General features: G+C 44.7%; 51 protein-coding genes and 2 pseudogenes (1 of these 53 running past the window's edge). 45 read left to right on the top strand and 8 right to left on the bottom strand.

Going from position 1 to position 56,723, the window contains the following annotated elements; genetic code table 11:
• Positions 1-256 precede the first annotated feature (256 nt).
• Together OCV77_RS06620 and OCV77_RS06615 are read left to right on the top strand one after the other, a co-directional pair.
• Positions 257-469 carry a hypothetical protein gene (locus OCV77_RS06620; protein ID WP_118799441.1) on the top strand — a complete coding sequence of 71 codons (213 nt, stop codon included), beginning with the start codon at positions 257-259 and terminating at the stop codon, positions 467-469.
• A gap of 41 nt (positions 470-510) precedes the next feature.
• Entirely contained in the window at positions 511-1,149 is a 639-nt protein-coding gene (locus OCV77_RS06615) for an HD-GYP domain-containing protein (protein ID WP_262574146.1), read from the top strand.
• On the opposite strand, the gene OCV77_RS06610 is transcribed toward OCV77_RS06615, so the two are convergent.
• Together OCV77_RS06610 and OCV77_RS06605 are read right to left on the bottom strand one after the other, a co-directional pair.
• Positions 1,119-1,481 carry a sensor histidine kinase gene (locus OCV77_RS06610; RefSeq protein ID WP_147371247.1) on the bottom strand — a complete coding sequence of 121 codons (363 nt, stop codon included), beginning with the start codon at positions 1,479-1,481 and terminating at the stop codon, positions 1,119-1,121. The genes OCV77_RS06615 and OCV77_RS06610 overlap by 31 nt on opposite strands.
• A gap of 34 nt (positions 1,482-1,515) precedes the next feature.
• Entirely contained in the window at positions 1,516-2,136 is a 621-nt protein-coding gene (locus tag OCV77_RS06605; RefSeq protein ID WP_262574144.1) for a hypothetical protein, read from the bottom strand.
• A 272-nt stretch (positions 2,137-2,408) separates the two neighbouring features.
• Here OCV77_RS06605 and OCV77_RS06600 point away from each other — a divergent pair, with 272 nt between their 5' ends.
• Positions 2,409-3,011 (top strand): GNAT family N-acetyltransferase, encoded by a 603-nt coding sequence (locus OCV77_RS06600; protein WP_262574143.1) that lies wholly within the window; start codon positions 2,409-2,411, stop codon positions 3,009-3,011.
• A 103-nt stretch (positions 3,012-3,114) separates the two neighbouring features.
• On the opposite strand, the gene OCV77_RS06595 is transcribed toward OCV77_RS06600, so the two are convergent.
• From OCV77_RS06595 to OCV77_RS06585, 3 genes are all read right to left on the bottom strand, one after another.
• The gene (locus OCV77_RS06595; protein WP_118799481.1) at positions 3,115-3,519 is read right to left on the bottom strand and encodes an amino acid-binding protein; all 405 of its coding nucleotides are present in this window, start codon (positions 3,517-3,519) and stop codon (positions 3,115-3,117) included.
• 144 nt (positions 3,520-3,663) lie between these two features.
• Entirely contained in the window at positions 3,664-4,368 is a 705-nt protein-coding gene (locus tag OCV77_RS06590) for a response regulator (RefSeq protein ID WP_262574142.1), read from the bottom strand.
• A 28-nt stretch (positions 4,369-4,396) separates the two neighbouring features.
• Positions 4,397-5,491 (bottom strand): sensor histidine kinase, encoded by a 1,095-nt coding sequence (locus OCV77_RS06585; RefSeq protein ID WP_262574141.1) that lies wholly within the window; start codon positions 5,489-5,491, stop codon positions 4,397-4,399.
• A gap of 176 nt (positions 5,492-5,667) precedes the next feature.
• Here OCV77_RS06585 and OCV77_RS06580 point away from each other — a divergent pair, with 176 nt between their 5' ends.
• From OCV77_RS06580 to OCV77_RS06435, 28 genes and pseudogenes are all read left to right on the top strand, one after another.
• Positions 5,668-6,330 (top strand): hypothetical protein, encoded by a 663-nt coding sequence (locus OCV77_RS06580; protein WP_262574139.1) that lies wholly within the window; start codon positions 5,668-5,670, stop codon positions 6,328-6,330.
• Positions 6,331-6,332: 2 nt separating this feature from the next.
• The gene (locus OCV77_RS06575; protein ID WP_262574137.1) at positions 6,333-7,031 is read left to right on the top strand and encodes a hypothetical protein; all 699 of its coding nucleotides are present in this window, start codon (positions 6,333-6,335) and stop codon (positions 7,029-7,031) included.
• A 34-nt stretch (positions 7,032-7,065) separates the two neighbouring features.
• Complete coding sequence (locus OCV77_RS06570) at positions 7,066-8,004, top strand: GGDEF domain-containing protein (RefSeq protein ID WP_262574135.1); 939 nt, start codon at positions 7,066-7,068, stop codon at positions 8,002-8,004.
• A 112-nt stretch (positions 8,005-8,116) separates the two neighbouring features.
• Entirely contained in the window at positions 8,117-8,422 is a 306-nt protein-coding gene (locus OCV77_RS06565; protein ID WP_262574134.1) for an MGMT family protein, read from the top strand.
• Positions 8,404-8,880: a hypothetical protein gene (locus OCV77_RS06560; protein ID WP_262574133.1), complete on the top strand. Its 477-nt coding sequence runs from the start codon at positions 8,404-8,406 to the stop codon at positions 8,878-8,880. The genes OCV77_RS06565 and OCV77_RS06560 overlap by 19 nt, the downstream gene beginning before the upstream one ends.
• Positions 8,881-9,105: 225 nt before the next feature.
• Complete coding sequence (locus OCV77_RS06555; RefSeq protein ID WP_118799456.1) at positions 9,106-9,390, top strand: co-chaperone GroES; 285 nt, start codon at positions 9,106-9,108, stop codon at positions 9,388-9,390.
• 41 nt (positions 9,391-9,431) lie between these two features.
• Entirely contained in the window at positions 9,432-11,057 is a 1,626-nt protein-coding gene (groL, locus tag OCV77_RS06550) for a chaperonin GroEL (RefSeq protein WP_118799458.1), read from the top strand.
• Between the two features lie 170 nt (positions 11,058-11,227).
• Positions 11,228-13,525, top strand: a complete 2,298-nt coding sequence (locus OCV77_RS06545) for a RelA/SpoT family protein (protein ID WP_262574130.1) — start codon at positions 11,228-11,230, stop codon at positions 13,523-13,525.
• Positions 13,526-13,548: 23 nt separating this feature from the next.
• The gene (locus OCV77_RS06540) at positions 13,549-14,178 is read left to right on the top strand and encodes an MBL fold metallo-hydrolase (RefSeq protein ID WP_262574128.1); all 630 of its coding nucleotides are present in this window, start codon (positions 13,549-13,551) and stop codon (positions 14,176-14,178) included.
• Positions 14,179-14,198: 20 nt separating this feature from the next.
• Positions 14,199-15,380, top strand: a complete 1,182-nt coding sequence (locus OCV77_RS06535) for a DUF3048 domain-containing protein (RefSeq protein WP_262574127.1) — start codon at positions 14,199-14,201, stop codon at positions 15,378-15,380.
• Positions 15,381-15,785: 405 nt separating this feature from the next.
• A complete protein-coding gene (gene glmS / locus OCV77_RS06530) occupies positions 15,786-17,609 on the top strand; it encodes a glutamine--fructose-6-phosphate transaminase (isomerizing) (protein ID WP_262574125.1) in 1,824 nt (607 codons plus the stop codon).
• Between the two features lie 24 nt (positions 17,610-17,633).
• Positions 17,634-19,118 (top strand): coproporphyrinogen dehydrogenase HemZ, encoded by a 1,485-nt coding sequence (hemZ, locus tag OCV77_RS06525; protein WP_262574124.1) that lies wholly within the window; start codon positions 17,634-17,636, stop codon positions 19,116-19,118.
• A 275-nt stretch (positions 19,119-19,393) separates the two neighbouring features.
• A pseudogene (locus OCV77_RS16900) lies at positions 19,394-19,480 on the top strand (DUF6075 family protein); the annotation flags it as partial.
• 2 nt (positions 19,481-19,482) lie between these two features.
• Positions 19,483-19,809: a hypothetical protein gene (locus OCV77_RS06520; protein ID WP_262574123.1), complete on the top strand. Its 327-nt coding sequence runs from the start codon at positions 19,483-19,485 to the stop codon at positions 19,807-19,809.
• 214 nt (positions 19,810-20,023) lie between these two features.
• Positions 20,024-20,218: a hypothetical protein gene (locus tag OCV77_RS06515; protein ID WP_117471369.1), complete on the top strand. Its 195-nt coding sequence runs from the start codon at positions 20,024-20,026 to the stop codon at positions 20,216-20,218.
• The gene (locus OCV77_RS06510) at positions 20,202-20,816 is read left to right on the top strand and encodes a GNAT family acetyltransferase (protein WP_117471368.1); all 615 of its coding nucleotides are present in this window, start codon (positions 20,202-20,204) and stop codon (positions 20,814-20,816) included. The genes OCV77_RS06515 and OCV77_RS06510 overlap by 17 nt, the downstream gene beginning before the upstream one ends.
• A 149-nt stretch (positions 20,817-20,965) precedes the next feature.
• The gene (locus OCV77_RS06505; protein ID WP_262574122.1) at positions 20,966-21,247 is read left to right on the top strand and encodes a hypothetical protein; all 282 of its coding nucleotides are present in this window, start codon (positions 20,966-20,968) and stop codon (positions 21,245-21,247) included.
• 270 nt (positions 21,248-21,517) lie between these two features.
• Positions 21,518-22,722, top strand: a pseudogene (locus tag OCV77_RS16895) (YodL domain-containing protein); the annotation flags it as partial.
• 89 nt (positions 22,723-22,811) lie between these two features.
• Positions 22,812-23,732 carry a carbon-nitrogen hydrolase family protein gene (locus OCV77_RS06480; RefSeq protein WP_262574119.1) on the top strand — a complete coding sequence of 307 codons (921 nt, stop codon included), beginning with the start codon at positions 22,812-22,814 and terminating at the stop codon, positions 23,730-23,732.
• 318 nt (positions 23,733-24,050) lie between these two features.
• Positions 24,051-24,590, top strand: coding sequence for a PepSY domain-containing protein (locus tag OCV77_RS06475; protein ID WP_262574118.1), 540 nt, complete (start codon positions 24,051-24,053; stop codon positions 24,588-24,590).
• A 138-nt stretch (positions 24,591-24,728) separates the two neighbouring features.
• Positions 24,729-26,396 (top strand): methyl-accepting chemotaxis protein, encoded by a 1,668-nt coding sequence (locus OCV77_RS06470; RefSeq protein ID WP_262574116.1) that lies wholly within the window; start codon positions 24,729-24,731, stop codon positions 26,394-26,396.
• A 108-nt stretch (positions 26,397-26,504) separates the two neighbouring features.
• Positions 26,505-27,971 (top strand): hypothetical protein, encoded by a 1,467-nt coding sequence (locus tag OCV77_RS06465; RefSeq protein ID WP_262574115.1) that lies wholly within the window; start codon positions 26,505-26,507, stop codon positions 27,969-27,971.
• A gap of 108 nt (positions 27,972-28,079) precedes the next feature.
• Positions 28,080-30,068, top strand: coding sequence for an ATP-binding protein (locus OCV77_RS06460; RefSeq protein ID WP_262574114.1), 1,989 nt, complete (start codon positions 28,080-28,082; stop codon positions 30,066-30,068).
• A gap of 614 nt (positions 30,069-30,682) precedes the next feature.
• Positions 30,683-31,720 (top strand): LacI family DNA-binding transcriptional regulator, encoded by a 1,038-nt coding sequence (locus OCV77_RS06455; RefSeq protein ID WP_262574113.1) that lies wholly within the window; start codon positions 30,683-30,685, stop codon positions 31,718-31,720.
• A gap of 73 nt (positions 31,721-31,793) precedes the next feature.
• A complete protein-coding gene (locus tag OCV77_RS06450) occupies positions 31,794-32,882 on the top strand; it encodes a sugar ABC transporter substrate-binding protein (RefSeq protein ID WP_262574111.1) in 1,089 nt (362 codons plus the stop codon).
• A 58-nt stretch (positions 32,883-32,940) separates the two neighbouring features.
• Positions 32,941-34,425 (top strand): sugar ABC transporter ATP-binding protein, encoded by a 1,485-nt coding sequence (locus OCV77_RS06445; RefSeq protein WP_262574110.1) that lies wholly within the window; start codon positions 32,941-32,943, stop codon positions 34,423-34,425.
• A 2-nt stretch (positions 34,426-34,427) separates the two neighbouring features.
• Positions 34,428-35,387 carry an ABC transporter permease gene (locus OCV77_RS06440; protein WP_262574109.1) on the top strand — a complete coding sequence of 320 codons (960 nt, stop codon included), beginning with the start codon at positions 34,428-34,430 and terminating at the stop codon, positions 35,385-35,387.
• A 12-nt stretch (positions 35,388-35,399) separates the two neighbouring features.
• Complete coding sequence (locus OCV77_RS06435) at positions 35,400-36,872, top strand: alpha/beta hydrolase domain-containing protein (protein ID WP_262574108.1); 1,473 nt, start codon at positions 35,400-35,402, stop codon at positions 36,870-36,872.
• Between the two features lie 113 nt (positions 36,873-36,985).
• On the opposite strand, the gene OCV77_RS06430 is transcribed toward OCV77_RS06435, so the two are convergent.
• Positions 36,986-38,647 (bottom strand): diphosphate--fructose-6-phosphate 1-phosphotransferase, encoded by a 1,662-nt coding sequence (locus OCV77_RS06430; RefSeq protein WP_118797711.1) that lies wholly within the window; start codon positions 38,645-38,647, stop codon positions 36,986-36,988.
• Between the two features lie 193 nt (positions 38,648-38,840).
• Positions 38,841-39,734 (bottom strand): DegV family protein, encoded by an 894-nt coding sequence (locus OCV77_RS06425; RefSeq protein WP_262574107.1) that lies wholly within the window; start codon positions 39,732-39,734, stop codon positions 38,841-38,843.
• Positions 39,735-39,989: 255 nt separating this feature from the next.
• On the opposite strand from OCV77_RS06425, the gene OCV77_RS06420 reads away from it, so the two are divergent.
• Positions 39,990-40,505 (top strand): hypothetical protein, encoded by a 516-nt coding sequence (locus tag OCV77_RS06420; protein WP_262574106.1) that lies wholly within the window; start codon positions 39,990-39,992, stop codon positions 40,503-40,505.
• A gap of 12 nt (positions 40,506-40,517) precedes the next feature.
• Positions 40,518-41,864, top strand: coding sequence for an MATE family efflux transporter (locus OCV77_RS06415; RefSeq protein WP_262574104.1), 1,347 nt, complete (start codon positions 40,518-40,520; stop codon positions 41,862-41,864).
• On the opposite strand, the gene OCV77_RS06410 is transcribed toward OCV77_RS06415, so the two are convergent.
• Positions 41,856-42,230: a TIGR04086 family membrane protein gene (locus OCV77_RS06410; protein WP_118797715.1), complete on the bottom strand. Its 375-nt coding sequence runs from the start codon at positions 42,228-42,230 to the stop codon at positions 41,856-41,858. The genes OCV77_RS06415 and OCV77_RS06410 overlap by 9 nt on opposite strands.
• Positions 42,231-42,354: 124 nt before the next feature.
• On the opposite strand from OCV77_RS06410, the gene OCV77_RS06405 reads away from it, so the two are divergent.
• From OCV77_RS06405 to rsmB, 12 genes are all read left to right on the top strand, one after another.
• On the top strand, positions 42,355-43,644 hold the full coding sequence (locus OCV77_RS06405; RefSeq protein ID WP_262574103.1) for an HlyC/CorC family transporter: 1,290 nt from the start codon (positions 42,355-42,357) through the stop codon (positions 43,642-43,644).
• Between the two features lie 79 nt (positions 43,645-43,723).
• Positions 43,724-43,867, top strand: a complete 144-nt coding sequence (gene scfA, locus OCV77_RS06400) for a six-cysteine ranthipeptide SCIFF (protein WP_118797717.1) — start codon at positions 43,724-43,726, stop codon at positions 43,865-43,867.
• A 131-nt stretch (positions 43,868-43,998) separates the two neighbouring features.
• Complete coding sequence (gene scfB / locus OCV77_RS06395) at positions 43,999-45,390, top strand: thioether cross-link-forming SCIFF peptide maturase (RefSeq protein WP_118797718.1); 1,392 nt, start codon at positions 43,999-44,001, stop codon at positions 45,388-45,390.
• A gap of 2 nt (positions 45,391-45,392) precedes the next feature.
• On the top strand, positions 45,393-47,642 hold the full coding sequence (gene secD / locus OCV77_RS06390) for a protein translocase subunit SecD (RefSeq protein ID WP_262574102.1): 2,250 nt from the start codon (positions 45,393-45,395) through the stop codon (positions 47,640-47,642).
• 88 nt (positions 47,643-47,730) lie between these two features.
• Entirely contained in the window at positions 47,731-49,509 is a 1,779-nt protein-coding gene (recJ, locus tag OCV77_RS06385) for a single-stranded-DNA-specific exonuclease RecJ (RefSeq protein WP_118797720.1), read from the top strand.
• 12 nt (positions 49,510-49,521) lie between these two features.
• A complete protein-coding gene (pfkB, locus tag OCV77_RS06380) occupies positions 49,522-50,460 on the top strand; it encodes a 1-phosphofructokinase (RefSeq protein ID WP_262574100.1) in 939 nt (312 codons plus the stop codon).
• A gap of 254 nt (positions 50,461-50,714) precedes the next feature.
• Positions 50,715-52,205, top strand: coding sequence for a UDP-N-acetylmuramoyl-L-alanyl-D-glutamate--2,6-diaminopimelate ligase (locus OCV77_RS06375; protein WP_262574099.1), 1,491 nt, complete (start codon positions 50,715-50,717; stop codon positions 52,203-52,205).
• An 18-nt stretch (positions 52,206-52,223) separates the two neighbouring features.
• Entirely contained in the window at positions 52,224-54,470 is a 2,247-nt protein-coding gene (priA, locus tag OCV77_RS06370) for a replication restart helicase PriA (protein ID WP_262574098.1), read from the top strand.
• Positions 54,471-54,491: 21 nt separating this feature from the next.
• A complete protein-coding gene (gene def, locus OCV77_RS06365; protein WP_118797724.1) occupies positions 54,492-54,965 on the top strand; it encodes a peptide deformylase in 474 nt (157 codons plus the stop codon).
• Between the two features lie 17 nt (positions 54,966-54,982).
• Positions 54,983-55,921, top strand: a complete 939-nt coding sequence (gene fmt, locus OCV77_RS06360; protein ID WP_262574096.1) for a methionyl-tRNA formyltransferase — start codon at positions 54,983-54,985, stop codon at positions 55,919-55,921.
• A gap of 34 nt (positions 55,922-55,955) precedes the next feature.
• Positions 55,956-56,681 carry a zinc metallopeptidase gene (locus OCV77_RS06355; RefSeq protein WP_118797726.1) on the top strand — a complete coding sequence of 242 codons (726 nt, stop codon included), beginning with the start codon at positions 55,956-55,958 and terminating at the stop codon, positions 56,679-56,681.
• Positions 56,682-56,695: 14 nt separating this feature from the next.
• Positions 56,696-56,723, top strand: the 5' portion of a protein-coding gene (gene rsmB, locus OCV77_RS06350; protein ID WP_262574095.1) for a 16S rRNA (cytosine(967)-C(5))-methyltransferase RsmB. It continues 1,334 nt past the right edge of the window; the window shows 28 of its 1,362 coding nt (coding positions 1-28); it begins with the start codon at positions 56,696-56,698; its stop codon lies beyond the right edge, outside the window.

The raw sequence follows: 56,723 nt of genomic DNA, 5'->3' as shown, positions 1-56,723 counted from the left end.
TGAAAAACAAGCCGTAGGTCTATTAAAGTTACCCATTTATATGAAAAGCATTTCAAAATACTTCTTGACTATTTACCAAATTGCTCTCTGAGAATTTAACTCTCTTCTATATGGGAGCATAGCAAGTTCCAAACGAAAGGACAATAGATTTGGAAGCATTGCACAAGAATAGGAAAAAAAGAACATGGAATGGCAAATCATATTGTAAAAAAGAGGGGAGATTCTTATAATAGGAACAGAAAGGAAAGGGATTTGTATGAAGAGCATTCTGATCAAAGATACCACGAAGGAAGAAAGAGAGCAGATCATAAAGGAGTCACTCGATTGTGGTGGTGGCTGTGAGAATTGTTCGAGCTGCTGGCTTGGCGGTGGAAGTCCGTTTGAACTTTATCAGCCATATATTGATGGTGAAAAGGAGATCGCAGAGATCAACCGGGAATATAATGCAAGATATCAGAGAGGAAACTGAAAAGCAGCAGGAATGCTGATAGACACAGAAAGGATAAAGATATGGAAGAATGTCATTACTGCGAAGGTACAGATGACGAGGAAGAAGTGTACCGTGAGATCATAGAGTGCATCACAGGGGCACTGGATGCTAAGGATGCCTACACAGCCGGACATTCACAGAGAGTCAGTGAAATGGCGCTGAAGGTATGTGAACTGATCGGGCTGAAAAAGAAGGGTATACGGAAGATCCATATTGCGGCGCATCTGCATGATATCGGAAAGATCGGGATACCGGATGCCATCCTGAACAAGGAGGGCAGGCTGACAGATGAGGAATTTGAGATCATGAAGACCCATTCCGCCATTGGAGCAGGCATCCTCAGCAAGTCCCAAAGTCTGTCAGAGTTCAGTGATATCGTACTGCATCATCATGAGAGATTTGACGGGAAGGGCTATCCGGATGGCCTGAAAGGAGAGAAGATCCCGGTAGGAGCCAGGATCATTGCAATCTGTGATTCCATTGATGCCATGACATCGAACCGCAGATATCGGAAGGCGCTGGGATTCGATGTCTGTTATCAGGAAATAGAGAAAAATCTTGGCAAAATGTATGATCCGATCATTGGACAGTATGTACTTGATCATTTTGACAAGGTAACAGCCTGCCTTCACAAAAACGTGGCTGTGAAGGCAGTATAGGTAGCTTCATCACTCTTTACGGTAAGCTGTCCTTTGTGGACGGTGACAATAGAGCTTGCAATGGCAAGGCCAAGGCCGTAGCCGCCGTATTTCCGGTTCCGGGAGGCTTCACTTCTGTAGAAACGTTCGAAAATATGCTTCTGGTCCTCTGCAGGGATTCCATTTCCTGTATTGCGGACCAGAAGTATTTTTTTGTCTCCATGGGAAGAGAGAGAGATACTTACTGTGCTGTGTTCGCCTGAATATTTGAAGGCATTGTCAAGAAGGATCGTGACAAGCTGTCTGATGTTTCCTTCATTACCGTTCATGGTAAGACCATCCTGAATTTCCATGGTAAACTGCTTTTCGTATTCGAAGGCCAGACTTTCAAAGGAGAGGGCGGCATTTTTTACGGTGCTGCTCAGATCCATGGGAAGCATCGGCAATAAACTGCTTCTGTTTGTCAAAGGTGGTCTGCACAGGCTTGGTGATCCATCTGGACAGGAAAAAGACCGGAATAAAGATCAGGACAATGCCAAGGAGTCCAACATAAAGGCAGATCCGCAGCAGCCGCAGAGACATGGATTTTTCCATGCCATAGTCAAGGAAGTATAGGCAGGTGCCATCTTCTGTCTCGGAAAGCAGATAGAGGTAGGAGCCAAGCCGTCCTTTTTCTTTAGACTGCTGTAATGCACTGGAGGCCATGGACAAGAGAGCAGCTTCTGTCATGTCTGGATTGCCGCCAGTAGAAAAGTCCTCGATATTTCCTTTAGAATCATAGGCAACATAGAGAACGCGCATGTTATCAAACCAGTTTCTGTCAGGAGTATCCAGAGCTTTTATGCCGTCTGCTGTATCCCGCATGGCATAGTCCTGTAGGGTGTCATAGCCACGCTGCATGGCAGAATAGCTGACAGAAATATTGAGAACTGCCAGGATCAATATAAAAATGGAAATGACACTGACCATGGTGATCAGGATAAAGCGACGCTGTAATTTTCGGACCATTTTAAGACCTCCAGACGATAACCGATTCCTCTGACGGTTTTGATCTGAACCGGTGTGTTCAGGGATGCAAACTTCTGTCTCAAAAAGGAAATATAGTCGTGATGATCACTCACGATCTGAATGTAGCCAAAAGTGCCCAGCGGATCGTGCATATTGTTGACGGGTGTCTGAGCTAGAACCAGATGACCTGGCACAGAAATCCTTGTTGACAGACAGAAAATACAGGTGCATATTGGAAAAAACGGATGAAAACGGATGGAGGAGACAATATTATGGAAGAAAAAAAGGTAAACATCCGGATAGCCTCGCCAGAGGATGCAGAGAAGCTGCTTGCCATTTATGCACCTTATGTAGAACATACTGCGATCACTTTTGAGTATGAGGTTCCTTCTCTTTTGGAATTCCGTGAAAGGATCTGCCATGTGCTGGAGAAATATCCCTATCTGGCAGCAGAAGTAGACGGTCAGATTGCAGGGTATGCCTATGTAGGTGTTTTTCATGACAGAGAGGCCTATGACTGGTGTGTGGAAACATCTATTTATGTGGATCAGAGCTGCAGGAAAATGGGGATTGGCGGGAAACTGCACCATGCACTGGAGGAGGTGCTGAAGCTGCAGGGAATACTGAATCTGAATGCCTGTATTGCCTATCCGGAGGAAGAGGATGAGTATCTGACTAAAAACAGTGTGGAATTTCACAGACATCTGGGGTATGACATGGTCGGAGAATTTCATAACTGTGGATACAAATTCGACAGATGGTATCACATGGTCTGGATGGAGAAAATGATTGGAGAGCATAGAAGCGGGCAGGATTTTCCAAAGAATTTTCCGCAGATCAGAGAAGAGGCAGAAAGCATACTTTCAAAATTATAGCAGACGGAAAGAAAAATAAAATCCCAGATGAACACCTGACAGAGAAGTCACAGATTCATCTGGGATTAATTTGCTGCGTCGTATATTTTGGTACAGCTCTACTTTAAGCAAGTATGAAGCCTTTGCCCTTCAGATATTCTTCAACCTCGAAGATCTCATTGGTATGAAGGATCAGGACAGGCTTGCCGGTATCTCTGTTAAAGCACAGATAAATGTAGTCAACATTGATATTACCCGCCTCCAGAGAAAGAAGAAGCTGGTTCAGATTACCTACTTTATCTTCCAGCTCTACGCCAATAACATCATTGGAACGACAGAGATAGCCACCCTCTTTCAGGGAGGCGAGAGCCTTTTCCGTGTCGGATACGATCAGCCGCATGATCCCGTATTCCGGTCCGTCGTTAGTAACAGAGCCAAGAATATTGATATTGGCATTCTGAAGGATCTGGGTGATATCCTGAAAGGTTCCCTTTTTATTTTCAGCAAAAATAGCAACTTGTTTTAACATGATGGTTTCCATACCTTTCTGCATGATTCCATGCAATTTATATCATAGCACATTACGATGCCAGGGTCAAAAGGTCTGAATCCACATGAGCCTGTGTATGGAGCTTTTTAGATAATCATTTTATTTACAGTATGTGGCAGAGAGTTAATCACACTCTGCCATTCTGTATCCAATGCCGATCTCAGTAAAGACATGCTCCGGGGCAGCAGGATTTTCTTCTATCTTACGACGGATATTTGCCATGTTTACCCGGAGGATCTGGTTATTATTGTCTATGTAGGGACCCCAGATCTTTTCCATGATATAGGAATAGGTAAGAACCTTACCGCTGTTCATGGCAAGGAGTCCGAGCAGCTTGAATTCAATCTGGGTCAGGTGTACCATTTCCCCGTTCAGGGTGACAAGGTGCTTTTCAAAATCGAGAGTCAGGTTTCCATGATGGTAAACCGGTGTATGGCTGGTGCTGTCAGAGCCAGACTGGCTGCTGTGACGCAGGGAGGTGCGGATCCTGGCAAGGAGCTCGACTGTGCCAAAGGGCTTGGTGATATAGTCATCAGCACCAAGGTCAAGAGCTTTGGCCTTTTCCTGCTCATGGCTTCTGGCAGAGATCACGATGATAGGAGTGGATCCCCAGTCGCGGAGCTGTTTTATCACATCCATGCCGTCAAGATCCGGGAGCCCGAGATCTAACAGGATAATATCAGGACAGAGGGAGGCGGACAGATGCAGTCCTTCCCTGCCGGTAGAAGCAGTAGTGATCTTATATCCCTGATTTTTCAGTGTAGTAGCAATAAAGGAACGGATATTCTCTTCATCTTCAATCAGAAGAATTGATGATTTCAGTGTCATTTTGAAAAATCCTTTCTCATAAAATTCTTTACTCGTTTTCTGTTCTTTCCTTGGGAAGGGTAAAGGTAAAGGTGCAGCCGTTTTCATTGTTGCATACACCGATTGTGCCGCTGTGGGCAGTTATGATCGTCTTGCAGATGGAAAGACCGATTCCCATACCACGGTAGGTATCTCCCTGATTTTCAGGGGTATAGGGTGAACCGTTAAAAATAGTGTCCAGACGTTCTGGTGGAATACCAATACCATAATCCCTGACACGAAAGGTAACAAGGGAACCGTCATCTGTGACGGTCAGTTCTATGGGCAGAGTGCTTTTTGAGTGGACAACTGCATTTTCAAGAAGATTGATGATGACCTGCTCGATCAGCATGGCATCCATGGGGATCAGCAGATATTCCTCCGGGACGCTGACATGGATATCAGCAGAGGGCAGTCGCTTTTTCAGCCTGCGGATCGCCTCCGCACAGACCTCCTCTACCGATTCCAGGGAAGTAGCGATCTTCATGGAGCGTTCATCGATCCTGGTAACGGACAGGAGGTTTTCTACCATATTAAGGAGCCAGTTGGAGTCATCATTGATGTGGCTTACTAGCTTCAGCTTTTCTTCTTCAGAAAGGGTATCATAGTTTTCTATGTAGGTGGAGCTGTTTCCGATAATGCCGGTAAGAGGTGTGCGCAGATCATGGGATACGCTTCGCAGCAGATTAGCCCGCATTTTTTCCTTTTCGGCATCCATAAGCAGCTTTTCGCGTTCCACAAGAATCCGACTCTGATCTTTGATCTGGGACGTCATGGCACTGATCGTTATGGAAATGATCAGCATGAATAAAAAGGTAACGGGATAACCGGTCAGTGTAAAGTTCAGCTCAAAATAAGGATAGGTGAACAGATAGTTTACAAAGATAACCCCGGCAAGGGATGCCAGTACACCGTAGAGATAACCATCTGTAAAGCGTGCTATCAGAACCAGAGCCGTGATGTAAACAAGGGCAATATTGGCTGGATTTTCGGGTACATGGTGAAAGAACCAGAAAGCAATACTTGTGGCCAGTGCCGTCAGTCCCAGTGTGATCAGAATATTTTTTAATAGTTTTCTGCTTTTCATCATCAGTAATTTTCCCATAGGGATATTATACTCCGATTACAGGGCACTGGCAATTTTCAGGTGTTAAGATATTGCAAAGATTACAAAGAGAAGACGAGGGAAAGCAGTCATGTTTCAGGTGACAGGGACACGCTTTCTGTGCTAATATTCAAGTAGAAAAGGCAGAAAAGAGGTACATGACGGGAGGTGGTCTTATGAGGATCCGTAATGATTATACCGGGTTTTCCGGAAAGGGTTATCAGGATAACTATCTTTATAAAAATAAGGAAGCAGCAAAGGAAAATGACAGCCAGGCAGACAGAACCAAGCCGGACGGGGCCAATACAGAAAACACAGTTTACCGGAAGAGGGAATCCACATATTCAAGGGACGGGGATACCTGTCAGATCACTCATACGGTTGAAAAGGAAACTCCCGGGGAAAATACCCACACAGGGATCCTTAAGGAGTTCTGGAATTCTCTTGGAGATGAGGGACAGACAGCGGGGACAGGAGGGCAGTCTCTCCATCTTATGGCTGCCTTCCAGAATATAAAAGCGGCATTCCAGAATTTTGTGAAAGAGCATATAACAGAGCCGGTCCGGGAATTCCCACAGAAGATCCAAAAGATACTTGGCAGGCAGAAAGAAATGCAAGACAGTCCTGCCGATGGGAAAATGGCTGGAGAGGGCGGCATGCCGGGGCATTCAGAGGATGGAAAGGAAAAGAAGGATAAGGAATGGAAGCCATGGGAGGATGAAGCTCTTGGCAGAATGCTCCATACCAGTCATCTGACGGATTCCTATACAAGAACCGGGGAGTATTGTAATCTTTCAGAAAATGTAACTTATGACAGCCGCAGGAAAAGAGGAAAGTAGGAGTGAACAGACTGAATGAGTTACTTCCGTATCTGACATTCAGCAATATCTGTCGGGTACTGACAATATTTGGCTTTATTTATTTTGTGGTCAAACGCTTTATCATGAAGCAGGCACCGGTTCCGAAGGCGGCTTTTAAGCAGGTGCCCCATGAGCTTTTGGAAAGCTGTGTGGATCAGCTTGTGAAGAAGGAAAGGGAGCCGTCTGCACCCTATACACCGCCAAAGGAGCTGATCCAAAGCCTACAGCAGGATAGAGAAGATGAAGAAGCATTGAAGGAGCTTTTGTGTGATATCTGTGAGCATCTTGGCATGGACGGCAGCTATATTAAGCTGGTGATCCAGCATACACCGGTGACAGATCGGGCAGGTGAGATCGAAACAGATCTTGCCTTTACCACGATCAGGCTGGAGATCCAGAAGACCTATCAGGTGGATACACTTGTTGCTGTACTGGCTCACGAGGCCACGCACCTGAAGCTGTATTATCGTGGGGTCAGGAGGAAGGACAGCTGGGAAAATGAGATCCTTACAGACACAGCGGCTGTTTTTTATGGTTTTTATGATGTGATGTACAGAGGTTATGAGGTGCGTCAGGGTGAGAATGCTTTTTCCTATCATAAGGTAGGATATATCAGTCAGCAGGACATAAAATTCATTGGAGAATTGCTTGATAAAATATCTCAAAAACGGTATACTTGACGAAAGGGATTAGATTTACGGGAGAGAACAGCTTATGGGATATCATTCAATACCTTATGACAGAAGGATCAGGGAGAATATCAAGAATTATTCATTTTCCCATTTATATGATATGGATACCGTCAGGGAGTATCTGCAGAGTCTTGCAGATGTGCTGGAGATCAATATCCTTCTGACGGCAAGACACGGAGAAAAGGAGATCGTGATCGGGGACAGCTTCCTGGGTTTTTATCCGGATGTTGTCAATGATCCCGGGCGGAAGATCAGGGTACAGAACCGTACGATCGGACATCTTTATATTAAAGAAATCGTGTCTGCAGAAAACAGTGGACAGATTTCTGATATGGTAGACAGTACCGTTGCTCTTCTGGAGGAGCTTGGCGAGGAGGCCTACAAACGTAGGGAGACCAGCATTTATCTTGAGGAGCTTGAGCGGCTTCTGAAGGAAAGACGCCGCCAGATCAGCCAGAATGAAACGGATGATCCGCTGACAGGTGTTTACCACAGAAATTATTTTCTCACCAGAATGGAAGCAATTGACCGGTCGGAGGCAGTACCGATCGCCGTGCTGAATGTGAACATCAATGACTGGAAATTTGTCAATGACCACTTTGGAGATGAGGAAAGTGACAGACTGATCCAGACTGTGGCGGCGATCCTGAAGAATCAGGCAGGTCCGGATTACATAATCGGAAGGATTGACGGAGATGCTTTCGGGGTACTTATCCCCATGGCAACCGAGGAAGAGGCCGAATCATATATGGAAGCAGTGCAGAGAGCCTGTGATACCTATGAGGACAGGATCCTGGCGCCTTCAGTAGCGATCGGGTATGTGATCAAGACGAATATTGAAGAAAAGCTGGAAGACAGACTTTCTGATGCAGAGTACGAAATGTTCAATAACAAATTTGAAGTGAAGAATGCGAAGGGATATCAGGAACGCCTCAGAAAAGGGCTGAAGCAGGCTAAGTAAAGCAGATATCAGATAAGCATTTCTGAAAGGATATGGGATACGGTATGGCAGGGGCCATACCGTTTTTCTGTTGTTATACATACAGGAAAACAGAAGCGGATAGGAGAGGAATATGACAACTTTAAATGAAGATCTGATCTATGAGATTCTTTCTGCAGTAGAGGAAATTCCGGCAGGAAAGGTAGCATCCTACGGACAGATCGCCCAGCTGATCGGTAAGGACCGGAACGCAAGACTGGTGGGAAAGGTGTTGAGCATTTCTGATTATTATGGAGAGTATCCCTGCCACCGGGTGGTGAACCATGCGGGCAGGCTGGCACCTCATTTTACAGCGCAGAGGGAACGGCTTCTGGAGGAAGGAGTTACCTTTAAGGACAGGAATCATGTGGATATGAAGGAATGTCAGTGGGACTGCTGAGCGGCAGAGATGCGCAGACGGTTCTGCTGTGCAGAAAGCTTGGGTGGACAGGACAGGCAGAAAGGATCATCAGAATGGAACAGAGAATTTTGCAGTACCGTAAGTTTATGGACGAGGAACTTCTGAGGCTCTCGAAGGAGCAGAATGTTACAGAGGAGGAGATCAGCCGGATAAAGAAGGAACATCTGGTGCAGATTTCCCTTTTTCAGCATGAAAGGCTGGTACATCTGATCGTGACAGTTACGTTTGCCCTGCTGGAAATGCTGGCAATTTTGCTGACTGTGGTTTCCAGGGAGCTTTTTCCGATCCTGCTTTCGGGAGCCCTGCTGATCCTGCTCATTCCCTACGTCAGGCATTATTATATTCTGGAGAATGAGGTACAGAAAATGTACGGACAGTATGATGCACTTTGCAGCTTAAGCATGGGGAATACAGCATTCAGACAGAGGAAATTATAAACTATTTATTAAATCATTTCTGTGACACGAAAATAAGAAAATGAAAGAAAAAAAGAGAAAAAACGAGATAATAAGAGAAAAGACGTTAAAAACGAACTGTAATACTGTTTGCAAACAGAGACATATAAAATTAATATAGGTTTTAGTGATTAGCACTCAGATTAAATGAGTGCTAACAGAACAAAGAAAGTGATTAAGTTAACATAATTTAAGGAGGCAGTTCATATGAAATTAGTACCTTTAGGAGACAGAGTTGTTTTAAAGCAGTTAGTGGCAGAAGAAACTACCAAATCCGGTATCGTTTTACCCGGACAGAGCAAGGAGAAGCCCCAGCAGGCTGAGGTTATTGCCGTAGGTCCTGGCGGAGTAGTTGAAGGCAAGGAAGTTAAGATGGAAGTTAAGGTTGGAGATCAGGTTATCTATTCCAAATATGCAGGAACAGAAGTAAAGCTTGATGAGGATGAATATATCATCGTAAAGCAAAATGATATTCTTGCAGTGATCCAGTAATCTTATTGAAAAAAGAAAAAGTTAAAGGAGGCCGATATATTATGGCAAAGGAAATCAAATATGGTGCAGAAGCACGTGCCGCTCTGGAAGCAGGCGTAAATCAGTTAGCAGATACAGTAAGAGTAACCCTTGGACCGAAAGGAAGAAACGTTGTTCTTGACAAGTCCTTTGGTGCTCCGTTAATTACCAATGATGGTGTTACCATTGCAAAGGAAATCGAGCTGGAAGATGCATTCGAGAACATGGGTGCACAGCTTGTTAAGGAAGTAGCAACCAAGACCAATGACGTAGCAGGTGATGGTACTACAACAGCAACTGTTCTGGCACAGGCTATGGTAAACGCCGGAATGAAGAACCTGGCAGCAGGCGCTAACCCGATCATCTTAAGAAAAGGTATGAAGAAGGCCACTGAGACTGCTGTAGAGGCAATCAGGAAGATGAGCTCCAAGGTAAACGGAAAAGAGCATATCGCAAGAGTAGCAGCTATTTCTGCTGGTGATGAGACAGTAGGACAGCTCGTAGCAGATGCTATGGAAAAGGTTTCCGGAGATGGTGTTATCACAATCGAGGAAAGCAAGACCATGCAGACAGAGCTCGACCTTGTAGAAGGTATGCAGTTCGACAGAGGATATATTTCCGCATATATGGCAACAGATATGGATAAGATGGAAGCAGTTCTTGACAATCCTTACATCCTGATCACAGATAAGAAGATTTCCAATATTCAGGAGATCCTTCCTTTACTGGAGCAGATCGTTCAGTCAGGTGCAAAGCTGCTGATCATTGCTGAGGACGTAGAGGGTGAAGCATTGACAACTCTGATCGTCAACAAGCTGCGTGGTACTTTCAATGTAGTAGCTGTCAAGGCTCCCGGATATGGCGATAGAAGAAAGGCTATGCTGGAGGATATCGCAATCCTTACAGGTGGTCAGGTAATCAGCTCAGAGCTTGGTCTTGAACTGAAGGATACTACGATGGATCAGCTTGGCCGTGCAAAATCTGTTAAGGTTCAGAAAGAGAATACTGTTATCGTTGACGGTGAAGGCGATAAGGAAGCAATTGCAGCAAGAATCAATCAGATCAAGGGTCAGATCGAAGAGACCACATCTGATTTCGACAGAGAGAAATTACAGGAAAGACTTGCCAAGCTGGCAGGCGGCGTAGCTGTTATCCGTGTAGGTGCTGCTACTGAAACAGAAATGAAGGAAGCTAAGCTTCGTCTTGAGGATGCACTGGCAGCAACAAGAGCAGCTGTAGAAGAAGGTATCATCTGTGGTGGTGGTTCTGCTTATATCCACGCATCCAAGGAAGTTGCAAAACTGGCTGATACATTGGAAGGTGATGAGAAGACAGGTGCACAGATCGTTCTGAAGGCACTGGAAGCTCCTCTGTTCCACATCGCAGCAAATGCCGGTCTGGAAGGAAGCGTTATCATCAACAAGGTAAGAGAGTCCGAGGTTGGTGTTGGATTTGATGCTCTGAAGGAAGAGTATGTAGATATGGTAAGTGCTGGTATTCTTGATCCTGCCAAGGTTACAAGAAGCGCACTGCAGAATGCAAACAGCGTAGCATCTACCTTACTGACAACAGAATCAGTTGTTGCGAACATTAAGGAAGAAACTCCTGCAATGCCTGCAGGCGGAGCCGGAATGGGCGGAATGATGTAACAAGTGCGTCAGCACGGATTTGCGAGTTTACAAAGAGCGGATTGTCCAAATGGATGATCCGCTTTTTTACGTTCCTCCTGTCTATCGGGCAATTGACGTCAGAATAGAAAAAATATATAATAATTAAGAATATGCTAAAAGGGAACACAGAGCGACAGAGGTGTGCGTGTATGTCAGAGAAAAAGGAACTTGTGCTGGATGACGGCAGAATAGAGTCCATACAATATCAAAGCCCGGAGCAGCTTTATGAGGATCTGATCCTCCGTGTAAAAAAATATCACCCTTCGGATGATATTTCACTGATCGAAAAGGCGTATAAGGTAGCTTCCGAGGCACATAAGGATCAGCTCAGAAAGTCCGGTGAGCCTTATATCATTCATCCCCTGTATGTGGCAATCATACTGGCGGATCTCGAGATGGACAAGGAAACCATTGCGGCCGGTCTTTTACATGATGTGGTAGAAGACACTGTTATGACAGAGGATGAGATCCGGGAGCAGTTCGGAGATGAGGTGGCACTTCTTGTAGATGGTGTGACCAAGCTGCAGAAGCTGCAGTTCATGCGGGACGGAGACAAACCGGATCGTCTGGAGATGCAGGCAGAGAACCTCCGGAAGATGTTTCTTGCCATGGCCAAGGATATCCGTGTGATCCTGATCAAGCTGGCAGACCGTCTTCACAATATGCGGACACTTCAGTATCAGAAGCCGGAGAGCCAGCAGAGGATTGCCAGAGAAACGCTGGAAATTTATGCACCCATTGCACAGAGACTCGGTATTTCCAAAATAAAGGTAGAGCTGGATGACCTTTCTCTGAAATATCTGGAGCCGGAGGCATATTATGACCTGGTAGACAAGATCGCAGTCAGAAAGAGTGTCCGGGAGAAATATATCCAAAGCATTGTTGACGAAGTCAGTGAGCATATAAAGAATGCTGGAATTAAGGCGCAGATTGATGGAAGAGTCAAGCACTTTTTCAGCATCTACAAAAAAATGAAGAATCAGAACAAGACGATTGACCAGATCTATGATCTGTTTGCTGTCAGGATCATTGTAGATACGGTAAAGGACTGCTATGCGGCGCTTGGTGTGATCCATGAGATGTATAAACCCATTCCAGGACGTTTTAAGGATTATATTGCCATGCCAAAGGAAAATATGTATCAGTCATTGCATACCACACTGATCGGTTCCAATGGACAGCCTTTCGAAATACAGATCCGTACCTTTGAAATGCACAAGGCAGCAGAATATGGTATTGCTGCGCATTGGAAATATAAGGAAGCATCTGATGGTAAAAAGGCAGATGTTTCCGAGGAAGAGAAGCTGACCTGGCTGCGTCAGATCCTGGAATGGCAGCGGGATATGTCTGATAATAAGGAATTCATGAACCTCTTAAAGAGTGATCTGGACTTGTTTTCAGACAGTGTTTACTGCTTTACACCTACAGGAGAAGTAAAGAACCTGCCAGCTGGCTCCACACCGATCGATTTTGCCTACAGTATCCACAGTGCGGTCGGGAATAAGATGATAGGAGCCAGGGTAAACGGTAAGCTGGTGACTATTGATTATGAGATCCAGAACGGTGACCGGATCGAAATTTTAACATCCCAGAATTCCAAGGGACCGAGCCGTGACTGGCTGAATGTTGTAAAGAGCACTCAGGCCAAGAGTAAGATCAATCAGTGGTTTAAAAATGAATTTAAGGAAGAAAATATCGTAAAGGGCAAGGAGCTTCTGAATACCTATTGCAGGGCAAGAGGCATCAATATCCAGAATCTGCTTAAGCCGGATTATATGGAAGCTATCATGCGCAAATACGGCTTCCGGGACTGGGATGCCGTACTGGCGGCTATCGGTCATGGTGGTCTGAAGGAAGGCCAGATCATCAATAAGATGATGGAATTCTATGAGAATGACCATAAGACAGTACTGACCAATGAGCAGGTGATTGAGCAGATCAAGGAGAATAGTCAGAACGCCCAGAATGAGTCGGCTAAAATGCGTTCCGGCAATGGGATCATTGTCAAAGGAATCCATGATCTGGCAGTACGGTTTTCTAAGTGCTGTTCACCGGTACCCGGAGATGAGATCATCGGTTTTGTTACCAGAGGAAGAGGCATTTCCATCCACAGAACAGATTGTATCAATATCCTGAATCTGCCGGAGATTGAAAGAGAGAGACTGATCGATGCCGAGTGGGAGGATACGCCGGATAAGGAAACAGGAAAATATCTGGCAGAGATCAAGATTTATGCCAATAACAGAAATGGCCTGCTGGCAGATATCAGCCGTGCCCTGACCGAGAAAAATATTGATATTCTTTCTGTCAATACAAGGACAAGCAAACAGGGACTTGCCACCATGCTGATTTCCTTTGAGATCAGCGGAAGAGAGGAACTGATCCGGATCACGGACAAGATCCGCAGCATTGACAGCGTTATTGATATTGAGAGAACTACCGGTTAAAATCATAGAAAGAAAGGAAAAGTATGGGAAATCTGAAGGTAGAGTGTCTGACACTTGGTGTCTGTCAGACCAACTGTTACTATATACACAGGGAGGACAGCAGAGAAGTCATATTTTTTGACCCGGCAGATAAGGGGAGCTTCCTTTATGAGACATTGCAGGAAAAAGAATTTCAGATTAAAGCGATCCTCCTGACCCATGGTCATTTTGACCATATCTGGGGAGTGGAAGAGCTGAGGGAAAGATCAGGCGCGGAGGTATATGCTTACGAAGGAGAAGAAAAGCTTTGCCAGGATCCGGCCTTAAATGTTTCTGCAGCAGTAGGAAGAAGCTGCGGCATTACACCGGATCATCTGTTCCGGGATGGAGAGGAATTTGAGTTCGCAGGAATCCGGGGAAGGGTTATTGCCACACCGGGACATACCGGTGGCAGTTGCTGTTATTATTTTGAAGAAGATCAGATCCTGATCAGTGGAGATACCCTGTTTCAGGAATCCGTGGGAAGAACAGATTTCCCGACCGGCAGCATGAGTGCACTGGTCAGATCTGTGAAGGAGAAGCTGTTTACCCTGCCGGATGAAACCAGAGTATATCCGGGACATGGCATGATGACAACAATTGGTTACGAAAAAGAAAATAATGCCTTTGTATAGGCGAAAGAAAGGAAGGATCCATGAAAAAGAGAGTGATCATCACACTGCTTGCTGCGGCTATGACAGCAGGGCTGCTGGCAGGATGCGGCAGTAAGAAGGAAGAAAAACAGAATCTGGCGGTAACACCTATAGAAACACCGGCAGCAGAAGAAACGACAGAAGAGGTGGAGACGCCAGAGGAAGAAGCTGGTGCAGGGGTGATCCCTGTAGAGAGGGAAATAAAAGATGGAAAGATGCAGAGCTATCTTACCGGCGAATGGAAGGATGAGGCTGTGGCAAACAGAAGGCCGATCGCAGTCATGATTCCGAATAATTCACCGGCAATGCCGCAGTACGGTATTTCCAAAGCCAGTATCGTCTATGAAGCACCTGTAGAAGGAAGAATTACCAGACTGATGGCTGTGTTTGAGGATTTTGATGACCTTGACAGGATCGGACCCATCCGCAGCAGCCGTGACTATTTCGTTTATGTGGCTATGGGTTACGAGGCAATCTACTGTAACTGGGGACTGGCAAGACCTTATGTGGAAGAGTTGATCAACAGGGATACTGTACAGAATATCAGTGCGCCGGTGGAAGGTATTTATAATCCGGCACCAGAGGCCTATGACAGAGTTTCAAGACCTGGATATGCAACAGAATTTACCGGCTATCTGTTTATTGATGGCATGAAGAAGGCGGCAGACAGACTGGGCTATACGTGGGAGTATGATGATGCTTATGTACCGCCCTTTACCTTTGCAGCAGATGGGGTAAAGGCAGAGACCAGCTATGAAGATGCAGAAACAGCAGTGAAGATCATGCCCGGCGGTACAGAAGGAAACAAAGGTGGTTATGGAGCCTATAATCCTTATTTCGAATATCATGAAGACGATGGGTTGTATTATCGTTATCAGGATGGAAAAAAGCAGGTGGATGAGATCGATGGAAGCCAGTTTGCAGTGTCCAATGTGGTATTCCAGTACTGCCATGGCGAGGTCAGGGATGATCATGACTATCTTGCTTTTGGAGTGCATGGAGAAGGTGATGCCATCGTATTTACAGGTGGAAAGGTGATTAAGGGCACCTGGAAGAGATATGACGGAGATGCTACCCCTGCGAAATTTTATGACGAAAATGATCAGGAGATCATCTTTAACCAGGGAAAAACATGGATCTGTAATATCTGGGAAGAGTATGGAGAGTATGCTGTCTACGAGTAGGTGGCTTTACAAGATATGGTAAGTTGTGTATAATATGTAGGAAATGTCCGGCCAAAAGGCTTGTAAGCGTTTTGTCCGGACATTTTTGATGAAGGTCTGTTCCTTGAAAAATGAATAGGATACTGTTATCATCTTCCTCATTTAGCGCCAGTGCCCGGAAACGGGACGACGAGGAGAAGGGTTATCGAAAATTCGGCGGGTGCCCTTCCGTAGCTCTTCGCTGCGTGATGTATCGGCAAATATGCGGGTAACTGCAAAACAAATACGATACAACGAAGAAAATGAGGAATGCAGTTGTAAGTGACTGTTGATCTTAAATCAGAACAGATAACCGGCTATAAGGGTGAGCTTTTGAATATAATGAAGAGAGGCCGGAAAAATAGAGAAAGATGAGGAAGATGATATATGTGTGGGATTATTGGATATACAGGAAAAAGAGAGGCCAGTGAGATCATGCTGGATGCGCTGGAGCTTCTGGAGTACAGAGGCTATGACAGTGCAGGTATTGCGCTGTTCCCGGAGAACGGGGGTCCGGTAAGAATCTTTAAGAAGGCGGGCAGAGTGCATGACCTCAGGGAACTCTGTGCAAAAAATGATGTCACAGGTCACTGCGGAATCGGCCATACAAGATGGGCAACCCATGGGGGTGTGAGTGATGAAAATGCCCATCCCCATCATTTTAAAGATGTGACGATTACCCATAATGGGATTATAGAGAACTACAGACAGCTGATCGAGAGGTATGAGCTGGACGGAAAACTGACCTCTCAGACAGACAGCGAGGTAGTGGCGGCTGTGCTTTCCCATTTTTATACAGGAGATCCTTATGCAGCAATCAGGAAGACGGTGCTGAAGCTGAAGGGAACCTTTGCGCTGTCGATCATGTTTGATGATATTCCCGGTAAGATCTTTGCGGTCAGGAATGTAAGTCCGATCGTAGCAGCCAATACAGAGGATGGTGCGATCCTGTCCTCCGATGTGGCAGCGATCGTGCCTTTTACAACACAGTATTTTGTTGTACCTGAGTTTCATGTGGTGTGCCTTTCCGGGGATGGAATTGAGATGTATGATCTTTCCGGCGATAAGGCAAGGATCGACTGGCTGACAGTGGACTGGGATATCAGCCGCAGCGATAAGGGGGGTTATCCTTTTTATATGGAAAAGGAGATCATGGAGCAGCCAAGGGTGATTGGTGAAACAGTGAAGCCAAGGATCAAAGATGGAAAACCGGATTTTACAGCAGAGGGAATCCCGGATGAGATGCTTGCATCCTGCAGAAGGATCTGTGTGATCGCATGCGGAACAGCCATGCATGCGGGACTGGTAGGAAAGAGCCTGATCCAGTCACTGATCGGTATTCATGTGGATGTAGTCATGGCTTCCGAGTTTATGTATAATGATCCTATTGTGGATAAAACAACGCTTGTGATCGCTATTTCCCAGTCAGGAGAGACGATTGACACGCTGGAAGCATTGAAGTTTGCCAGAAAGTGTGGATCACCCAGTATTTCCATTGTTAATGTAAAGGGTGCATCCATTGCAAGAGCCAGTGAATATGTGATCTATACCAATGCAGGTCCGGAGATCGCAGTGGCAAGCACCAAGGCCTATACGACCCAGCTTGCCGTGCTGTACCTTCTGACTGCAAGAATGGCTATAGCCAGAAAGCTCTGGAGTGATGAGCAGATGAAGGAATACATGGAGGAGCTTCAGAGAGTACCTGCAGTTATGGAAGAGGTACTGAAAAGCAAGGAAGAAATCCATCATATCGCAGATACCATGTTGAATGCAAGGGATGTGTTCATGATTGGACGCGGTCTTGACTACTCCATTTTACTGGAAGGATCCCTGAAGCTGAAGGAGATTTCCTATATCCATTCGGAAGCTTATGCGTCCGGGGAGCTGAAGCATGGAACCATCGCTCTGATTACGGAGGAAACACCTGTGATCGCGGTAGTGACGCAGGATAAATTAAAGAGCAAGGAGCTGTCCAATATCAAGGAAGTACAGTCAAGAGGAGCCAGGGTGATTCTTCTGATCAAGGGACAGGAAGAACTGGAACAGGAGAAGATCTGGAGCCGTATTTTCCGGCTGCCTGTGATGAAGGATGAGTTTATGGTAATGCCTGTATCCATCGTGCTGCAGCTCATTGCATATTATGTTTCCCTGGATAAGGGACTTGATGTAGATAAGCCGAGAAACCTGGCTAAGGTAGTAACGGTAGAATAAAAAGGGAAGATGATAACAGAACCTATGGAACAGAATGTAATCGAAATAACATTAAATAAGGCGGGCTTTGAATATGATATCCACTCACTGGTAAAGGCTTTTTATCCGGAGTGTGAGGTCAGAGTCCATGCAGAGGGAGAAGGGGAACCCGGAAGTTCATCCGATGGGTACCTGGATCTTTTCCTGCAGATCGGGGAAGAGGAGATCGTCCTGGTGCTGATCCAGGCAGGAGGAGGTTCCTCTTCTTTTCATGCAAAAAAGGTAGTGATTTCAGATGCACCTGACAGAACAGAGGTAAAGAACCGTTTAAAGAAGCTGATCTATGTCGCACTCTCCGAATATACGGGAAAGCAGCTTCCCTGGGGGACGCTGACTGGGATCCGGCCAACGAAAATTCCCATGACAATGCTGCTTGAAGGAAGGAATGAGGAAGAGATCCTCTCCTATATGAAGGATACCTATCTGGTCAGTGAGGAAAAGGCAGGGCTTTCCCTGGAGATTGCAGAGAGGGAAAAGGAGCTTCTTTCCACGATCCACTATCAGGACGGCTACAGCCTGTATATCGGGATCCCCTTCTGCCCGACTACATGCCTGTATTGTTCTTTTACGTCCTTCCCGATCGTATCCTGGAAAAAGAGGGTCAGTGAATATCTGGAAGCAGTGGAAAAGGAAATTACCTTTACGGCAGAGATCTATAAGGACAAGGTACTGGACACAGTTTATATTGGCGGCGGAACACCAACTACACTGTCAGCAGAGGAATTAGAGAGACTTCTTTCTTTCCTGAAGAAAACATTGGATTTTTCACAGGTGAAGGAATTTACTGTGGAGGCCGGAAGAGCCGATAGTATTACAGCAGATAAGCTTGAGGTATTAATAAAATACGGCGTGACCAGGATCTCTGTCAATCCACAGACCATGAAGGAGGAGACCCTGAGACTGATCGGCAGACAGCATACGGTAGAACAAGTAAAGGAGGCCTTTTATCTTGCCAGGGAAAAGGGCTTTACCAATATCAATATGGATCTGATCCTCGGACTTCCGGGAGAGGATGAAGAGGACGTCAGGAGAACTATAGAAGAGGTGAAGAAGCTGAATCCGGATTCCCTGACGGTACATTCCCTTGCCATCAAACGGGCATCACGGCTGAATCAGTGGATTGAGGAAAACGGGATCGAGGCACTTCACAATACAGATGAGACAATGAAGATTGCCGAAAACGGAGCCAGGGAAATGGGGATGGTTCCCTATTATCTCTACCGTCAGAAAAATATGTCCGGTAACTTTGAAAATGTGGGATATGCAAGAGAAGGCAGGTTTGGCATCTATAATATCCTGATCATGGAGGAAGTCCAGACGATCATTGCCCTTGGCGCCGGTACGGTGACAAAACGGGTATATGGAAATGGCAGGATCGAACGGTGCGACAATGTGAAGGACGTAGGGCTGTATATTGAGAAGATTGATGAAATGATTGATCGGAAGAGGAAGCTTTTGGCAGAAGAATAAAAGGGTTTTTCTTCCTGAAATAGTACATCAAATGAGGGTTAGTACATCAAAAGTACATCAAAAAAATACCCAATCATACTGAATAACCTATGAGATGTATTGAAACAACCTAATAACTGTGCCTTAAAGGACGAATTCATTTTAGAAGATGAGTTCGTCCTTTTCTGTTATAGTCAATTATTTAACACTATATGGTGTGGCAGCAACAGATAGTGTTATGAGCAAGTAGCAAAGCGGATTGCGAATATCCGTTTGACATCAAGGAGGAAAAGAACATGAACAGTACAGCGTTAGGTGCAGAGAACATTATTTTTATCAGCGATGCACATGAGAAATTCTACTACGAGAAATTAAAAGAGGTGCCATGAGCCATCCGATGGAAGTCGGCGCTGATCCGCTCGGCAATATCACCCGTATCAACAATGCACTGGAAGCAATGCCGGCACAGCTTGAGGAAGCACAGACGAAACTTTCCAATGTGGAACATCAGCTTGAAACTGCGAAAGCAGAGGTAAATAAACCATTTGCACAGGAAGCGGAGCTTAGTGAGAAGCTGGATCGTCTGACAGCACTGAACGCTCTTTTGAATATGGATGAAAAGGGGAATGATGCGATTGGCATGGACGAGGAGGGCAGGAAGAAGAACCGGAAAGAAAACTTGCAGACCGACCAGCGGAACGGACTTCATTAAAGGGGAGACTCTCCGAAATGAAGGCAAGGGTGTCCGGGACACCTGCAGGAAGGGATGCAGTGGATAAGACAAGAGGAAGGAGGAAGTAATATAATTTTCATAATTTTTGTGTTGCAAAGCGGATATTTCCATAATAGAATAAAGGTAGAAAAGAATGCAAATTACATTGAGTAATAGGCAGAAGAACAGCCATACTAATAAAGGAGGTGTTTATATGGCAACTTCTAGTATCACGAAGAATTTTATCATATCCGGTCAGAAGCAGGTAGAGATGTTTGTCGATGCGATAGAGAATTCTGCCAATAATCGCCCGGTGCGCACTCCAGTATCTGCGAGACAGATAAAAGGAGAAGCAGAGTTGAGAAAATTCATGGAAAAGAGGAAGAAAGCGGATGTCGGTCAGAGATAATTATACGATGATTAACATTCGTGAGTATTTAGCTTTAGGAACTGATGAAGAGGTCGGAGAGCCTGCGCTTGTCAGAATGCTCTCCGATTTTTCATGTCCAAAGAACCCGGATGTTGAATATTTTTTGAAGAAAAATGCAATAGAGTTTACCAAAAAGAATCAGTCCGTTACATATTTGGTCTTTTCCAATGATGAGGGAGAACTGATAGGCTATTTTAGTATAGCATTGAAGCCTTTGACCGTGAGAGGTGAAACAGTAAGCAACACAGTAAAAAGAAAATTACTGCGAATAAGTGAGCTGGATGAAAAATCACAGACATATACAATGTCAGCATATTTGATCGCACAGCTTGGCAAGAATTTTGCTGAAGGTCGAAACAATAGAATTACCGGAGCAGAGATGCTGGAACTGGCATGGTCGGTTATCGAAGAAATGCAGTATATGGGTGGAGGAATGGTGGTATTCCTTGAGACAAATAATGATGATAAACTGTTGAAATACTATAATAATAACAGATTTTCACAGTTTGATACCAGACAAACCACTTCAAAAGAACAGGAGTCACATGAGCTGGTGCAGTTACTAAGACTGCTTTAATAGTGTAAGGTGCTTGTCTCTTCAAAAAAAGAGAGATTTTGTAAACACGAATTATGATGACATAAAACAGGTATTCCGCATTTGAATCTGTTGAATATCGTTTAGTTGGAATTACGAATGATATTCCAGAATATAAGGAAAAATATGAAATGCATCGTTTGATTGGTGCACTTCTCTCAAGCGAATTGAAAGAGCAGGGAAAACTGGATATCATAGAACATGAGTATAATATCCCAATCAGCAGTGAATTTAGAGAGGATGTGAGCGTTATGTGTAATCTGAGTCAGGGAATTGTAGATGATACAAAGATTGAGATCATTATAAATATGTATGAAAATAAGTTTTCTTTAGAGCAAATTTCGCTTGCAACGAAAAAAAGCATTGCAGAGATTGAAAAAATTATTAAAGAAAATAAATCGGTATTGGTATAAGTAACAAGTAAATACCAAAGAATCAGGCAGTAGATCAGTAAATGATTTGTTGCTTTTTCTTTTATCAAGGCAGTCCATTGTGGGCTGTCTTTTATCATGCAAAAATGGAGGTAATCTATGACAGATAATCAGACAGAAAAACAAAAAGTACAGGAACTTACAGACAAGGATGTGGAGCTTACTATGATGGATGCGCAGAAAGAGATTGATGCATTGCAGGATTCGGAGACAAAAATCAATAAATCACAGGAACAGCAAGAAGCTTCTGATGCACGAAAGGCTGCACAGTTACTCCATGGAAGTATGGATAAATATGGCATTTACCAGTTAAAGAAGAATCCTGAACTGGATAAGTTCCGCTTTGAAGGAACGGAAAGTCTGAAACGTATGGGGATCACCAAGTATAATTTTGATACCATAGTGCCGGAGAATTATGAACAGGTGTATATGGGGGAATTGTCTGAATTCCGGGGAAGGACGCAGGGGAAACACTGGAAGCCATCTATACGAAGTTCAATATTGATAACCCGGCAGACTACAAGGCACATTCTCTTTCTGTCAGTGACATTGTGGTACTGCATGAAAACAGAGAAAACAGCGCACATTTTGTGGATACGTTCGGATTTACCGGTCTGCCACAATTTCTGCATGAACTGGAAGAAAAAGCAGAAGATCTTACGGTCACATTTACTGTGGCAGAATGTGGAGAATTTCATGACATCGGAGCATATTATGAGGATATTCCAACCATTGAAGATGCTATCCGGATTTACCGGAAACTGGATCCGGCACGGTTAAATGGAGTTCCGGCAATCGGAGTGAATCTTCATGTAGAGGGAACCGACTGCCTGGAGGATGACCAGGTGGATCTTCTTATCGGAAAGACGATTGATGTAGATTTTCTCAACTATATGCCGGATGTGAGAGATCATCCGAGCGTGCAGGACGCTATTAAAAAGCTGGTAGAAGCATTCCCAGAGAAAGAGGTCAATGACCGGGAAACGAAAGAGCAGAAAATACAGGCACTTGCGGGAGAACTTGACCGATTATCTTATGACATGGATCCTTATGAGTATAGGGATACGGTATCGGATCAGGAAGCGCAGGTGCAAAGGATCGCAGAAGATATACGCAATGGAAATATCGGACATTTGCAGAATTTTTTGTAGACTTCCATAGAAGAAGGCACCGATGAGAACAGTGAGCAGAGAGCCAAAGAGCTGCTTGCAAAACTGGCAGAGTACAAGCCGCTTGCTAAGATCGAGGAAATGGAAGAGCAGAATTATAACATGATTGACAATGTGCTTAACAATGGTGTGGAAAAATTTAATCGTAAAGAAGATAAGCAGAAGCTGCAGCAGGGACGCACATCGTTGAAAGAGCGTCTTTGCACAAAGCAATGTGAAGTTTCGGAAAAGCAAGGAAGAGATCCGCAGGGTCAGAATAAAGTTAAAAAGAATAGCAGGGAGATGTAGACAATTAGTTTGGTTGTAGTATTTTTTATCAGCATGTGTTAGACTGCTGTTATGCAAATCGGAATTTGTAAAGGAGTGAAATTGTCGTTATGAAGGATATCAAAACCACTTGTAAAATCGCATTAGTACAGGCAGAGCCTGTTATGTTCAGCAAAAGCGCATCACTTAAAAAGGCACTTCAATATATTTGTGAAGCAGCAAGCCAAAAACCGGATTTAATTGTTTTCCCGGAACTGTTTATTCCGGGATATCCTGTTGGAATGAATTTCGGTTTTAGCATGGGAAAACGAAGCGATGAGGGACGAAAAGACTGGAAACGATACTACGATGCCTCTGTTGTCGCCGGAGATTCGGAGTTCCAACAACTCGCAGAGGCAGCCAAAAAAGCGGAGGCATACATCAGCCTTGGATTTTCCGAGCGAGATGCTGTTAGTGGAACGCTCTACAACAGCAATGTCATTTTTGAACCGAACGGGTCATATAAGGTACACAGAAAGTTGAAGCCCACAGGCTCTGAGCGTGTTGTGTGGGGAGATGCGAATAAGGATTATTTCCCTGTTACTGAAACACCGTGGGGACCAATCGGCAGCATGATCTGTTGGGAAAGCTATATGCCGCTTGCTCGGGTAGCGCTCTATCAAAAGGGAATCACCATTTATATTTCGCCAAATACCAATGACAATCCAGAATGGCAAGCCACTATTCAGCACATTGCAATCGAGGGGAAATGTTTCTTTGTAAATGCTGATATGATTATCAGACGCAGTTCGTATCCTTCTGACTTGTGTGAGCACAATATCGTATCGGAACTTCCGGAATTTGTGTGCAGAGGCGGAAGCTGCATCATTGATCCGTATGGTCATTATTTGACAAAGCCGGTTTGGGATGAAGAAACCATCATCTATGCAGAGCTCGATATGAGCCTGCCTGCCGCCTGTAAGATGGAGCATGATGCGATTGGACATTATGCACGTCCGGATATCCTTGAACTTAAAGTCAACGAAAAATAATAGTCGGTTGGCTCATCAACTTCAAGTTTGTCAATTACAGGTGACATTGAAAGAATATCACTACACATAGCAAATGATTTGCTGCTTTTTATTTTTATCAGGGTAGTCCATAGTGGGCTGCCTTTTGTTATACAAAATGGAGACAATCAGGGAATCCGTAAAAAGAGGCATGGGCGGCGCAATTTACGGTATTGCAAGTGTTACTATATTTGTCAAACTTTTACAAATTTCCCCTGCACACAAAAATTTCACTTGTAATCTGGCAGGATATCGGCTACACTTTACGCATTCCAATCTGATAGGAGGATAAGAAAGAGTATGAGAAAGAAATGGATTTTTACCGGAGCGGCATTTGCACTTGCAGTGACCCTGACCGGATGCAGAGATAATGCGGCAGCCAGCATTCCGCAGCCAAGCAGCCAGGAGCAGACGAAGGAGCAGACACAGATGATCCCTATGGAGGAGGCACAGGAAGCGGCGGATGCAACGATCACCAAGTCAAAGCTTGACTATGAAGACGGACGGCAGGTATATGATATTGAATGGTATGCAGGTGGTGCAAAATATGATTATGAGATTGCGGCAGACACCGGAGAGATCATAAGCTCTGCATATGAAGAAAAAACGGTGGGAGCAAATAGCAATAACGTTACGGTCAGTGAGGCAGATGCAAAGAAAACAGCTCTTGACCGTGTAAGTGGTGCAACGGACAAAGATATCTACGAATGGAAGCTTGATTACGATGACGGACGTCCGGAATATGAAGGAAAGATCATCTACGGTGGAACGGAATATGAATTCACGATTGATGCAGCGACCGGATCCGTAATGGAGTGGGATGCTGAGAAGATCCGTTAGATTTGTCTGTGAATAATTCATGAAAGCCTTCATGAAATAACCCTGAAGTGACTGACCACCTGTATGGATTTTTCATCGTGGCAATGATATAATTTTAATATCTTTTGGAGCAATGAAAATGATATGGGAGGTATTAAAATGAAAAAGAAAATGGGGTATTTGCAGGTAATCCTTATGATCGGCTGTATTCCGATGATTGCAGCGATTGTTGCCCTGACAGTGTATGCATCAGCTAAAATGAAAAATGAGTTGATTGACAGTACCTATCTGCGGCTGAAGGCTTGTTCCACATCGGTGGAACAGTATTTTACATGGGATATCCGTGAGGATATTTTGGAAAAGGATGACATAAGCTATCAGTTCATAGACTCCCTGCAGGAGGAGCACATTGAACAGACACTGTTCATGGGAGATGAGAGGTTTATTACTTCCATTGTGGACGAAGATGGAAAAAGGATTGAAGGAACCAAGGCAGATCCTAAGGTATGGGAAACCGTTAAAACCGGTAATGATTATGCGGCATACGGGATGAAAATTAACGGAGAAAGGTATTATGTCTATTATATGCCGGTTCGGTCAGACGATGGGGAGATTTTGGGAATGGCTTTCTCCGGAGAACGGGAAAGCGCAGTCCGAAATGCAATATCCGGTATGTTGAGAAGCCTGGTTCTGCTCGCTGGATGTATGATCGTTCTTTTTACTGCAATATTGGTTTATCTGTCGTTCAAGATACGGAAACCATTATTGGCGACAGCAGAATATATTGACTGTGTAGCAAATGGAGATCTGTCCGGCAATCTGGAAGTAAAATCTGTAATTCGTGAAGTGACGACTCTGATCCGGGCATCTGCAGCTCTAAAGGATAAATTGAACAGTATTGTCACAGAGGTGGATGGGCACGCAATGCAGCTGGACAACAATATGGAATCGTTAAATGTGCTGGCGTCTGCAAGCAGTAAGGGAGCAAACCAGATCAGACAGGCCATTGATGAGCTGTCTAAAACAGCTGTATCACTCGCAGAAAATGTACAGTCTGTTAATACCAGTATGATGGAAATGGGGAACAATGTGACTGCAATCCATTCCGAGACGGTGACATTGAATGAGAACTCCGATAAAATGGATCACGCAAACCGTAATGCTTCAGAATCCATGAATCTGGTACTGACAAGCTCTCATACATCTTCGGCTATTATTGAAGAGATGATAGTACAGGTAAAGGCGACAAATGAGGCTATTGCGTCCATTAGTAAAGCAGTGGAACTGATTTCCGATATTACCTCACAGACGAATCTGTTGTCATTGAATGCGTCCATTGAAGCTGCAAGAGCTGGGCAGGCAGGCAGAGGCTTCGCTGTGGTTGCTACAGAGATCAAACAGCTCGCAGACCAGAGCAGCCAGGGTGCGGCTGCAATTAAAAATATTGTGGATGACATTCTCGAGAAATCCAATAAATCTGTAGAGCTGACAGAACGGATGCGTACGCTGGCAGAAAAGGAGCAGGCAGATATCGGAAGTGCTAAGACCGGTTTTGATACCCTGAGCCAGATTATTGAGGCTAATGTCGCTACTGCGGGAACTATTGCAGAAAAAACAAAGAACCTGGAGGAATTGAAGCAGACTATTATAAATAATATAACTGAACTCAGTGCGATCAGTGAAGAAAATGCTGCAAGCAATGAGGAAGTAACGGCGAATGTGTCAAGTATAGCGGAATCTATTGACAGAATTTCGGAAGATACCGGAATGATTAAAAAGGTATCTGCTGCTTTGGAAGAACAGATGAAGTATTTTAAGAAGTCATAGTATTCTTTTTGAAAATATCATAGATTCAGATGCGGAAAACCCGGATTCAGGGAAAAGGTGAATTGACTATTGGAAAGGGGATATATGTCACTTTTAGGAGATTTGACAATGAAGAGCCGTAAGGAGGAAGTCAGGCAGGCAGATACTGCGAATCTGATAAAGGGAGCATCTCTGCTGATGACAGGTTCATTGTTAGCATCCTGTGCGACAACAGACTGGTCGTTTCTGATCAGACAGCTCCTGCTTGGCACAGGGGTGGTCTTATGTATACTGGGGATTCCTTTCCTGAAACGTTTTTATAAGGAAGTAAAGGACTTCCGGGAATATGTCCCAGCGTGGGATAAGGGGCGTGGGATTTTTGACCGGATGGCACTTCAGCTGAACCACTGGTACGAAAAGGAAGAGGAACCGGTAAGCTGTGACGGGGATACCCTGTATTATCTGAAGCTGCAGAAAGAGCGTCTAGATGAAAAGAGGATCCATATGCGTAACCGGATTTATCCGGCCAGAGGAAAAAGCTTTGGAACAGCGACCGTGTCTAGAAAATCTGCATGGTATACGACAGATATGTCTTATGAAAATATCAGCAGAGAGCTGCGGTTTATAAGAGGGGCGGAAGTGCTGTACCAGCGAAATGTAGAGCAGGTGATGTATGAGATAATAGCGCATTCCCCAAATGAACAGGAAACAGCACATCTGATGGTAACCTGTCCGAATTGTGGCTGTGTCAGTTCGGTAGAGCAGCTTGGCAGTGGGTGCCCATATTGTAAGACTCAGTTCCGGGTAAAGGATCTCTTCCCGAGAGTGATTAATACATACTTTATCAGAAGTGATTCTATTTCGAAAAATATTACCCAGCAGCGTATCGTGATCGGTGCGTCTATGGGGATTGTGCTGCTGATCTGTATTCCGGGTTCCCTGATTTCCAGCAATGGAAATCTGCCTGCAGCGCTGTTTACAGCTTACCTGGCAGCACTGATTGGAGGAGGAATCTTTGGATGGATGGCATCGGCGGTTCTTATGCTGACATCTCTGTTTCAGAGAGATGGAATGAAGCATCTGCCATTGATTCCTTTTCTTTCATCCAAGAGCAAAATTAAGAGAATGATGACGGCGTATGATCCGAATTTCTCTTATGATAAATTTGAAGGACAGCTGGTAGCACTGATCCGTATGGCGGTGTTTGCGAAAGAACCGCAGAACCTGACAGCGTACCGGGGAAAGGAGCGGGATGCACGTTTTCAAAATATTCTGGAGATGACCTATACGAATGGTATGTGTCTTAAGAATGTGAAAAAACAGGGAGATGATCTGCATCTGACTATCCGTACCTGGTGGATCAATTACAGCGAAGAACAGGGAAAAATCAAAAAGACAGGTGACCTGATCGATGTAACAATCTGCAGGAATGTCGCGCACAGGGAGGTGCCGGGTTTTTCAGTTACTTCGGTTAACTGTCACAGCTGCGGAGCCAGCTTTGATGCAGTGCGTCAGCGGAACTGTCCGTATTGTGGAACAGAGTACCATATGGAAGAGGATTACTGGGTGATCGAGGAGATGAGGCTGATCCGGTAACATACAAATGGATGGAAAATAGAAAGATATATTTACAATGGTTATGAATGGTTATATGATGAATATAACCATTCATAACCATTTTTTACATCGAAAAAGGAGCCTGCGATGAGTAATCCCGGAAGACGTATCGAAGAAATTGATAAGAGGCTGGAACAGCTGCCCAAAGGAACGCTTACCTATAAGACGATCAATGGAAAAAAGCAGCCGTACATACAGCGTACCATAGAGGGGAAGTCTGTCAGTTACTACGTTAGGATGTCAGAGAGGGAACAGATCCTGCTTGAGTTTGAGGAACGGAGCCGTCTGCTGGAGGAAAAGAAGCGACTTACAGCATATAGGGAGAGTTTAGCTGCTATCTTAAAAGATAATCCCTATCTGGGAGAAAATGTAGGTGTAGGATATCAGTATTTTACAGAGATTAAGGAAAACAATTTATTTTATATAGATAAGACTTATTTTATAACCGAATGGCTCCACAGAAGTGCCAAAATATCGCTGATAACAAGACCACGCCGTTTCGGGAAAACATTGCTGCTCAGTACCGTACGGACTTTTTTGGATCCGCATTATGCAGAGCATCCGGAATATTTTGAGGATCTCAAAGTATGGCAGGATCCCTTGTGCAGGATGAAATTTGGACAGATTCCGGTGATTTCCGTGAGCTTTGGAAGTTGCAAGGGAATCGACTATGCTCACAGCATGCGTGGGATGTTGAACAGTCTGAAAGCCATGTACAGTTCCCAGGATGACCTTCTTACAAGTGAAAGGTTAGAGGAAGATGACAGGAATGAGTTCAAGGAAATCAGAGAGGCTTTGTTTCGGGGAGAAGAAACAGTTGTTGAAAACAGCATTCCGATATTGTGCAGGCTGGTATACAAACATTATGGGGTAAAACCTGTCATTCTGCTGGATGAATATGATACGCCCCTGCTGGAAGCGTATGTTGGCGGATACTGGGAAGAGATGATCGCTTCCTGCAGAGGATTATTTCATAATACATTCAAAGAAAATGAATGGTTTGAAAGAGCGATTATTACCGGGGTGACGAAAATCTCAAGAAACTCGCTTTTTTCAGATCTGAATAATATTGAAACGTATACAATAACGGATGAGGAGTACAGTGACTGTTTCGGGTTTACGGAGAAGGAAGTGGAAGATGCGTTAAAATGCCAGAATATGGATTGTTTTCAGGAAGTAAAGGCCATGTATGACGGCTTTATCTTTGGAAATCACAGAGATATCTACAATCCTTGGTCGATCTGCAATTTTCTGGACAGAGGAAAGCTGATTTCTTACTGGATCAATACCAGCAGCAATAAGATCATAGGGGATATCATCCGCAGGCACCCAGTACGCAGTAAATTTGAGATTGAACGGCTGATGGCAGGAGAGGTGGTACATAAGAAGATAAATGAAAACATTACTTTCCAGTATATGGATGGCGATGAAAACAGTCTGTGGTCACTGCTGCTGGCGGTCGGATATATCAAAGCAGACAATGTAGAAAAATATGAGGAGTATACAGAATGTGATGTTTCCGTTACCAATCAGGAAGTCATGAGTATGTTCCGGAATGAGATCCTTGGAATGTTCGACAATGGAAATCTGTATTATAACGAATTTATCAGGGCTCTGCTTGCACACAATACAGAGGAAATGGAAGATATTCTTCTTGATATTACCTATTCCTCCATGAGTTATTTTGATACAGGAACTTCGTCGAAAAGAAATCCGGAAAACTTTTTTCATGGCCTGGTGCTGGGACTGATCGTTTCCCTGAAAGACCGCTATCGTATCATTTCCAATCGTGAAAGCGGCAGAGGCAGATATGATATTGCGCTTTATCCGATTCGGCCGGAAGAGAATGCTTTTATCATGGAGTTTAAAGTATTTGATGAGCGAAAGGAAAAAGATCTTGCACAGACGGCGGCAAATGCACTGCGTCAGATTGAAGAGAAACAGTATGAAGCGGATATGATTGCAGCAGGAATACCAGGGGAACGAATCTGTAAGCTGGGATTTGCGTTTGAAGGAAAAGAGGTTATGGTAGTGAAAGAGAAGCACAGACAGGACTGCACTGCGGTGGAAGGGTAGATGTCGCATAGAGCGACCCGCCGTAGGAATCCTGCAAGGACACTTTTTTTAATCCATGTATATGAAAAAAGATCTGGTGGATCCTTTTTGAATGGGGTTTTGAAACAAAAATAAAAAATCCGATAGTTTTCTAAAAAATATGTGCATAGAAAATGTAGTTTGTTTGGTATATCTTATAGACATAGAAATTAACATCAGTGCAGCGAGAATTATTGCACACGAATCAGCAATGCACGATGGAATGCCCATTGAAGTACCGAAGGATTTATTTCGGTGAGAAAATAAAATAGCTATATGTAGAGGAAAAAGCGGTCATCAAAAATGGCTGCTTTTCCTTTTGCAGATATAATCTCAACAGTATGCACAAAAAAGCTGAATTATATATGTGAAAAGTATTCAAAAACACAAAAAACAACAAAAAATATTTGACAATAACAAGTGCAATATGTATACTGAATACATGCGGGGGCGGTACCGCATTGAGTAGGAATAAACAAAGAAAAAAGAGGAAATTTAGAATTAGTAATATAAATATTACAGGAATCCAGGTGCTTTTTTAAAAAAAAGTTATACTCGGATTTTAATTTTTAAAGAAAGTGGGGGCGGTACCGCAAGTGGAAGAGAAGAATGAAAAGGCTGTAACAATTGATGATATTGCAAGGATGGCTGGTGTAGGTAAGGGTACAGTCGATCGTGTGATCCACAACAGAGGAAGGGTATCACAGGAAACAGCAGACAGGGTCAATAAGGTAATACAGGATCTGAATTATAAACCGAATGCTGCCGCCAGAATTCTTGGAAAGCGTAAGGAACTCAGAATTGCTGTCATTTATCATAATTATGAATCAGAATTTTGGCAGCAGGTTGAGGATGGTATTAAAAGAGCAGAGCTGCAATATGCATCCATGGGTGTCAGAATTGATCGGTTTGTATTGGAAAGACTGGATCCGGTGAAACAGGAAGAAGTACTCGAGAAAGTATCTGGGCTTGGCTATGACGGTGTTGCACTTGTGCCATACACATCAGAAAAGGTGGCAAGACTCATCAATAATCTGGTAGACAGGGGTATACCGGTAATTACGTTCAACAATGATGAACCATGCAGACGTACAGCGTATGTGGGACAGAACCTGTATAGGAGTGGAAGGACTGCAGGAGAACTTATGGCCATGATGGCCAGACAGGATGCTGTATTTGTGGAACTCATAGCGATATGCGAAGGAATGTCGGCATTTGGGGACAGGCTTAAGGGTTTCCAGGAAGTGATTGATAATAAAAGAGCAGATATGGTTCGTTATGGAACTTTTACTTTCAAGGAAGACAGTGCATTTGCCTATAACCTTACGAAGAGTCTGCTTATATCACAGAACATAGATGCAATTTATGTTTCAAATGTGATGGTGGAAACGGTGGGAGAGGTGATAAGGGATTTGGAAATGAAGCATCCACCCCTTCTGATCGGACATGATATTACACCTGGTATTATCCAGTATCTGCAGGAAGGGATTATTGGTGTGACAATTGGGCAGGAACCGGAAAAACAGGGATATCTGGCAATCGAAAAGATATGCCATAAATTGTTGATGGATGAGGATATCTCAGATGATATTTTCACGAAGATAGAGATCATAGTATCTGAAAATATCCCGTAACTACTGAAGTTTATATTAAATAATATAAATGATAAAGCATACTAAATAATGTATCAAACAAAGGAGGAAACGTATGAAAAGGAAGGTAATCAGCATTATTATGGGCATTGCATTATTTGCAATGGCAATGACAGGATGTGGAAGCAGCCAGGAAACAACAACAGAAGGAACTGCAGTGGAGAGTACAGAGCAGGAAGCAGCAACAGAAGGGACAGAAGCAGGAGATTCTGGACAGACAGCAGAGGCAAACGCTGATGGAAAAGCACTGAAAATTGGATATTATGGGATTGACACTACACAGGCATTCTTTAAGGATGTGTATGATGGTCTGCAGAAGGCCTGTGATGAAAGGGGATGGGAACTGAATGCCCAGTTTACCAATTATGATCCTGTAAAGATGAGATCGGCATATGATCAGTTTAAGGCTATGGGTGTAGATATTATAATTGATGGTAATGCCATGCAGGATATTATCTTACCATTTGCACAGGAGGCTGCAAATGATGGAATCCCTTATCTTGGACTTCACGTGGATCTGCCGGAACCGGCATACACATATGGAACAGCCAATACTGATATGGGTAAGGCAATTGGAGAATTTATCGGACAGCAGGTTAAAGATGAGTGGGGTGGAAAGACAGACCTGATCCTGCTTGTTGGTACTTTTACAACAGGACCTGAGATTACAGAAAGACTGACATCTGCCGTTCCGGCACTGGGAGAGTATGTTTCCGATATTGACAGTGTAGAGCAGATTAAGATTGATGCAGATGCAGGAGATACGCAGGCCGTATATCAGCAGGTATCCGATGCACTTTCAGCAAATCCTGGAAAAAAGATCGTGATGTTCTGTCAGACAGACGATATGGCAAATGCGGCATTCTCTGCAGTTGAGGCAGCTGGAAGATCAGCGGATGTTATGGGAACGGGAAGCGATTGCTCAGCAGTTGCAACAGATTATTTTAAAGCAGCAATTGATTCACAGAATACAACAGCACCATGGAGAGGTTCTATCTATCTTGGAGCTATTAATTACGGAGAGGCACTTTGTGATCTCAGTGAAAAGATCGTAGCAGGCGAAGAGGTTCCTTATGTGAATACCTTTGTACCGGAAGTAGTTGGTATTAATAATCTGTATGATGTATTTCCTGAAATGAAATAACCATTGTAAGGAGTGCGGTCGAAAAAGGCTGCGCTCCTTATATAGAAAGGAGACGCAAATGAAAGAAACGCTTCGTCTGGAAAGAATAGTCAAAAAATTCCCGGGTGTGGTTGCATTAGATCACGTGAACCTGAAACTGGCAGCCGGTGAAGTACTTGCTCTTGCCGGTGAAAATGGAGCCGGCAAATCTACTTTGATAAAGATAATATCAGGAGCTTATCAGGCAGATGAAGGAGATATTTATTTTAATGGAACCAAAATGGGAAAATATACTCCTAAGGAAGCTATTGACAAAGGAATTGCGGTAATTTATCAGGAATTAAGTTACATGCAATATATGTCTATTGCAGAAAATATTTTCCTTGGCAATTTGCCTAAAAAGAAGGGGTGTATTGATTACAAGAAATTAGGGGAAAACAGCAGGAAGGTGCAGGAAGAGGTAGGACTGGGACATCTTGACCCATTTACCAAAGTACAGTTTTTATCAACGGCAGAAAAGCAGCTGCTGGAAATAGCGCGTGCCTATGCACGAAATGCAAATGTGCTTATTCTGGATGAACCCACATCTGCATTAAATGAAGAAGAAACCAAGATTTTGTTTGATATAGTGCGCAATCTTCAGAAAGAAGGAAAATCAGTCATATATATATCTCATAAGCTGGATGAGATTTTTGAAATATGTACAGATATCCAGATTATGCGTGATGGGAAGAAAGTATATGAAGGAAAGATGGATTCTATATCAAAAGACCAGATTATTTCAGAGATGGTTGGAAGAAATATAGATGATATGTATCCGGTATCGGAAAGAACCATTGGTGATAAAGTAATTGAAATCAAAAATCTTAATTATAAATTTCTGAAAGATATAAGTCTTGCTGTCCGACAGGGAGAAATAGTCGGATTATATGGTCTGATGGGCTCTGGGTGTTCGGAAACACTGGAAGCTTTGTTTGGCGCAAGAAAGGCAGATTTTGAGGAATACCTGATCGATGGAAAAGAGGTTCAGATTTCATCACCGGCTGATGCGATCAGGGCAGGACTTGCATATACACCCGGGGAGAGAAAAACAGAAGGACTGATACTGGTTCAGTCTGTTATGGAAAATATCAGTACGGTCACTTTGAAGAATTATAGAAAAGGTCCATTCCTTAATCTCAGGAAAGAAAGGACCGTTGCAGACAGATGGATTGAAACATTGAATATTAAAACACCATCACCGGATACGCCTGTATCATCATTGTCAGGTGGCAATCAGCAGAAGGTTATACTATCGAAGTGGCTTGATAATAATCCTAAGCTGTTCCTTTTGAATGAGCCAACGAAAGGAATTGACGTTGGGGCTAAAGTTGAAATTTATAAACAGATAGAGGATATCTGTAAAAGAAAATGCGGTGTACTATTGGTAACATCAGATTTGCCAGAATTGCTGGGGATTTGTGATAGAGTGTATATTCTGCATGAAGGTGTGCTCGTTAAGGAAATTGATAAAAATGAAATGACAAAAGAGAATGTATTAAAATATGCACTCGGAGAGGAATGAATATGAAAAATAAACAAAGTATAATACCTCAATTTTTAAAGAAAAATGCATCATTTACCAGTATATTTGTAGCGCTGATCTTGATTAGTATTGTATGGTCTGTTCTTACACCGTATTATCTGACACTGTCGAATTTTAAAAATATATGTGTATATGTTTCTGCCAATGGAATTATGGCTGCAGGACTGACAATTACTCTGGTGCTTGGAGGCCTGGATTTGTCCCAGATTTCGCTGATGGCATTGTCTGGAATGGCAGCGGCAATTGGCTATGAACATGGATTGCGTGGAATCACATTATTACTGGTAGCAATGCTTGTTGGTATTGTGGGAGGAATGATTAACGGCTGTCTGATTACCTATATGGGCATCAACCCTTTTATTGCAACTCTGGCAACACAGCTTGCATTCAGAGGAATGGCATTTATAGTAACGGATGGAAGATATATTTCCATTAATGATACCATGGTTCGGTTTATTGGCTTTAACAGCATATTTGGATTGCCATCCATGTTCTGGATCATGATCCTGGTATATCTGATCATTGGCTTTGTTATGAAGTATACCCAATATGGAAGAAATATTTATTCCGTGGGTGGAAGCCGGATTGCATCACGGCTTTCAGGAATTCCAGTAAAAAAGGTGGAATTGGTATCTTACATTATTTCCGGACTGACAGCAGGAATTGCTTCCATATTATATATAGCACAGGGAAGTGTTGCATTAAATAATGCAGGTACAGGAAGCGAGATGGATATCATGACGGCAGCTATTCTTGGTGGATTATCTCTTTCCGGTGGTAAGGGCACTGTTTTGAATACTTTTATGGGTGTCGTATTGTTGTCTGTAATTGCAAATGGAATGAGCCTTTTAAGTATCAGCTCTTATTATCAGATGTTGATTAAAGGTATCATTTTGATCGTAGCTGTTTTTGTAGATCATCTCAGAGAGGAGAAAAACTAAAGGAGGTAGCATATGAAAAGGGAAGATATGATAAGACAGGCCTGCAGGAAAGACATTATACTTGAGGGACCTGTAGAAGCAACAGAAAATTCTTATCCATTTGATTCAATGAGACATTGTCGTATGCCATATGATCTGGAAAAAATTGGATATTGTGAAGAAGAATATTTTGCCAGTGGATATGCTAATGTATATGATGATGATAATGGCAGACTGGTTGTAAAAAAGGAAGGGCTTCCTTACAAAACGAGACTTCTGATTAGAAAACCAATAAAAGAAGAGCAGTTTTCAGGCAGGGTATATCTGGATATTCTGAATGCAACGAATGGTTATGACCATGAAGATCTGTGGACCCGGATCTATGACTGGTGTGTAAGAAACGGTCATGCATATGTAGGAATCACCAGTAAGCCAATTACAGTACTTGCACTAAAAACTTTCGATTATGAAAGATATAGGGATTTGAACTGGTCCAACGGAGAACAAGTGTCTCAGCCGGTATGTCATGCTTATGACAGCATACCTGGAACAGAAGAAGGACTGTTCTGGGATATGCTGTCCCAGACAGCCTGTCGTATTAAAAGTAAAGTGGAAAATAACCTGATAAATGGCTGGAACGTTAGACAACTGTATCTGACTGGGCAGAGCCAGAGTGGTGCATATCTTAACACTTATGTGCATTATTTTGATCAGTACATGAAAAACGAAGACGGAAGTCATATATATGATGGATATATGAATATCGTTGGAGCCTTTGTCGCAAGAAAAGTATGCCAGCAAAAGACGCTTGGGCCACTTACCCTTGATTATCAGGAAAATGTAGTTTCTGAAGTGCCATATATTAAAATGAGTAGCGAAGGTGATCTATATTTGTTTAAGGGGTTTGGGGCTGGTGATGATATGGATCAACATCTTCCTAAGAATGAGGATACGGAGAAAAATAAGAGCAGATATTATGAAATTCCAGGAAGCCCTCATTTTGATATTAAATGTCCGGTTATTGTATCAGATCAGGATGTTATTAAAGCTGGGAGAAAACCCCATGTAATACCTTCTGAAGAGAAGCAATTTATTAATGATTTCCCTTTGGCTTATTATATAGTAGGTTTGCTTGAAAAATTACATATCTGGGCAACGGAAGGAATAGCGCCCGAGGTGATCTGCAATATTACTAGAAATGATGATGGGACAATAAAGAGAGATAAAGATGGAAACGCAGAAGGAGGGTTAAGATCTGTGTTGTTGGAAGTTCCACTCGCATCCTATGAAGGCTGTGATATGAGTGCACATATGGGTGTTGTAGGAACAATGAAATTCTTTGATAAAGAAGCAATTCAGGAAAGATACAAGGATAGAGAGCATTATTTGGAGCTGTTTAATGAATATATAGAGAAAGAGGTAAAGGAAGGATGGCTTCTTGAGGAGGATGCTGCTACGGTAAAGGAATGGGCTGACAGAAGCATCAGCAGGATATTGGAAGTATAAAGTCTGGTCTGTATAATATGAATGAAACCCTTCAGAAATCTGGTAAGACGCACCAGAACTTTCTGGAGGGTTTCCTATTTGTTTACTGGCTGTTAGTAAATGGAACAGCTTTTTTATTTTGCCTGCTCAAGAGCAAGTGTTACTGTTGTGATGTCACATACCTCAGCCGGTCCGTAGTACTGGATAGCACCAGGATATTTGAAGCAGGTATTTTCAGACCACTCTTTACGGTGAGCCTCGAAGTACTTGAACGGTGCACCGTCAAGCTCAACAAGAGCTTTTCTGATAACCGGTTTGTCTTCGCCATGTCTTCTTTCGATGTTCATCATCTTGGTGATCGGCATACCACCTGCAACCCACTCACTTGCGGGAGCAGAAAGGTTGGAAACCTTGGATAAGTAGCCATTGTAACCATACTGGATGAGCATGAATGCGTTGTATCCTAACGAGTAGCAGTAGTCTGAGTCAAAGTTTGAAGGGAAAGCGCATCTTCCTTCATAACCTAAGAAGTGATGAAGAGGACTGAACTTACCATTGTAGGTTCCGGCTGCTTTTCTTGCTGCTAATTTATCTTTTACAAGAGCGGAGAATAACTTCTCGGACTCGATCAGGGAAACCTGAACGTTTCCGTGAGGATCTCTCTCGAGGAATAACTGCTGCTGGATAGCCTGGGGAAGGATAGCGAATACCTCCATGGATTCCTTGGTCAAGCCTTTCTCGATGAAAGCGTATTTTTCTTCCCATGTAGGAAGTGCATTGAAGGCATCAGCCTTGCTTCCTGCAAGAAGCTCGTTGATCTCCTGGATCAGTACGGAGAATTCAGGTACGAATTCAACAACACCCTCAGGGATGATAGCAACACCGAAGTTCATGCCCTTTGCAGCTCTTGCAGCTACGGAATCAGCAATATAATCAGCGATTGCGGAAAGGGACATTTTCTTCTCTGCAACCTCTTCAGAGATCAGACAGATGTTGGGCTGTGTCTCAAGTGCGCATTCAAGAGCAACGTGGGAAGCGCTACGCCCCATAACCTTAACAAAATGCCAGTACTTCTTAGCGGAGTTTGCATCTCTTTCGATGTTACCGATGATCTCACTGTAAGTCTTGGTTGCAGTATCGAAACCGAAGGAGCATTCGATATCTTCATTCTTTAAGTCACCGTCGATGGTCTTCGGGCAACCGATCACCTGAACACCGGTGTTGTGTGCTGCAAAGTACTCTGCAAGAACAGCAGCGTTGGTATTAGAATCATCACCACCGATGATAACGATAGCAGTAATGCCGTGCTTCTTACATACATCAGCAGCGATAGCAAACTGCTCATTGGTCTCAAGCTTGGTTCTGCCGGATCCGATGATATCGAAGCCACCGGTATTTCTGAACTGGTTGATATATTCGTCAGTCATAACGATATAATCATCCTCGATCAGTCCGCTCGGACCACCCTTGAAGCCATAAAGCTCGTTCTCCTTGTTGGTTGCCTTTAAAGCATCATATAAACCGCATACAACGTTGTGTCCGCCAGGAGCCTGTCCGCCGGAAAGGATAACGCCAACGATCTGCTTCTTCATTTCGGAAGTATTCTGACCCTTTTCAAAGGTGATTTCCTTCTTGCCGTAAGTGTTGGGGAACAGTGCCTTGATCTTCTCCTGATCAGCAACACTCTGTGTTTCTTCGCCTTCCTTTACGCAGATATCTGCAATGCCGTGTCTGAGCATGCCCGGAAGCTTGGGAGCATACTCATATCTGGCTTTCTGTAATGGTGAAATGCTCATGTTATGTCTCTCCTTTATTTTTGATAAAACTTCTTGATTACATACGACATAATTCTAATATATTTTGGAAATAAAGTAAACTGTTGTGTTGAAATTATTGAAGGAATCTCACTCATAATTCTTTCAAAACTAACCCGAAGAGGACGGCAAGGATGGCATGGAAGCACTGAAGCTTATCTATAAGACAGAGATCTTACAGCAGCTCTCTGTCCTTTGCCATATAAAACAGGGCGATAGTATCCGGACCTACGTGGCTTCCGGTACAGTAGTCATAGGAGGTGTTGATGAATTCCCTTACCTGGATCCGTTTCTGGATCTCTTCCATGACATAAAGGGAATCCTCATAGGAATCAGCATGAGCGATACCGATGATCTGCTCTTTGGGATCAATGATGGTTTCACAGACAAGGGAAACCAGTGTATTTAAAGCGGCTTTTCTGCCACGACATTTCTTATACGGGACAATATAACCGTCCTTATTGCCACGGAGAATTGGCTTGATGCTCAGGATGTTGCCGACCAGGGCAGCAGAACCACTGAGCCGGCCTGTTTTTGCGAGATACTTCAGATCACCTACAGTAAAGATACCATTCATTCTGGCAGGATAAGTCTCCAGAGTATCGGCAATGGTGTCAAAATCCATTCCCTGGCTTCTCATCTCACTGGCGTAGATAGCAAGGATACCCTGTGCAAGAGAAGCGTTTAAGGAATCGATCATACGGATCCTGCGCCCCATGGGAGGATTCTCCATCAGCTCCTGTGCTGCAATCCTTGCAGAGTTATAAGTACCACTGATATTTTTGCTGAGAGAAAAATAAAGGACATCCTCATTATTTTCCATAATGCTGCGGAAGCATTCCTCGAAATCACCGCTGCTGATCAGGCCGGTCTTGATCTCGGCACCGGCACGGAGAGCATCATAATACTCTTTTCCTTTGACACGTTCCTGTTCCATGGTGAGGTCAGGATCAAAGCAGGTCAGAGGCTGACCATTTACATAGTTGACAAAGGAGATGACTCTGATATCATATTTTTTTACAAGCTCCGCAGGAATATTGGCGGCAGAATCAACTACAATCTGAAACATAGGATTATCCTTCACTTTCTATATAATGCTGATGAGTACAGAGATAAATATCGGTATCTGTAACATGTTACAAACATTATATGTAGTTATCAATACTATGTCAATGGATTTTGAAAAACAGTTATTACTAAAAACATCTTAAATTTGTCCCTGTTTCCATTTACCTGACAGATGTGTTATACTTAAATCTGACATCATAAATTCAGAAGAGTATTTTAACGGGTTTTAGTTAAAGAGATATAGCAGGTATTATTTATGGAAAAGAAAAAATCTCATCCACTGATTGCTTTTTTTCTGTGGATCCTTTTTCTGTCAGGGGTTTTTGGGGTTGCTTATCTATCTGTGCAGGACGGAGAGGAGACCAAATTAATAGGAAAGAAACTGATCCAGTATCTGGCGGTTCAGAAATATGGGGAAGCGGTGACAGAAATGCAGCTTCTGGCGATGACCTATCAGTTCAGACAGACGGGAAGGATCGTTGCCTTCTTTGCGATCGGCATTCTGGGGACGCTGACGATCCATGTGACCTTTTATAGGTGGTACTGGGTCATCAGGACATTTTTGTCAGCGGGGATTCTGTGTGCGATCGCCTGTGTGACAGAGAAGTGCAAGAATTATATACCGAGCAGGCATTACAGCCATGAGGAAATGATGCTCTCCGTAACGGCAGTGATCCTTGGATTTTCGCTGGTTTCGGTTATTATGGTGTTGTTTCATGTTTTGAAGGAAGTTTTTGATGTGATCGCAAGAGCGGTAGTAAAGCATCAGTAAGGGAAGCTTATTATGAAAGATCTGACAAAAGGGAAACCGATCCGGTTGATCCTGCTTTTTGCTGTGCCTCTTTTTGTTGGACAGCTTTTTCAGCTATTCTACAGTCTGGCAGATACAAGGATAGTGGGACAGACACTGGGGGATGAAGCACTGGCTGCGGTTGGTGCCACAACAACACTCAGCGATATGCTGCTGTCTTTTCTGAATGGACTGACCAACGGGTTTGCCATTGTGATCGCCACCTGCTTTGGTGCAAAGGACGAAAGGCAGATGAAGAAGGCTATGGGGGGAACGATCCTGCTTGGCTCCTGCTGTGCAGTTGTTTTAAGCGGACTGTGTCTCCTGAATATGAGTGGACTGTTAAAGCTCCTGAATATTTCACCGGAGCTTTTTGCAGCAGCAAGGGGATATATCGGGATCGTCATAGCAGGGCTTCTTGCAGCAACTCTTTACAACATCTGCGCAGCCATGCTCCGTGCGATCGGGGATTCCTTTACACCGCTTTTGTTCCTGATCCTCGCAGCGTTCCTGAACATTGCCATGGATTATGGATTTATCCTGTGCCTCCATACCGGTGTGGAAGGGGCGGCCTATGCAACTGTGATCGCACAGGCGGTTTCAGCGTTTCTGTGTTTTCTCTACATGAGAAGAAAGTATCCGCAGCTTACGCTTAAGAAGGAAGATTTTAAACCTGATATGATATTATATAAGAAGCTTTTCGGAGCGGGACTTTCCATGGGATTTATGACGTCACTGGTAGGTATCGGTACAATGGCACTGCAGACAAGTATCAATACCTTTGGTACAGATATCATTGTTGCCCATACGGCGGCAAGAAAAATCTCTTCTATATATATGCTGCCGTTTTCGGTAATGGGTACGACACTGGCAACCTATTGCGGACAGAACCTTGGAGCTGGAAAATACTCCAGGATCAGGCAGGGGATTAGAGATACGGTTCTTGTTACATTTGTCTGGTGCACCGGGGTGATCATCAGTGCCTATACAGTGGCACCATGGCTGATCCGTACGGTCACGGCTACACAGAAGAAGGATATTATTGATACAGCGTCGCTGTATCTCCGTGTGAATACCCCATTTTATTATGTACCGACTGTGATATGTCTGTTCAGGAACAGCATGCAGGGCTTTGGAGATAACAGGACACCGGTGATCTCCAGCTCCCTTGAAATGATTGGCAAAGTGCTGATCGCATTGCTTCTGGCACCAGCGATCGGATATTATGGCATCATTGTGGCTGAGCCCATTGTATGGTTTATCATGGTGATCCCTTTAGTGGTCAATATGGTACGGAGTCCTGTTTTAAAAATGAAGGACAGGGAAAGTACATCAGCTTAGCATGCCACCCAGCATGCCACTGCCGCAGCAGAGCAGGAGAACAGTAAAGAAATGCCCGGAAAAGCCCTGCAGCGAGTGATTGACAATCAGGGAGATCAGAAGCAGGATGAGAAAATAAAGACCGCCGAGAAGAAGACCAAAAAGAAACTTCCGGCAGCCTTCTTTTTTACCCGCGAGGAATCCGGCAAGAAATGTAACAAGGATATAGATGCCGGTGATGCACAGGGTGACTGTCTTTTCGCTGAGAGAAAAGCGGTAGAGCAGCAGGGAAAGCAAAAGGAGAAGGAGCGCGGTCAGCAGATAGGAAAGAAGCAGATCCTTCAGGATAAAGGTAAGGCGGCTGCCAGGATTTTTCGTAGGGAACATAAGAGCCTCCTGTTTCAGAAATTACATAATCTTTACACTTAAATGATATGAGTGAACTTGACAGGTAATACCTCTGTATTGTATATTTTATTCATTATATTAAAAACAAGGAGTGATTTAAATTTTGGATACCGATGGTGTCATACAACTGATTATTATTTTAATTCTTATCATGCTTTCTGCATTCTTTTCTTCTGCAGAGACAGCACTGACTACGGTGAACAGGGTGCGTCTTAAGGCAATGGCAGAGGAAGGCAACAAACGTGCGAAAACAGCCCTTTCTGTTCTGGAACAGTATGGAAAGATGCTGAGCGCCATTCTGATCGGTAATAATATCGTGAATCTGACAGCTTCATCACTGGCTACTACCCTTGCAATCAAAATTAATCTGACGGTAGGAATCGCAACAGGAATCCTGACGGTTTTTATCCTGTTCCTAGGTGAAATCATGCCTAAAAATGCAGCTGCGGCTTATTCAGAGAGCCTGACTCTTTTTTATGCACCGGTCATATCGGGACTGATGAAGGTAATGACACCGGTGATCTTCGTGGTGGATGCCATTACAGAGGGAATGAAAAAGCTGTTCCATATGGATAAGGATCTACATACCGCTATGACGGAGAAGGAACTGCGTACCTATGTGGAAGTCAGTCATGAGGACGGTGTGATCGAATCAGAGGAAAGAGAGCTGATCTATAATGTATTTGATTTTTCAGATACGGTAGCCAAGGATATCATGATCCCAAGGATCGATATGGCAAGCATCAGCGAGGACGCAGGCTATGAAGAGGTGATGGCACTGTTCCGGGAATGTATGTATACGAGAATTCCCGTTTACAGTGGGGATAAGGACAATATCATTGGTCTGATCAATATCAAGGACTTTATCCTGGTGGAAGAGAGAAGCAATTTCCATATTAAGGATATCATCAGGGAAGCCTATTATACATATGAATTCAAAAAGACAGCTGATCTGATGCTGGAAATGCGGGAAAAGCGGATCAATGTGGCTTTTGTGCTGGATGAGTACGGTGCAACTGTCGGCATGATCACTCTGGAGGATCTTTTGGAAGAGATCGTCGGGGAGATCCGGGATGAATATGATGAGGATGAAGAAGAGCAGATCCAGAAAAAGGGAGAAAGAACCTATTTGGTAGAAGGCAGCATGAAGCTGGATGATATCAATGATGAGCTTGGTACAGAGCTGCATTCAGAGGACTATGATTCCATTGGTGGCCTGCTGATCGAGAGTCTTGACAGATTGCCTGAGATCGGGGAGACGATCACACTGCCGGACGGGATCATCCTGAAGACAGGAGACATCAGGCAGAACAGGATCGTCAATGTGCTGATGACACTGCCTGACGAGAAAAAGGAAAAGGCGGAAGAGATTCCTCTTGTCAGCAAGGAATGACCTATGCTATAATATCAAATAATGTCGGTATATTGATACCGGTTTGGAAAGAGAAATTTGCTTTTAAGGAGATAAGATTATGAAGCGTATTAAGACATTAACAACGAGAGACTTAAAGGAATCCATGAAGAAGGGCGGCTGCGGCGAGTGCCAGACATCCTGTCAGTCAGCTTGCAAAACAAGCTGTACTGTAGGAAACCAGAGCTGCGAGCATGCAAAATAATCTCTGAAAAGCGGAGTGAAGGTGCGGTATTTATCAACAAGTAGATAAGGTATGTAAGCAGCGGTGGATCATCGCTGCTTATTCTACGTTTCCAAGCTTACACAATATCGCACAGGAAAGGAAACAGAAACGTGATACATCAATACAAAAACAATGGCTACAACATCGTACTGGATGTGAACAGCGGATCTGTCCACGTGGTAGATGACGTAGTCTATGATGTGATCCCGGCTGTAGAAGAGGCTCTTTGTACGTCCAGAGAGGGAAAAGAACTGGAAGAAACAGTCCTTTCTGCCCTGAAGGATCAATATGAAGAGGCTGATATCAGGGAAGCTCTTTTAGAGGTTCTTGAACTGAAGGATGCGGGATTACTCTATACAGAGGATATTTACGAAAAATATATTACTGACTTTAAGGGCAGACAGACTGTTGTCAAGGCACTCTGTCTCCATATTGCCCATGACTGTAACCTTGCCTGCAGATATTGCTTTGCAGAGGAAGGGGAGTATCATGGAAGAAGAGCATTGATGAGCTATGAGGTCGGTAAGAAGGCACTGGATTTTCTGGTGGCAAATTCTGGAAACCGTGTCAACCTGGAGGTGGACTTTTTTGGCGGGGAGCCACTGATGAACTGGCAGGTCGTGAAGGATCTGGTAGCTTATGGCAGGAGCCTTGAGAAACCGAATAACAAGAAGTTCCGCTTTACCCTGACGACCAACGGTATCCTGTTAAATGATGAGATCATGGATTTCCTGAATCAGGAGATGTCCAATGTGGTACTCAGTATCGACGGACGTAAGGAGATCAATGATCTGATGCGTCCTCACAGAGGCGGACAGGGAAGCTATGATACTATTGTTCCCAAGTTTAAGAAGCTGGCAGAGAGCAGAAACCAGATGAACTATTATGTCAGAGGAACCTTTACCCATAATAATCTGGATTTTGCAGAGGATGTGAAGCATTTGGCAGATCTTGGCTTTGAACAGATCTCCGTGGAGCCTGTTGTGGCAGCACCGGAGGAAAGCTATGCCATCACGGAAGAGGATATTCCGGCTATTCTCGAAGAGTACGATGAACTGGCCAGAGAACTTCTGAAGAGAAAGAAGGAAGGAAGAGGTGTGAATTTCTTCCATTTCATGATAGATCTGAAGGGTGGTCCCTGCGTGGCCAAGAGGCTGTCAGGCTGTGGGTCAGGCACCGAGTATCTGGCTGTGACACCCTGGGGTGATTTTTATCCCTGTCATCAGTTTGTGGGTCATGAGGAGTTCCTAATGGGAAATGTGGATGAGGGTATTACAAGAACCGACATCCGTGACGAGTTTAAGACATGCAATGTTTATGCGAAGGACAAATGCAGGAAATGCTTTGCCAAGTTCTACTGCAGCGGCGGCTGTGCCGCAAACTCCTACAATTTCCATGGAAGCATCAACGATGCCTATGATATCGGATGTGAATTGCAGAGAAAGCGCATAGAGTGTGCGATCATGATAAAAGCGGCGCTGGCCGAAGAAGAAGGAGAATAAAAATGAAAAAGAGTAGAGCAATCATTGTGCTGATCGTTCTGGTGCTGCTTCTTGGCGGTCTCGGATACACAGCAACAGAAGGGATCGGAACAGACAGATCCGGTTCTGCATCAGACATTAAGCTTGGTCTTGATCTGGCAGGCGGTGTGAGCATCACCTATCAGGCAGTAGGCGAAGAAAAGCCGAGCAGCGAGGATATGGCAGATACGATCTACAAGCTGCAGAAGCGTGTAGAGAATTACAGTACAGAAGCTGTTGTGTATCAGGAGGGGGATGACAGGATCAATATCGAGATCCCCGGTGTAACAGATGCCAATGCCATTCTGGCAGAGCTTGGCAAACCCGGTTCCCTGTATTTCATCTACGAAACAGATGAGGATGGCAATGCCAACTATCAGGCAACCATGGATGCAAGCGGCAATGTGGTTTATATGCTGACCAAGGATATTGATACGATCGTGGCAGAGGGCAGTGCACCTCTTTCCGGTACGGATGTCAAGGATGCCCAGGCAGCGACTGCTACAGACAATATGAACAATTCTGAGGTTGTTGTTGATCTTACCATGACAACAGAGGGAACCAAAAAGTTTGCAGATGCAACTACAAGAGCATACAAGAAGGGCGAAACGCTTGGTATCTATTATGATGGACAGATCATCAGTGCTCCAAGGGTACAGGCAGCCCTGACAGATGGTAAGGCGCAGATCAGTGGTAACTTTGATTATGAAAGCGCAGAGCAGCTTGCGTCCACTATCCGTATCGGTGGTCTGAAGGTTGAGCTGGAGGAGCTTCATTCCAAGGTGGTAGGTGCACAGCTTGGTGGAGAAGCAATCGCTACCAGCATCAAGGCAGGTCTGATCGGTTTTGCTATCATTGTTGTATTCATGATCGCGGTTTATTACATTTCCGGTGTGGCAGCCAGTCTTGCACTGACGCTTTATGTAGAGCTGATCATCATTCTTCTGAATGGTTTTGATATTACATTAACCCTGCCCGGTATCGCAGGTATTATTCTTTCGGTAGGTATGGCAGTAGACGCCAACGTTATTATCTTTGCCAGGATCCGCGAGGAGTTGGCAGAGGGCAGAACGGTAAAGACAGCGATCGATATTGGCTTCAAGAAAGCTCAGTCTGCTATCATCGATGGAAATATCACCACCCTGATCGCTGCAGCAGTGCTGGCAGTGATGGGTTCCGGTACTGTTAAGGGATTCGCCTATACACTGGCACTTGGTATTGTATTATCCATGTTTACAGCTATGGTAGTGACTAAGCTGATCATGAAAGCATTCTTTGCCCTTGGGCTTACAAATCCGAAGCTGTATGGCGTAGCAAGAGAGAGAAAGGCAGTTCAGTTCACAAAGAAGAAGGCAGTTTTCTTTACCGCTTCCCTTGCCGTGATCATTGCAGGCTTCGTCTTTATGGGCGTGAATAAGGCACAGACAGGAAACCCTCTGAATTACAGCCTTGAGTTCGTTGGCGGTACTTCTACAAGTGTTACCTTCAATGAGGATATGAGCCTTGCAGATATTGATTCCAGGGTAGTTCCACTGATCGAGGATATTACCGGTGACGGTAATGTACAGACACAGAAGATCGACGGAACCAATGAGGTTATTTTCAAGACAAGATCCCTGACACAGGAAGAGCGTGAGTCCTTTAAGGATGCCATGACAGATAATTTTGAGGTTGACGGAGAGAAGATCACAGCGGAAACCATCAGCTCCACCATCAGTAATGAAATGAAGCAGGAATCCATCGTAGCTGTGCTGGTAGCAGCGGTATTTATGCTGATCTATGTATGGCTCCGTTTCAAGGATGTACGTTTTGGTGCAAGCTCCGTACTCTGTCTGCTCCATGATGTGCTGGTTGTGCTGACCTTCTATGCAGTAGCAAAGGTATCTGTAGGTACTACATTTATTGCCTGCATGCTGACGATCGTAGGTTATTCCATCAATGCGACCATCGTTATCTTCGACCGTGTCCGTGAGAATATGAGAAGCATGAGCCAGAAGGATGGTCTTGAGCCTATTGTAGATACCAGTATCACACAGACTCTGTCAAGAAGTATCTTTACTTCCCTGACCACCTTTATCATGGTTGCCATGCTCTATATCTTTGGCGTGACAAGCGTGAAGGAATTTGCATTGCCGCTGATGGTAGGTATCCTCTGTGGTGCTTATTCTTCTGTATGCATCGCAGGTTCCCTGTGGTTAGTGCTGAGAAAGTGCTTCGCTAAAAAGAATAAATAAAAGAATCTGAAATAGATCTGAAAAGGCAAGGATATTCTGAATGGCAGAATGTCCCTGCCTTTTCCTTTCTGAGAAGTAAGGAGAAGACGTGGAAAAATGGATGGTGGCAGCCAAAAAGGCTGATTTTAATGCGATTGCACAGAAATATGGGATTACACCGGTGCTTGCCAGGATCATGAGAAACCGGGATCTGACAGAAGATGAGGAGATCCGTCTGTTCCTGAAGGGGACTCTGGCTGACAGACCCTCACCTTTTGCCTTGTATGGAATGGAGAAAGCGGCAGAATTGCTGCTTTTAAAGATCCGGGAGGGGAAAAAGATCCGTGTGATCGGAGATTATGATGTAGACGGGATCTGCAGTACCTATATTCTATGCCGTGGGATCCAGGCACTTTCCGGAAAGGCGGATCGTGTGATTCCACACCGGATCCGGGATGGCTACGGGCTAAACATCAGCCTGATCGAAAATGCCAGAGAGGATGAGGTGGACACGATCCTCACCTGTGACAATGGCATCGCGGCTTTTGAAGAGATCAGTCTTGCCAGAGATTATGGAATGACCGTGATTGTGACAGATCACCATGAGGTGCCCTATACAGAAGAAAACGGGAATAAGGAATATCATCTGCCGCCGGCAGATGTGGTGGTGGATCCCAAGCAGAGTGCGGATACCAGCCATTTTAAGGGAATCTGCGGTGCCCTTATCGCCTATAAGCTGATAGAAGCCCTCTGTGAAAAGTCAGGAGAGGAAGAAAAGAAAAAGTCCCTGCAGAAAGAGCTCCTTCCTTTCGCAGCACTGGCTACGGTCTGTGATGTGATGGAGCTTCGTGACGAGAACCGTATCATTGTGAAGTATGGCATGCAGCAGATGAAGGAAACGGAGAATCCGGGGCTTCTGGCTCTTTTGCAGGTCAATGACCTGATGGATAAGGAGCTGTCTCCTTATCACGCAGGCTTTATCCTTGGACCCTGTCTGAATGCGACAGGAAGGCTGGACAGTGCTGACAGGGCACTCAGATTATTTGAGGAGACGGATTTCAAAAAAGCAGTAACAGAGGCCTATGACCTGAAAAGCCTGAATGACAGTCGTAAACAGATGACAGAGGATGGTGTCAGTGAAGCAGTCCGTATGCTGGAGGCGGAAGGCAGAGAGCAGGATCCGGTACTTGTGGTATATCTGCCGGACTGTCATGAAAGCATTGCAGGGATCATAGCAGGAAGGCTGAAGGAAAAATATCATAAGCCTGTACTGGTTGCGACAAGGGCAGAGGAAGGGATCAAGGGAAGCGGACGATCCATCGAAGCTTATTCCATGTATGAGGAGCTGTCAAAGTGCCGGGAGCTGTTTACGAAATTTGGCGGCCATAAGATGGCAGCCGGATTTTCCCTGGCAGGTGAGGGAGATTTAAATGAGCTCAGGAAAAGGCTGAATGAAAATTCCACCCTGACAGAGGAGGATTTCAGAGAAGTTGTACATATAGATGTTCCGATGCCGTTATCCTATGCCGATAATCGTTTTGTAAAGGAGCTGTCGCTTTTAGAACCTTTTGGAGCAGGAAATCCAAAGCCCGTATTTGCGCAGAAAAATGTACGCCTGTTATCCGGGAAGATTCTGGGTAAGAACAGAAATGTTGGAAAATTCAGAATTGCAGATGAAAGCGGCAGTGGATATGATATGATTTATTTTGGAGATATGGAGAAGCTGGACAGGTTCCTTAGTGAAACGTACGGAGAGCATGAAAAGGAGGCGCTGTACAGTGGCAGCAGGAGCTTTGAAGGGCTTACGGTCAGTATGGTCTATTATCCGGAGATCAACCGGTATATGGGACGGGAAAGTATCCAGATCGTCATGCAGTATTACTGTTAGGGAGGGAAATGTATGATCACAACAATAACACTCAATCCGGCTTTAGATAAAACCTGCTTCGGGGAACGGATGTGCCCTGGACAGGTTAATCGTATGGACAGGGTCAGAAATCTTCCGGGAGGAAAGGGAATTAATGTCACGAGGGTGCTGGCCGGTTATGGATTTCCGGTGAGAGCCATGGGATTCCTTGGGGGACATACAGGTATTTTTATTGAAAACAGAGTCAGACAGTTTCCGGCAGAATGTGCCTTTACACAGATTTCCGAAAGCACCAGAACCAATACCAACCTGATCACAGGGGACGGTTATGTGACAGAAATCCTGGAGCCTGGTCCGGTGGTCACAGAAACGGAGCTTTCTAGATTCCGGGAAGATTATGAGAAGGCACTTGCAGATACGGAGCTTGTGGTAATGAGCGGCAGTGTGCCTCCTGGCATCAGCCCGGATATATACAGGGAGCTGATCGAAAAAGCTTCCTCCTTTGGGAAAAGGGTGATCCTTGATACCAGTAAGGAAAGCCTCCGGGAAGGAATCAAAGGAAAGCCTTTCCTGATTAAGCCAAACACAAAGGAACTGGAATATCTTACAGGAAGAAGCCTAAGGAACAGGGAAGAGATCACGGAGGCTGCACTTATGCTTTGCCGGGAAGGTGTCCACAGCGTAGTCGTTTCCATGGGAGAAAAAGGACTTCTTTATATATCAGAAACAGAAAGGATCGCGGCAAGACCGCCGAAGATCAAGGCAGTCAATACGGTTGGCTGCGGTGATACCGCAGTGGCATCCCTTGCCATGTCTGTGCTTGCAGGAGAAGATGCAAAGACGGCACTTGTGAAGGCGGCAGCGATTTCGGCAGCGAATGCAACAACAGCAGAGAACGGCGTGTTTTCCAAAGAATTTGCGGAAGAACTGATGCAGAAGGTGACAGTGGAGAACCTATTTATTTTTTCTTAATTTTGATTTTATACTTTTATTAGGAAGTAGTCACAATTTGTACACATTTACTGGGTATTATAATAATCAAGATAGTTGAACAACTCACTATCTCCCCCCTCATAAGAAAAGCAAACCCCCGGTATCCCCCGGGGGTTTTGCTTTGTCTGTAATGGATAAGTCTGCAGTGCGTCAGAAAACAACCCCACAGTTGAAAAAACACGACAGGCATGCTATTTTATTATAAGGATAGCTGGCAAAAAAGGAGAATGAAAATGACGGAAAAAGAGTATTGCTGCAGAGACCTGCTGGCAGGACTGTCTTATGAGTGTGTCAGGGGCAATGTGGACAAATGTGTAAATGAGGTTGTATACGACTCCAGAAAGATAAAAGAAGGATGTCTGTTCATCTGTATCTGTGGATACAATACAGACGGACACAGCTATATACCAGAGGCTCTTGAGAAAGGCGTTTCTGTACTGGTCGTGCAGAAGGACGCAGAGATACCAAAGGACAGTGATGTAACCGTGATCAGGGTGGAGGATACCAGATATGCCATGGCATTTATCGCTGCAGCATATTTCGGGCACCCTGCAGACCAGCTGAAGGTCATCGGCATCACGGGAACCAAGGGTAAGACGACGAGTACTTATCTGATCAAATCTATTCTGGAGAGTGCAGGATATAAAGTGGGACTGATCGGAACGATCGAAACGATCATAGGGGATACCCATATTCCGTCCAAAAACACCACGCCGGAATCCTTCGTTCTGCAGGAAACCTTCCGGAGGATGGTGGATGCAGGCATAGAGATTGTAGTCATGGAAGTGGCATCCCAGGGACTCAAGCTCCACAGAACCCAGGGCTTTGTTTTTGAAGTAGGTATTTTTACCAATCTTGAGCCTGATCATATCGGACCGAACGAGCATGCGAGCTTTGAAGAATACCAGGCATGCAAGGGACTTTTGTTCAAACAGTGCCGTCATGGGATCGTCAATAAGGATGACGAACACATGGAAGCAGTACTTAAGGGGCATACCTGTGATCTGGAAACCTATGGCTTTGACAAGACAGCAGATCTTTATGCGGAGGATCTGAAGCTGATTGACAAGCCGGGAGAGCTTGGGGTTGATTTCCATGTAAAAGGAAAGATGGACTTCGAGGTGGAGGTACCGACACCAGGCAGATTCAGTGTGTATAATGCACTGACGGCGATCGCTGTCTGCAGACATTTCAGGGTAGAGATCCCGAAGATCAAAGAGGCACTTCTGAAGGCTCATGTAAAGGGCAGGATCGAGATGGTGCCGGTTTCTGACAAATTTACCCTGATCATTGATTATGCGCACAATGCCATGAGTCTGAATAGTCTTCTTTCCACCCTGAAGGAATATCATCCAGCAAGACTTGTCTGTGTATTTGGCTGTGGCGGTAACCGCTCCAGACTCCGCCGGTATGAGATGGGAGAGGTCAGCGGAAGGCTGGCTGATTTAACGATCATTACTTCGGATAATCCAAGATTTGAAGAACCGCTTGCAATCATGGCTGATATTAAGACAGGGATTGATAAAACAGATGGAAAATATATTGAAATCTGCGACCGGAAGGAGGCGATCGCTTATGCGATCGATCATGGACAGCCGGGAGATATTATCGTTCTTGCTGGAAAGGGACATGAGGATTATCAGGAGATCAAAGGGGTCAAGTATCCTATGGATGAAAGAGTCCTGATTGCAGAGATCCTGCAGGAGAGGGCAGACAGGAGCTGACCCTTCCGGGAGAATGGCATGAAGGAAAAGAAATATGCGGATGTCATTATTGACATTTCCCATGAAAAGGTAGATCGGACCTTTCAATATAAAATACCGGAAGCCTTAAGAGAGACGGTGCTTGTGGGAACCAGTGTGATGGTGCCCTTTGGAAGGGGAAACCGTCTTACGGCCGGTTATGTGGTGGAGATCACAGATCAGGCAGAGTTTGACGAAGAAAAAATGAAAGAGATCTACAGCCTGTCAAAGCAGAAGGTTTCTCCGTCAGAGGATGCGTTGAAGCTGGCAGTCTTTCTGAAAGAAACCTATGGCTCCACTATGATCGCTGCCCTGAAGACAGTGCTTCCTGTGAAGAGGGAAGTAAAGGCGAAGGAAAAGAAAACGATCGTACGGCAGATGACCGGGGAAGAGATCCGTTCACTTCTTGCAGAGAGCATAAGGAAGCATCAGACGGGAAAGACAAGGTTTTTGGCAGCGCTGACAGAAGAAAAAAAGCTTCCTTATGAACTGGTGACAGGAAAACTCCATATAGCACCATCGACTATAAAAAGCCTGATCTCACAGCAGGTGATTACAGTAGAGACAGAGAGCTATTATCGTAATCCGGTACGACTGGAAACCGGCAGGAGGGAAGAAAAAAAACTCAGCAACGAGCAGCAGGCGATCGTAGATACAGTGATCGCTGACAGGGATGCGGGGATCTGTAAAACCTACCTGATCCATGGTATTACCGGAAGCGGCAAAACAGAGGTATATCTTTCCCTCATAGAGGAAACGGTAAAAAGAGGAAGACAGTGTATCATGCTGATCCCTGAAATTGCCCTGACCTATCAGACCCTGCTTCGTTTTTACAAACGGTTTGGAGACCGGGTATCGGTCTTAAACTCCAGTCTTTCCGAGGGGGAGAGGTACGACCAGTGTGAGCGGGCAAGAAAAGGTGAGATTGATGTGATCATAGGGCCAAGATCAGCTCTGTTTGTACCTTTTGAAAAGCTTGGCATGATCGTGATCGATGAGGAACACGAGCCGAGCTATAAAAGTGAGACCATGCCAAGATATCATGCAAGGGAAACCGCAGAGTACCTTGCTTCTCTTAAAGGAGCCAGTCTTGTGCTTGGCTCTGCCACACCTTCCCTGGAGGCTTACAGCAGGGCAAAAAAGGGCGAATATGAGCTCTTTACCCTGACAAGGAGACTGACAGGCGGCAGGCTGGCAGATGTTTCAGTCGTGGATCTCAGAAAAGAGCTGAAGGAGGGCAACCGCTCTATTTTCAGCAGAAAGCTGCAGGAGCTGATAGAGGACAGACTATCCAGAAAGGAACAGATCATGCTGTTCCTGAACCGGAGAGGCTATGCAGGCTTTGTGTCCTGCAGATCCTGCGGACTCGTGATGAAGTGTCCCCACTGTGATGTATCTCTTTCACAGCACAGAGGTGGAAAATTAGTATGTCATTACTGCGGATATGAAATGCAGGAGCCAAAGAAGTGCCCGTCCTGTGGATCGCCCTATATCCTGGGCTTTAAGGCGGGAACCCAGCAGATCGAGGATCAGATCAGGAAGAGATTTCCGGGGGCAGGAGTGCTCCGTATGGATGCAGATACGACCCGGAGAAAAGGAAGCTATGAGGAGATTCTTTCTTCCTTTGCCGGGGAGGAAGCAGATATTCTCCTTGGAACCCAGATGATCGTAAAGGGACATGATTTCCCAAAGGTGACGCTGATGGGCGTGCTGGCAGCGGATCTTTCCTTAAATGACAGTGATTATCACTGCGGGGAGAGAACCTTTCAGCTTCTGACCCAGGCGGCAGGCAGAGCCGGGAGAGGGGTAAGGAAGGGAGAGGTAGTGATACAGACCTATCAGCCGGATCATTACAGCATTACCCTTGCTGCAAACCAGGACTACGAGGCTTTTTATGAAGAGGAAATGGGATATCGTGAGCTTATGGGATATCCCCCGGCAGAGCATCTGCTGGCGATCCTGTTTACTTCAAAGGAGGAAGGGCAGGCTCTCGCGGCAGCAGAAGAAACAGGCAGGATCCTCAGAAACTATCAGGAAGAAAGCGGCAGATCAGATGGTTCTGTTATCGGACCGTCGAAAGCTGCAGTCTCCAAAATAAATGATATATATCGTTTTGTGATATACTGTAAGGAAAAGGATTATCAGAAACTGCTGATCTATAAGGAGCTGACAGAAAACTACAGAAAAAATCTGCCGGGAAACAGCGCATTTGTACAGTTTGATTTTGACCCGGTAAACACATATTGACGACAGAAGGGATGGAGAGGAATGGCAATCAGAAATATCAGGGAAATGGGTGATCCGGTTTTAAACAAGACCTGTAAGCCGGTCACAGAGGTAACGGAAAGAATCGCGGAGCTGATCGAAGACATGTTTGAGACCATGTATGATGCAGACGGAGTCGGACTGGCAGCGCCTCAGGTGGGAATCCTGAAGCGGATCGTAGTCATTGACGTAACAGGAGAGGATCCGATCCTGCTGATCAATCCGGTTATTATCGAGACAAGCGGAGAACAGACCGGCAATGAAGGCTGCCTTTCCCTGCCGGGTAAGACCGGCGTGGTAACAAGACCGAATTATGTAAAGGTCAGAGCTTATGATGAAGAGATGAAGCCCTTTGAAATTGAAGGAACAGAGCTGCTGGCAAGAGCTTTCTGCCATGAGATCGATCATCTGGACGGTCACCTTTATGTGGAAAAGGTAGAGGGCGAACTGATGAGTACAGAAAGCCCGGAGCAGTAATGTAAGGAGAGGTTCGGATGAAGATTATTTATATGGGAACACCGGATTTTGCGGTAGCGCCGCTTGAGGCGATCCTGAAAGCCGGACACGAAGTGACGGCAGTAGTGACACAGCCTGACAGACAGAAAGGAAGAGGCCGGGAGGTGCAGTATTCACCGGTGAAGGAATGCGCCCTGTCCTATGGCATTCCGGTGCTGCAGCCTTTGAAAATCAAAGAAAAGGATGCCGTAGAGGAACTTAGGAAGTATCCGGCAGATATCTTCGTAGTGGCAGCTTTCGGACAGCTGTTATCAGAAGAAATTTTAAATATGCCAAGGCTTGGCTGTATCAATATCCATGCCTCCCTCCTTCCGGCTTACCGGGGAGCAGCGCCGATCCAGTGGTGTGTGATCAACGGGGAAGAGAAGACCGGAGTGACCATCATGCAGATGGCAAAGGGAATGGATACCGGAGATATTCTTCTGCAGAAGGAAGTTGTCCTTGATGAAAAGGAAACCGGCGGCAGCCTGTTTGACAGATTGATGGAAACTGGTGCGGAGCTGATCGTGGAAGTTCTGCCCAAGATCGAGGCTGGAGAGCTTACTCCTGTGGTACAGAAGGAAGAACTGGCAACCTACGCAGGAAAGATCACAAAGGATATGGGAAACATCGACTTTGCGAAGTCTGCCGTGACAATTGAAAGACTGATCCGGGGCTTGAATCCCTGGCCCAGTGCTTTTACCCATTATAAAGGAAAGATACTGAAAATCTGGGAAGCTGATGTGGTGTCAGAATGTGCAAATGCAGAAAATCCGGTTCCCGGCACAGTGATCGCCATGGATAAGGAATCCTTTACGCTGGCAACAGGAGAGGGTGCCCTGAGGATCAGATCCCTGCAGCCTGAGGGAAAGAAACGGATGAGCTGTGCGGAGTTTATGAGGGGCTATGAGGTAAAAGTGGGAGAAGCATTACACTGATCAGAAAAGCGGATCAGAAAAGGAGAGATGAAACATGGGCTATTATTATGGTTTTGACCCAACTTATATTCTGGTAATCATTGGTGCTGTTATTTGTATGCTGGCAAGCAGCAACGTCAATAATACCTACAGAAAGTATGCGAAGATCAGAAGCAGAAGCGGAATGACAGGCGCAGAGGCAGCGGCGAGGATCCTTGCCATGTCGGGGATCCATGACGTATCGATCCAGCATATCAGCGGAGATCTGACAGATCATTATGATCCGTCAAAAAAGGTTCTGCGGCTTTCCGATGCGGTATATGATTCCCATTCGGTAGCAGCGATCGGTGTGGCAGCCCATGAGTGTGGTCATGCTGTGCAGCATCAAAAGGGATATCTGCCGCTGAAGCTGAGATCCCTTCTGGTACCGGCGGCAAATCTTGGTTCAAAGCTTGGTCTTCCTATCGTTATCCTTGGACTGATCCTTGGAATCGGCTTCCGGCTCCCAAATGGCGATTATTTTTCATTAGCCATGCTTGGTGTATGGATCTTTTCCCTGGCGGTGCTGTTCCAGATCGTAACACTGCCGGTAGAGTTCAATGCTTCCAGAAGGGCGCTTTCCATGCTTCGTGACTATGGCATGCTGTCTTCGGATGAGATTGGGGACTGCAGAAATGTACTGACGGCAGCAGCACTCACCTATGTGGCTGCGGCAGCTTCTTCTGTTTTACAGCTGCTGCGACTGCTGATGCTGAGTAACCGCAGAAGGGACAGAGATTAGGAAGGCATACCGGATTGGAAAATATAAGAGAGCTGGCAGTGG

The sequence above is a fragment of the Suilimivivens aceti genome (assembly GCF_025567405.1).
In the GTDB taxonomy this organism is placed as follows: Bacteria; Bacillota; Clostridia; order Lachnospirales; family Lachnospiraceae; genus Suilimivivens; species Suilimivivens aceti.
Note: the sequence above shows the minus strand (reverse complement) of the source record. Positions and strands in the feature narration are given on the sequence as shown.

Excerpts from the sequence above, each read along its gene's own strand:
- OCV77_RS06615 (WP_262574146.1), top strand. The coding sequence starts at position 511 with ATGGAAGAATGTCATTACTGCGAAGGTACAGATGACGAGGAAGAAGTG.
- OCV77_RS06435 (WP_262574108.1), top strand. The coding sequence starts at position 35,400 with ATGAAAAGGGAAGATATGATAAGACAGGCCTGCAGGAAAGACATTATA.
- OCV77_RS06610 (WP_147371247.1), bottom strand. The coding sequence starts at position 1,481 with ATGGAAATTCAGGATGGTCTTACCATGAACGGTAATGAAGGAAACATC.
- OCV77_RS06515 (WP_117471369.1), top strand. The coding sequence starts at position 20,024 with ATGGCAACTTCTAGTATCACGAAGAATTTTATCATATCCGGTCAGAAG.
- OCV77_RS06375 (WP_262574099.1), top strand. The coding sequence starts at position 50,715 with ATGACGGAAAAAGAGTATTGCTGCAGAGACCTGCTGGCAGGACTGTCT.
- OCV77_RS06475 (WP_262574118.1), top strand. The coding sequence starts at position 24,051 with ATGAGAAAGAAATGGATTTTTACCGGAGCGGCATTTGCACTTGCAGTG.
- OCV77_RS06415 (WP_262574104.1), top strand. The coding sequence starts at position 40,518 with ATGAAAGATCTGACAAAAGGGAAACCGATCCGGTTGATCCTGCTTTTT.
- OCV77_RS06590 (WP_262574142.1), bottom strand. The coding sequence starts at position 4,368 with ATGACACTGAAATCATCAATTCTTCTGATTGAAGATGAAGAGAATATC.
- OCV77_RS06585 (WP_262574141.1), bottom strand. The coding sequence starts at position 5,491 with ATGGGAAAATTACTGATGATGAAAAGCAGAAAACTATTAAAAAATATT.
- OCV77_RS06465 (WP_262574115.1), top strand. The coding sequence starts at position 26,505 with ATGAAGAGCCGTAAGGAGGAAGTCAGGCAGGCAGATACTGCGAATCTG.
- OCV77_RS06580 (WP_262574139.1), top strand. The coding sequence starts at position 5,668 with ATGAGGATCCGTAATGATTATACCGGGTTTTCCGGAAAGGGTTATCAG.
- hemZ (WP_262574124.1), top strand. The coding sequence starts at position 17,634 with ATGGAACAGAATGTAATCGAAATAACATTAAATAAGGCGGGCTTTGAA.
- OCV77_RS06555 (WP_118799456.1), top strand. The coding sequence starts at position 9,106 with ATGAAATTAGTACCTTTAGGAGACAGAGTTGTTTTAAAGCAGTTAGTG.
- OCV77_RS06620 (WP_118799441.1), top strand. The coding sequence starts at position 257 with ATGAAGAGCATTCTGATCAAAGATACCACGAAGGAAGAAAGAGAGCAG.
- glmS (WP_262574125.1), top strand. The coding sequence starts at position 15,786 with ATGTGTGGGATTATTGGATATACAGGAAAAAGAGAGGCCAGTGAGATC.
- priA (WP_262574098.1), top strand. The coding sequence starts at position 52,224 with ATGAAGGAAAAGAAATATGCGGATGTCATTATTGACATTTCCCATGAA.
- OCV77_RS06430 (WP_118797711.1), bottom strand. The coding sequence starts at position 38,647 with ATGAGCATTTCACCATTACAGAAAGCCAGATATGAGTATGCTCCCAAG.
- scfA (WP_118797717.1), top strand. The coding sequence starts at position 43,724 with ATGAAGCGTATTAAGACATTAACAACGAGAGACTTAAAGGAATCCATG.
- secD (WP_262574102.1), top strand. The coding sequence starts at position 45,393 with ATGAAAAAGAGTAGAGCAATCATTGTGCTGATCGTTCTGGTGCTGCTT.
- OCV77_RS06460 (WP_262574114.1), top strand. The coding sequence starts at position 28,080 with ATGAGTAATCCCGGAAGACGTATCGAAGAAATTGATAAGAGGCTGGAA.
- OCV77_RS06450 (WP_262574111.1), top strand. The coding sequence starts at position 31,794 with ATGAAAAGGAAGGTAATCAGCATTATTATGGGCATTGCATTATTTGCA.
- OCV77_RS06595 (WP_118799481.1), bottom strand. The coding sequence starts at position 3,519 with ATGTTAAAACAAGTTGCTATTTTTGCTGAAAATAAAAAGGGAACCTTT.
- OCV77_RS06520 (WP_262574123.1), top strand. The coding sequence starts at position 19,483 with ATGAGCCATCCGATGGAAGTCGGCGCTGATCCGCTCGGCAATATCACC.
- OCV77_RS06505 (WP_262574122.1), top strand. The coding sequence starts at position 20,966 with ATGCATCGTTTGATTGGTGCACTTCTCTCAAGCGAATTGAAAGAGCAG.
- pfkB (WP_262574100.1), top strand. The coding sequence starts at position 49,522 with ATGATCACAACAATAACACTCAATCCGGCTTTAGATAAAACCTGCTTC.
- OCV77_RS06420 (WP_262574106.1), top strand. The coding sequence starts at position 39,990 with ATGGAAAAGAAAAAATCTCATCCACTGATTGCTTTTTTTCTGTGGATC.
- OCV77_RS06545 (WP_262574130.1), top strand. The coding sequence starts at position 11,228 with ATGTCAGAGAAAAAGGAACTTGTGCTGGATGACGGCAGAATAGAGTCC.
- OCV77_RS06600 (WP_262574143.1), top strand. The coding sequence starts at position 2,409 with ATGGAAGAAAAAAAGGTAAACATCCGGATAGCCTCGCCAGAGGATGCA.
- OCV77_RS06425 (WP_262574107.1), bottom strand. The coding sequence starts at position 39,734 with ATGTTTCAGATTGTAGTTGATTCTGCCGCCAATATTCCTGCGGAGCTT.
- def (WP_118797724.1), top strand. The coding sequence starts at position 54,492 with ATGGCAATCAGAAATATCAGGGAAATGGGTGATCCGGTTTTAAACAAG.
- OCV77_RS06560 (WP_262574133.1), top strand. The coding sequence starts at position 8,404 with ATGTCAGTGGGACTGCTGAGCGGCAGAGATGCGCAGACGGTTCTGCTG.
- OCV77_RS06445 (WP_262574110.1), top strand. The coding sequence starts at position 32,941 with ATGAAAGAAACGCTTCGTCTGGAAAGAATAGTCAAAAAATTCCCGGGT.
- OCV77_RS06570 (WP_262574135.1), top strand. The coding sequence starts at position 7,066 with ATGGGATATCATTCAATACCTTATGACAGAAGGATCAGGGAGAATATC.
- OCV77_RS06535 (WP_262574127.1), top strand. The coding sequence starts at position 14,199 with ATGAAAAAGAGAGTGATCATCACACTGCTTGCTGCGGCTATGACAGCA.
- fmt (WP_262574096.1), top strand. The coding sequence starts at position 54,983 with ATGAAGATTATTTATATGGGAACACCGGATTTTGCGGTAGCGCCGCTT.
- OCV77_RS06540 (WP_262574128.1), top strand. The coding sequence starts at position 13,549 with ATGGGAAATCTGAAGGTAGAGTGTCTGACACTTGGTGTCTGTCAGACC.
- OCV77_RS06470 (WP_262574116.1), top strand. The coding sequence starts at position 24,729 with ATGAAAAAGAAAATGGGGTATTTGCAGGTAATCCTTATGATCGGCTGT.
- OCV77_RS06355 (WP_118797726.1), top strand. The coding sequence starts at position 55,956 with ATGGGCTATTATTATGGTTTTGACCCAACTTATATTCTGGTAATCATT.
- OCV77_RS06480 (WP_262574119.1), top strand. The coding sequence starts at position 22,812 with ATGAAGGATATCAAAACCACTTGTAAAATCGCATTAGTACAGGCAGAG.
- OCV77_RS06410 (WP_118797715.1), bottom strand. The coding sequence starts at position 42,230 with ATGTTCCCTACGAAAAATCCTGGCAGCCGCCTTACCTTTATCCTGAAG.
- OCV77_RS06510 (WP_117471368.1), top strand. The coding sequence starts at position 20,202 with ATGTCGGTCAGAGATAATTATACGATGATTAACATTCGTGAGTATTTA.
- OCV77_RS06565 (WP_262574134.1), top strand. The coding sequence starts at position 8,117 with ATGACAACTTTAAATGAAGATCTGATCTATGAGATTCTTTCTGCAGTA.
- OCV77_RS06440 (WP_262574109.1), top strand. The coding sequence starts at position 34,428 with ATGAAAAATAAACAAAGTATAATACCTCAATTTTTAAAGAAAAATGCA.
- groL (WP_118799458.1), top strand. The coding sequence starts at position 9,432 with ATGGCAAAGGAAATCAAATATGGTGCAGAAGCACGTGCCGCTCTGGAA.
- OCV77_RS06605 (WP_262574144.1), bottom strand. The coding sequence starts at position 2,136 with ATGGTCCGAAAATTACAGCGTCGCTTTATCCTGATCACCATGGTCAGT.